At 67.8% G+C, this 56,116-nt stretch carries 54 protein-coding genes (1 of these 54 cut by a window edge); 29 read left to right on the top strand and 25 right to left on the bottom strand.

What is annotated here, in order from left to right; genetic code table 11:
• The 3 genes in view from NO878_RS00270 to NO878_RS00260 are tightly spaced (at most 50 nt apart) and all read right to left on the bottom strand, a layout consistent with a single transcriptional unit that may run on beyond the window.
• On the bottom strand, positions 1-1,545 hold the 5' portion of the coding sequence (locus NO878_RS00270; RefSeq protein ID WP_256403966.1) for a S8 family serine peptidase. Its footprint begins 168 nt before the window's first position; 1,545 of the gene's 1,713 nt are visible here — the first part of the coding sequence; it begins with the start codon at positions 1,543-1,545; its stop codon lies off the left edge, out of view.
• A gap of 6 nt (positions 1,546-1,551) precedes the next feature.
• A complete protein-coding gene (locus tag NO878_RS00265; RefSeq protein WP_256403965.1) occupies positions 1,552-2,160 on the bottom strand; it encodes an ArsR/SmtB family transcription factor in 609 nt (202 codons plus the stop codon).
• 50 nt (positions 2,161-2,210) lie between these two features.
• The gene (locus tag NO878_RS00260) at positions 2,211-3,395 is read right to left on the bottom strand and encodes an MFS transporter (RefSeq protein WP_256403964.1); all 1,185 of its coding nucleotides are present in this window, start codon (positions 3,393-3,395) and stop codon (positions 2,211-2,213) included.
• Between the two features lie 82 nt (positions 3,396-3,477).
• Between NO878_RS00260 and NO878_RS00255 the strand changes: the two genes are divergently transcribed.
• On the top strand, positions 3,478-4,917 hold the full coding sequence (locus NO878_RS00255; protein WP_256403963.1) for an NAD(P)H-hydrate dehydratase: 1,440 nt from the start codon (positions 3,478-3,480) through the stop codon (positions 4,915-4,917).
• Complete coding sequence (gene moaC / locus NO878_RS00250) at positions 4,910-5,404, top strand: cyclic pyranopterin monophosphate synthase MoaC (RefSeq protein ID WP_256403962.1); 495 nt, start codon at positions 4,910-4,912, stop codon at positions 5,402-5,404. The genes NO878_RS00255 and moaC overlap by 8 nt, the downstream gene beginning before the upstream one ends.
• Positions 5,405-5,450: 46 nt before the next feature.
• On the opposite strand, the gene hflX is transcribed toward moaC, so the two are convergent.
• Positions 5,451-6,746, bottom strand: coding sequence for a GTPase HflX (gene hflX / locus NO878_RS00245; protein ID WP_256403961.1), 1,296 nt, complete (start codon positions 6,744-6,746; stop codon positions 5,451-5,453).
• 132 nt (positions 6,747-6,878) lie between these two features.
• Here hflX and NO878_RS00240 point away from each other — a divergent pair, with 132 nt between their 5' ends.
• The gene (locus NO878_RS00240) at positions 6,879-7,217 is read left to right on the top strand and encodes an FUN14 domain-containing protein (protein WP_256403960.1); all 339 of its coding nucleotides are present in this window, start codon (positions 6,879-6,881) and stop codon (positions 7,215-7,217) included.
• A 31-nt stretch (positions 7,218-7,248) separates the two neighbouring features.
• Here NO878_RS00240 and NO878_RS00235 read toward each other — a convergent pair whose 3' ends face one another.
• The 3 genes from NO878_RS00235 to NO878_RS00225 form a co-directional block, all read right to left on the bottom strand.
• Positions 7,249-7,974 carry a ribosome assembly factor SBDS gene (locus tag NO878_RS00235; RefSeq protein WP_256403959.1) on the bottom strand — a complete coding sequence of 242 codons (726 nt, stop codon included), beginning with the start codon at positions 7,972-7,974 and terminating at the stop codon, positions 7,249-7,251.
• 91 nt (positions 7,975-8,065) lie between these two features.
• Positions 8,066-8,404 (bottom strand): thioredoxin, encoded by a 339-nt coding sequence (trxA, locus tag NO878_RS00230; protein WP_256403958.1) that lies wholly within the window; start codon positions 8,402-8,404, stop codon positions 8,066-8,068.
• 65 nt (positions 8,405-8,469) lie between these two features.
• The gene (locus tag NO878_RS00225) at positions 8,470-9,147 is read right to left on the bottom strand and encodes a 2,5-diamino-6-(ribosylamino)-4(3H)-pyrimidinone 5'-phosphate reductase (protein ID WP_256403957.1); all 678 of its coding nucleotides are present in this window, start codon (positions 9,145-9,147) and stop codon (positions 8,470-8,472) included.
• A gap of 119 nt (positions 9,148-9,266) precedes the next feature.
• On the opposite strand from NO878_RS00225, the gene NO878_RS00220 reads away from it, so the two are divergent.
• From NO878_RS00220 to NO878_RS00205, 4 genes are all read left to right on the top strand, one after another.
• Positions 9,267-10,538, top strand: coding sequence for a Single-stranded DNA binding protein (locus NO878_RS00220; protein WP_256403956.1), 1,272 nt, complete (start codon positions 9,267-9,269; stop codon positions 10,536-10,538).
• Positions 10,535-12,211 carry a hypothetical protein gene (locus NO878_RS00215; RefSeq protein WP_256403955.1) on the top strand — a complete coding sequence of 559 codons (1,677 nt, stop codon included), beginning with the start codon at positions 10,535-10,537 and terminating at the stop codon, positions 12,209-12,211. The genes NO878_RS00220 and NO878_RS00215 overlap by 4 nt, the downstream gene beginning before the upstream one ends.
• Positions 12,211-12,987: a metallophosphoesterase gene (locus tag NO878_RS00210; protein ID WP_256403954.1), complete on the top strand. Its 777-nt coding sequence runs from the start codon at positions 12,211-12,213 to the stop codon at positions 12,985-12,987. Before NO878_RS00215 ends, NO878_RS00210 begins: the two co-directional genes overlap by 1 nt.
• A 68-nt stretch (positions 12,988-13,055) precedes the next feature.
• Positions 13,056-15,893: a DEAD/DEAH box helicase gene (locus NO878_RS00205; RefSeq protein WP_256403953.1), complete on the top strand. Its 2,838-nt coding sequence runs from the start codon at positions 13,056-13,058 to the stop codon at positions 15,891-15,893.
• Here NO878_RS00205 and NO878_RS00200 read toward each other — a convergent pair.
• The gene (locus tag NO878_RS00200; protein WP_256403952.1) at positions 15,890-18,088 is read right to left on the bottom strand and encodes an AAA family ATPase; all 2,199 of its coding nucleotides are present in this window, start codon (positions 18,086-18,088) and stop codon (positions 15,890-15,892) included. The two genes, NO878_RS00205 and NO878_RS00200, sit on opposite strands and share 4 nt — an antisense overlap.
• Positions 18,089-18,235: 147 nt before the next feature.
• Here NO878_RS00200 and NO878_RS00195 point away from each other — a divergent pair, with 147 nt between their 5' ends.
• Positions 18,236-18,703 carry an NUDIX hydrolase gene (locus NO878_RS00195; RefSeq protein WP_256403951.1) on the top strand — a complete coding sequence of 156 codons (468 nt, stop codon included), beginning with the start codon at positions 18,236-18,238 and terminating at the stop codon, positions 18,701-18,703.
• 121 nt (positions 18,704-18,824) lie between these two features.
• Complete coding sequence (locus tag NO878_RS00190; RefSeq protein WP_256403950.1) at positions 18,825-19,643, top strand: fumarylacetoacetate hydrolase family protein; 819 nt, start codon at positions 18,825-18,827, stop codon at positions 19,641-19,643.
• A 1-nt stretch (position 19,644) separates the two neighbouring features.
• Here the strand turns inward: NO878_RS00190 and NO878_RS00185 are convergent, their stop codons facing one another.
• Positions 19,645-20,937 (bottom strand): nickel pincer cofactor-dependent isomerase, group 22, encoded by a 1,293-nt coding sequence (locus tag NO878_RS00185; RefSeq protein ID WP_256403949.1) that lies wholly within the window; start codon positions 20,935-20,937, stop codon positions 19,645-19,647.
• A 185-nt stretch (positions 20,938-21,122) separates the two neighbouring features.
• Between NO878_RS00185 and NO878_RS00180 the strand changes: the two genes are divergently transcribed.
• The 3 genes from NO878_RS00180 (at position 21,123) to NO878_RS00170 (ending at position 24,864) form a co-directional block, all read left to right on the top strand.
• A complete protein-coding gene (locus tag NO878_RS00180) occupies positions 21,123-22,352 on the top strand; it encodes a mandelate racemase/muconate lactonizing enzyme family protein (RefSeq protein WP_256403948.1) in 1,230 nt (409 codons plus the stop codon).
• Between the two features lie 108 nt (positions 22,353-22,460).
• Positions 22,461-23,252: an SDR family oxidoreductase gene (locus NO878_RS00175; protein ID WP_256403947.1), complete on the top strand. Its 792-nt coding sequence runs from the start codon at positions 22,461-22,463 to the stop codon at positions 23,250-23,252.
• Between the two features lie 73 nt (positions 23,253-23,325).
• Complete coding sequence (locus NO878_RS00170) at positions 23,326-24,864, top strand: TrkH family potassium uptake protein (protein WP_256403946.1); 1,539 nt, start codon at positions 23,326-23,328, stop codon at positions 24,862-24,864.
• 51 nt (positions 24,865-24,915) lie between these two features.
• Here the strand turns inward: NO878_RS00170 and NO878_RS00165 are convergent, their stop codons facing one another.
• Positions 24,916-26,607, bottom strand: a complete 1,692-nt coding sequence (locus NO878_RS00165) for a potassium transporter TrkG (RefSeq protein ID WP_256403945.1) — start codon at positions 26,605-26,607, stop codon at positions 24,916-24,918.
• Between the two features lies 1 nt (position 26,608).
• Positions 26,609-27,292, bottom strand: coding sequence for a potassium channel family protein (locus NO878_RS00160; RefSeq protein WP_256403944.1), 684 nt, complete (start codon positions 27,290-27,292; stop codon positions 26,609-26,611).
• A gap of 142 nt (positions 27,293-27,434) precedes the next feature.
• Here NO878_RS00160 and NO878_RS00155 point away from each other — a divergent pair, with 142 nt between their 5' ends.
• Complete coding sequence (locus tag NO878_RS00155; RefSeq protein ID WP_256403943.1) at positions 27,435-27,605, top strand: DUF7838 family putative zinc beta-ribbon protein; 171 nt, start codon at positions 27,435-27,437, stop codon at positions 27,603-27,605.
• Between the two features lie 33 nt (positions 27,606-27,638).
• Here NO878_RS00155 and gcvH read toward each other — a convergent pair whose 3' ends face one another.
• Entirely contained in the window at positions 27,639-28,019 is a 381-nt protein-coding gene (gcvH, locus tag NO878_RS00150; protein WP_256403942.1) for a glycine cleavage system protein GcvH, read from the bottom strand.
• Entirely contained in the window at positions 28,016-29,107 is a 1,092-nt protein-coding gene (gene gcvT / locus NO878_RS00145) for a glycine cleavage system aminomethyltransferase GcvT (protein ID WP_256403941.1), read from the bottom strand. The genes gcvH and gcvT overlap by 4 nt, the downstream gene beginning before the upstream one ends.
• 372 nt (positions 29,108-29,479) lie before the next feature.
• Here gcvT and NO878_RS00140 point away from each other — a divergent pair, with 372 nt between their 5' ends.
• The 3 genes from NO878_RS00140 (at position 29,480) to NO878_RS00130 (ending at position 32,716) form a co-directional block, all read left to right on the top strand.
• Positions 29,480-31,288, top strand: a complete 1,809-nt coding sequence (locus NO878_RS00140; protein WP_343218050.1) for an SLC13 family permease — start codon at positions 29,480-29,482, stop codon at positions 31,286-31,288.
• A 136-nt stretch (positions 31,289-31,424) separates the two neighbouring features.
• Positions 31,425-32,144, top strand: a complete 720-nt coding sequence (locus NO878_RS00135; protein ID WP_256403939.1) for a helix-turn-helix domain-containing protein — start codon at positions 31,425-31,427, stop codon at positions 32,142-32,144.
• A gap of 122 nt (positions 32,145-32,266) precedes the next feature.
• Entirely contained in the window at positions 32,267-32,716 is a 450-nt protein-coding gene (locus NO878_RS00130; protein ID WP_256403938.1) for an NYN domain-containing protein, read from the top strand.
• Positions 32,717-32,759: 43 nt separating this feature from the next.
• On the opposite strand, the gene NO878_RS00125 is transcribed toward NO878_RS00130, so the two are convergent.
• Complete coding sequence (locus NO878_RS00125) at positions 32,760-33,548, bottom strand: hypothetical protein (protein ID WP_256403937.1); 789 nt, start codon at positions 33,546-33,548, stop codon at positions 32,760-32,762.
• 174 nt (positions 33,549-33,722) lie between these two features.
• Here NO878_RS00125 and NO878_RS00120 point away from each other — a divergent pair, with 174 nt between their 5' ends.
• The 5 genes from NO878_RS00120 (at position 33,723) to hmgB (ending at position 39,585) form a co-directional block, all read left to right on the top strand.
• Entirely contained in the window at positions 33,723-34,577 is an 855-nt protein-coding gene (locus NO878_RS00120) for a TatD family hydrolase (protein ID WP_256403936.1), read from the top strand.
• A 103-nt stretch (positions 34,578-34,680) separates the two neighbouring features.
• The gene (locus tag NO878_RS00115) at positions 34,681-35,262 is read left to right on the top strand and encodes a DUF2150 family protein (RefSeq protein ID WP_256403935.1); all 582 of its coding nucleotides are present in this window, start codon (positions 34,681-34,683) and stop codon (positions 35,260-35,262) included.
• Positions 35,263-35,307: 45 nt separating this feature from the next.
• Positions 35,308-36,981 (top strand): Ig-like domain-containing protein, encoded by a 1,674-nt coding sequence (locus NO878_RS00110; RefSeq protein ID WP_256403934.1) that lies wholly within the window; start codon positions 35,308-35,310, stop codon positions 36,979-36,981.
• A gap of 99 nt (positions 36,982-37,080) precedes the next feature.
• Positions 37,081-37,818, top strand: coding sequence for a type IV pilin N-terminal domain-containing protein (locus NO878_RS00105; RefSeq protein WP_256403933.1), 738 nt, complete (start codon positions 37,081-37,083; stop codon positions 37,816-37,818).
• 429 nt (positions 37,819-38,247) lie between these two features.
• The gene (gene hmgB, locus NO878_RS00100; RefSeq protein WP_256403932.1) at positions 38,248-39,585 is read left to right on the top strand and encodes a hydroxymethylglutaryl-CoA synthase; all 1,338 of its coding nucleotides are present in this window, start codon (positions 38,248-38,250) and stop codon (positions 39,583-39,585) included.
• On the opposite strand, the gene NO878_RS00095 is transcribed toward hmgB, so the two are convergent.
• Complete coding sequence (locus NO878_RS00095) at positions 39,582-40,289, bottom strand: helix-turn-helix domain-containing protein (RefSeq protein ID WP_256403931.1); 708 nt, start codon at positions 40,287-40,289, stop codon at positions 39,582-39,584. The genes hmgB and NO878_RS00095 overlap by 4 nt on opposite strands.
• A gap of 132 nt (positions 40,290-40,421) precedes the next feature.
• On the opposite strand from NO878_RS00095, the gene NO878_RS00090 reads away from it, so the two are divergent.
• Genes NO878_RS00090 through NO878_RS00075 form a run of 4 tightly spaced genes read left to right on the top strand, consistent with a single transcriptional unit; the run spans position 40,422 to position 43,668 of the window.
• Complete coding sequence (locus NO878_RS00090) at positions 40,422-41,222, top strand: 2-keto-4-pentenoate hydratase (RefSeq protein ID WP_256403930.1); 801 nt, start codon at positions 40,422-40,424, stop codon at positions 41,220-41,222.
• Between the two features lie 16 nt (positions 41,223-41,238).
• Complete coding sequence (locus NO878_RS00085) at positions 41,239-41,856, top strand: metal-dependent hydrolase (RefSeq protein WP_256403929.1); 618 nt, start codon at positions 41,239-41,241, stop codon at positions 41,854-41,856.
• A gap of 43 nt (positions 41,857-41,899) precedes the next feature.
• A complete protein-coding gene (locus tag NO878_RS00080; protein ID WP_256403928.1) occupies positions 41,900-43,330 on the top strand; it encodes a DASH family cryptochrome in 1,431 nt (476 codons plus the stop codon).
• Positions 43,327-43,668: a 2Fe-2S iron-sulfur cluster-binding protein gene (locus tag NO878_RS00075; RefSeq protein ID WP_256403927.1), complete on the top strand. Its 342-nt coding sequence runs from the start codon at positions 43,327-43,329 to the stop codon at positions 43,666-43,668. The genes NO878_RS00080 and NO878_RS00075 overlap by 4 nt, the downstream gene beginning before the upstream one ends.
• Positions 43,669-43,674: 6 nt before the next feature.
• On the opposite strand, the gene NO878_RS00070 is transcribed toward NO878_RS00075, so the two are convergent.
• Both NO878_RS00070 and NO878_RS00065 read right to left on the bottom strand, forming a co-directional pair.
• On the bottom strand, positions 43,675-43,863 hold the full coding sequence (locus NO878_RS00070; protein WP_256403926.1) for a DUF8178 family membrane protein: 189 nt from the start codon (positions 43,861-43,863) through the stop codon (positions 43,675-43,677).
• A gap of 62 nt (positions 43,864-43,925) precedes the next feature.
• Positions 43,926-44,186: a DUF8028 family protein gene (locus tag NO878_RS00065; protein ID WP_256403925.1), complete on the bottom strand. Its 261-nt coding sequence runs from the start codon at positions 44,184-44,186 to the stop codon at positions 43,926-43,928.
• 266 nt (positions 44,187-44,452) lie between these two features.
• Between NO878_RS00065 and cmk the strand changes: the two genes are divergently transcribed.
• Positions 44,453-45,142: a (d)CMP kinase gene (cmk, locus tag NO878_RS00060; RefSeq protein ID WP_256403924.1), complete on the top strand. Its 690-nt coding sequence runs from the start codon at positions 44,453-44,455 to the stop codon at positions 45,140-45,142.
• On the opposite strand, the gene NO878_RS00055 is transcribed toward cmk, so the two are convergent.
• Complete coding sequence (locus NO878_RS00055) at positions 45,139-46,080, bottom strand: DMT family transporter (protein ID WP_256403923.1); 942 nt, start codon at positions 46,078-46,080, stop codon at positions 45,139-45,141. The two genes, cmk and NO878_RS00055, sit on opposite strands and share 4 nt — an antisense overlap.
• 26 nt (positions 46,081-46,106) lie before the next feature.
• On the bottom strand, positions 46,107-46,589 hold the full coding sequence (locus NO878_RS00050) for a CBS domain-containing protein (protein ID WP_305882550.1): 483 nt from the start codon (positions 46,587-46,589) through the stop codon (positions 46,107-46,109).
• 108 nt (positions 46,590-46,697) lie between these two features.
• On the opposite strand from NO878_RS00050, the gene NO878_RS00045 reads away from it, so the two are divergent.
• Positions 46,698-47,345 carry a ribonuclease H family protein gene (locus NO878_RS00045; protein WP_256403921.1) on the top strand — a complete coding sequence of 216 codons (648 nt, stop codon included), beginning with the start codon at positions 46,698-46,700 and terminating at the stop codon, positions 47,343-47,345.
• Positions 47,346-47,368: 23 nt separating this feature from the next.
• On the opposite strand, the gene NO878_RS00040 is transcribed toward NO878_RS00045, so the two are convergent.
• Complete coding sequence (locus NO878_RS00040) at positions 47,369-49,627, bottom strand: NADP-dependent malic enzyme (RefSeq protein ID WP_256403920.1); 2,259 nt, start codon at positions 49,625-49,627, stop codon at positions 47,369-47,371.
• Between the two features lie 154 nt (positions 49,628-49,781).
• Between NO878_RS00040 and NO878_RS00035 the strand changes: the two genes are divergently transcribed.
• Positions 49,782-50,657, top strand: a complete 876-nt coding sequence (locus NO878_RS00035; protein ID WP_256403919.1) for a COX15/CtaA family protein — start codon at positions 49,782-49,784, stop codon at positions 50,655-50,657.
• A 9-nt stretch (positions 50,658-50,666) separates the two neighbouring features.
• Here NO878_RS00035 and NO878_RS00030 read toward each other — a convergent pair whose 3' ends face one another.
• The 3 genes from NO878_RS00030 to NO878_RS00020 form a co-directional block, all read right to left on the bottom strand.
• Complete coding sequence (locus NO878_RS00030) at positions 50,667-51,737, bottom strand: zinc-binding dehydrogenase (RefSeq protein ID WP_256403918.1); 1,071 nt, start codon at positions 51,735-51,737, stop codon at positions 50,667-50,669.
• A 36-nt stretch (positions 51,738-51,773) separates the two neighbouring features.
• Positions 51,774-53,213: a replication factor C large subunit gene (locus NO878_RS00025; protein WP_256403917.1), complete on the bottom strand. Its 1,440-nt coding sequence runs from the start codon at positions 53,211-53,213 to the stop codon at positions 51,774-51,776.
• Between the two features lie 331 nt (positions 53,214-53,544).
• Positions 53,545-53,697 carry a hypothetical protein gene (locus tag NO878_RS00020; protein WP_256403916.1) on the bottom strand — a complete coding sequence of 51 codons (153 nt, stop codon included), beginning with the start codon at positions 53,695-53,697 and terminating at the stop codon, positions 53,545-53,547.
• Positions 53,698-53,908: 211 nt separating this feature from the next.
• Between NO878_RS00020 and NO878_RS00015 the strand changes: the two genes are divergently transcribed.
• Entirely contained in the window at positions 53,909-54,880 is a 972-nt protein-coding gene (locus NO878_RS00015) for a DUF4352 domain-containing protein (protein ID WP_256403915.1), read from the top strand.
• A gap of 4 nt (positions 54,881-54,884) precedes the next feature.
• On the opposite strand, the gene NO878_RS00010 is transcribed toward NO878_RS00015, so the two are convergent.
• Together NO878_RS00010 and NO878_RS00005 are read right to left on the bottom strand one after the other, a co-directional pair.
• Entirely contained in the window at positions 54,885-55,013 is a 129-nt protein-coding gene (locus NO878_RS00010) for a hypothetical protein (protein ID WP_256403914.1), read from the bottom strand.
• An 827-nt stretch (positions 55,014-55,840) separates the two neighbouring features.
• On the bottom strand, positions 55,841-56,116 hold a 276-nt coding region (locus NO878_RS00005; protein ID WP_256403912.1), incomplete at its 5' end, for a PGF-CTERM sorting domain-containing protein.

Below are 56,116 nucleotides of genomic sequence, written 5' to 3'. Positions count from 1 at the left end.
ATCGCTGCCGGATTGCCCGGCGTCCGAGCGTTCGTCCGCGCTTCCGTTCGCATTCTCCTCGTCGTCCGCCTCCGACCCGACGGGACGCACGCCGCCGTCGTCGCGGGTGGTGTTGCTGGTGCCGTCGTCGGATCGGTTCCGCGCCGGCCACTCCGTCGACGCGGTGGCACCCGCCGCGCGGTCGGTCGTCGCGGTGGCCGAGTCGTCGACGCCGGCGTCAGTTTCCGGATCGCCGATGCCGGCAGTACCGGCCGGGTCGTCGGGGCTACGCGTCGCCTCGACGGCCGCGAGAGCGTCGATGGACCCGCCGTCGCCGTCGGCGGTGCGTTCGAGGATGGCCTCGACGCGTTCCGGCGAGGGGTCGTTGCCGCCGGACGCCATCAGCGCCGCGGTGCCGGCGACGTAGGGAGCGGCGGCCGACGTCCCGTCGAGGTCGGCAGTTTGCGTGCCGGCGTCCGCCGGCGCGAGCAGATCCACGGTGCCGTTCTCGGAGAGGGAACTGTACGCCGTCCGCTCGCCGTTCGCGGCCGCGCCGACGGCGACGACCTGTTCGCTCGTCGCGGGCGCGACCATGCTTCCGTGGGCGGTGGCGTGTTCGAGTTCGTGGTGGGCGGCGAACACCTGCACGCGACCGGGAGCGGCGACGGGGTCGGCGGCGTAGACGGCGAGATAGTACCGTCCCTGGGGGACTGCGACGTCGATGCCCTCGACGGTCATCCCCGGGCTGGCGTCGTCGGCCGCCGACTTCGCCACGACGCGGTCGGGAGCGTTCGGGAGGCGGCGGTAGAGATAGAGGTCGTAGTCGGCGGCGGACGCCCAGCGCAGGCGAGCGGTGACGCGCCCTCGAACGCGCGCGCCGTCCGCGAGGTGGTTGGCCGCGTCGTCTTCGGCGAAGCTGACCCAGCCGTCGGCGGTGCCCGTTCCGGCCCAGTGACGGTCGGCGTAGTTGCCCGCCGAAGTGACGAAGACCACGCCCTCGGCCGCCGCCGCCTCCGCGGCGGCGGTGATCTGTCCGCCGTCACCGGCGACGCTCGGGAAGTAGCTCCCGGAGTCGACGACGACGTCGACCCCCTGGTCGGTCAGCCACTCGACGGCGGCCGCGTACTCCGCGGGCGTCGGCGTCCGCCCCACGCCCGCGAGATAGAGGTCGGCCGACGGCGCCGTCTCGGAGACCACCTCGGCGACGGCGGTGTCGTGGGCCGTCGACCCCGGACCACCGCCGACCTGCCGACGCGCGACGACGTGGGGCGCGAGGACGCGACTGCCCGTCTCGAAGCCGCGACCGATGACACCCACCTGGACGTTCGACCCCGTGAGGCCACGCTCGTGGACCGCGTCGGCACGCACCGACCGGAGCGCGTCGGCCGTCGCCCCGGCGCTCGACGGATGCCGCTGGACGGCCGAGCCGATTGTCGGTCCGACGTCGCCGTCCGAGGTGGCTGCCGTCGCCTCGTCTCCGGCGACCGAAGATGGAACCGGCTGTGCGAACGCGAGCACCACCACGAACGCGAGGAGGGCGATACGCGCTGTGGAGGCATCGAACATGGCAGATCAGGGACGGTAGTAGTCCCAGACGACGAGCAGCGAGAGGACGAGAAGGCCGCCAGCGAGGAAGGCAACCCCCGGCGGGACGAGACCGAGAAGCGGTCCACCGGCGCTCCCGACGCTGTCGCCGACGCGAGGCGCCGTCCCGGGGCCGCCGAGGTCGACGACGCCGGTGCCGAACGCTCGCTGGACCGCAAGCGCCCCCACCGCGATGACGGCGAGGGCGCCCACGAACCGCTCCAGTGAGTCGAGAAAGCGCTCTTTGTTTTCCTCCGCGCCCACGCAGACGACCAGCGAGTCCTGGGTGGGGGCGTACACCTTCATCTCGCGCCCCTTCACCGAGTATCGCGTGTCGGCCACCTCGACCAACCCGGCCTCTTCGAGGTTCCCGAGGTGGTGCCGGACGTTCTGGAGGGAGGTCGACACCGTCTCGGCGAGTTCCGACGCGGTCGCAGGGCGCTCTTCTAGGGCGGTCAGGATCGAACGGGCCGTCTCGGACGAAATCGAGCCGATGAGGTCTTCGGCGTCGTCGTCCGTCAGGGACAGCACGCGGAGCTCACCATCGCCCTCCGCACTCACGTCCCCGTCCGTCTGTGACGGTAACAGCCCTGACATCACATCTTCGGTTACTAATCCAGGGTAAAAACGCTTCGCCAGAATCTCATTCAGTAATCTGTTTGATACGTCCGGTCGTCGGCCGTCGTCGGGAGAGTACCGCGGAGATGGAGGACGGCGAGACAGGCAAGCAGGGCGAGGAGGCCGCCGGCGAAGCCACGGAAGATGGCGTCGAACGGGTAGAGTTCGCCCAGCGCGCCGACGACACCGCTCCCGGTGGCCTGGACGACGAGCGCCAACCCGCCGTAGACGGCGTAGGCGCTCCCTCGGTTGTCCGACACCGTGCCGAGGACGTAGGCGTCGAGGGCCGGAAAGAGGCTGTGGGCGACGAGACCGAGGACGATACTCACGGCCACGAGGGCAGCCGTCGACTCGGCAAGGGTCAGTGCCACGACGCCGACGGCGACGCCGCCGCCGAGCGTCAGGATGTACGGGACGTGTGGGAGGCGGTCGGCGAGGCTGCCGCCGAGCCAGAACGCCGGCAATCCGGCGGCGAAGACCACTGTCAGCAGCGTCCCCGCACGACCGGGGGCCAGTTCCTTGACCGTGACGAGATACGTGACATAGAAGTTGAACACGCCCTGCCAGACAAAGCCCGTGCCGCCGATCAACACGACGGCCGCGAGGATGACCCGCCAGTGTCCCAGTGCGGCGACGAAGTCGTGGTCCGCCCCTTTGGGCACCCCGCCGTCACGCCGGCGGGCCACGACGAGAAAGAGAAGCGTCAGCGCCACACCGAGCGCCGCCAGCAACCAGAAGACGGCCCGCCAGGATTCGGCAGCCACGAGGGCGACGGTGAGCGTCGGCGCGACGACTGCCGCCGCCTGCGCCGCGGTGCCGTGAATCCCGGCCGCCCGTCCGATGGCGTCGGGGTAGAGGTCGCCGATGAGCGGGACGGCCGCGGCGTAGTACGCGCCGGAGGCGACGCCGATGGCGAAGGCGCCAGCTTGGAGGAGCGGGAGGGAGGTGGTCGTGGCGGTCAGCGCCGACGCGACGGTCAGGAGGACACCCGCACCGAGGACGATACGTCCGCGGGCCACCCGCGTGACGAGATAGCCGACCGGAACCCGGGGGACGGCGGTGCCGACCCAGACGAGCGTCGTCACGAGACCGACCGCTCCCGTGCCGACCGTGAACGTGGTCCGAAACGTCTCCAGGAGGGGGGCGAAGGCCACCCGGCCGAAGTTGGCACAGAACACCAGCCCACAGAGCGTGCCGAAGAGCCGACGTGTCACGGTCGCCCTTCGACCAGGCGGGGCACAAGCGTTGCGCTCCGCGTGGCGAATAGTATAACGGCCGGCGGAGCGAAACCGGGATATGATCACCGCAGACCGGATGGCGGCCGTCGACGAGAACGCGGCCGCCCTCGGGGTTCCGCGCAAACAGTTGATGGAGTCGAGCGGGAACGCCGTCGCGAGGGTGGTCCAGCGGGTGGCCGACCCCGGCGCCGCCGTCGCCCTCGTCTGTGGCCGTGGCAACAACGGCGGCGACGCCTTCGTCGCCGCCCGCTTTCTCGACGGCGACGACGTGACCGTCCATCTGCTCGGCCGCCCCGAGAGCATCGGCACCGATATCGCCCGCGAGAACTGGGCGGCGTTGACCGCCGCCGACTACGAGACGCGGGTCGTCCGCGACTCCCGGTCGCTGGCGCTCGACGACCCCGACGTCGTCGTCGACGCCCTCTTGGGGACGGGCGTGACGGGGGCGCCCCGTCAGCCCGAACGCACGGCAGTCGAGGCGATCAACGGGACAGACGCGACGGTCGTCGCCGTCGACGTGCCCTCGGGCGTCGACGCCGACACCGGCGAGGCCGCGGGCGTCGCCGTCGACGCCGACCACGTCGTCACCTTCCACGACGCCAAACCCGGACTGGAGCCTCTCGACGCGACGGTGACCGTCGCCGACATCGGCATCCCCGAGGCGGCCGAACGCTTCACGGGGCCGGGCGACCGCCGCCTGCTCTCCCGGCCGGCCGACGCACACAAGGGTGCGTTCGGCGAGGTGCTCGTCGTCGGCGGCGGCCCCTACACCGGCGCACCGGCGCTCGCGGGGCAGGCGGCGATGCGCGCCGGCGCCGACCTGGTGCGGGTGGCCTGCCCGCAGGCTGTCGCCAGTGAGGTCCAGGGATTCGAGGAGGGGTTGATCGTCCGGCCGTTCGACGGTGACCGACTCCGGATCGACCACCTAGAGCACGTCCAGGAACTCGCCGCCGCCCACGACACCGTCGTCCTCGGCCCGGGTCTCGGCGACCACGAGGCGACGCTCGCGGCGGTGCGGGACTTCCTCGCCGACTACGATGGCCGGGCGGTGGTCGACGCCGACGCCCTCGGGGTCGTCCCCGATGTCGACACCGACGCGACGCTCCTCTGTACGCCCCACCAGGGCGAACTCCGGGGAATGGGCGGCCCAAGTGCCGACGACTGGCGCGACCGACTCGACGCTGTCGCCGACTTCGCGGCCGAGTTGGGCCACACCCTGCTGGTGAAAGGCGCCCACGACGTGATCACCGACGGGGAGCGGGCGCGGGTCAACCGGACGGGCAACCCCGGGATGACCGTCGGCGGCACCGGGGACGTCCTCGCGGGCGCCGCGGGTGCGCTCCTCTCGACACAGCGGCCGGTCGACGCCGGTGCCCTCGCCGCCTACGCCAACGGCCTCGCGGGCGACCGGGTCGTCGACCGCCAGGGGTACGGCCTGCTGGCGAGTGATCTGTTGCCCGAACTCCCGCGGACTCTGTGGGGTGGTGTCGATGCGTGACGACGCCGACGCCGGCGACGACCTGACCCACACCGACGACGACGGCAACGTCCAGATGGTCGACGTCGGCGACAAACCCGACACCGCGCGCCGCGCGGTCGCCGCGGGGGCGATCCACCTCCAGCCCTCGACGGTCGCCGCCATCCGCGACGACGACATCGGGAAAGGGAACGTGCTGGCAACCGCCCGCGTCGGGGCCGTCCAGGCGGTGAAACACACCTGGGAGACGATCCCGATGTGTCACCAGATTCCGATCACGAACGTCGAGACCGACTTCGAGGTCGACGAGGATCGGGTGACGCTGACCGTCACCGTCGAGACGACCGGCAAGACGGGCTGTGAGATGGAGGCGCTGGAGGGCGTGACGACCGGTCTAAACGTCGTCTGGGACATGGTGAAAGCCGCCGAAAAGGACGCCGACGGCGAGTACCCCGACACGGCGATTCGCGACGTGCGGGTGACCGAGAAGACGAAGCGAGAACTGTAGTCGCGGCCGACCCGTTGTCGATCACGAACGGGCGGCGGCGCGCGGCTTACACCGATTCGACGGCCGTGAGGTCGCCCGCCTTTGCGCGGGCGCGTTCGACGACCGACGGCGGTGCCTCGAACTCCAGGGTTAGCTGATCGCCCTCGTAGGCCTCCGTCTCCACGTTGCCGTGGTCGTGCACCCAGGAGACGAGGCTCATGGCGTCGTCCGAAAGCGGGAGGACGAGCCGTTCGAACCGCCAGTCCGGGAGTTCTCGCTCGATCCGGTCGCGGAGTTCGTCGACGCGCTCGCCGGTCAGCCCCGAGACGGCGACGGGATTGGGCGCGAGCGCCGACAGCGCCTCCCGCTTGTCGGCGAACTCGTCGTCGTCGACGCGGTCGACCTTGTTCAACACGGTGACGATGGGGGCCTCGTTGCGCTCGTACAGCGTGTCGTGACAGGTGACGAGTTTCTCGCGCATCTCCTCGATCGATTCGCTGGCGTCGACCACCAGCAAGACGAGGTCGGCGTGGTACACGGAGTCGAGCGTCGACTCGAAGGACTCGACCAGCCAGTGGGGCAGGTCGGAGACGAATCCCACCGTGTCGGTCAGGAGGACGTCCCGACGTCCGGTGTCGGCCCGGCGGGTGGTGGTGCCGAGCGTCGTGAACAGGCGGTCCTCGCTCTCGGCGGTCGTCTGGAGGTCCGGGTGGCGGTCCTCGTTCTCGTCGATGTCGAGCTCCGCGGCCAGCCGGCGCATCAGCGTCGACTTGCCGGCGTTGGTGTAGCCCGCAAGCGCCACCAGATCGAACCCGGACTCGCGGCGCCGTTCCCGCCGCGTCGCCTCCTTGTCGGCGATGGAGTCCAGTTCCCGCTTGATGTCGGCGATCTGGTTTTTGATGTCGCGCTCGCGGCTCTCGTCGTACTCCCCGAGGCCCATGAAGCCGGGGCGTTCGTCCCGCTTTGCGAGGCTGGTTTTCGCCTCCGCCCGCGGGAGTTCGTAGCGAAGCTCCGCGAGTTCGACCTGTAACTGCGCTTTGCGGGTCCGGGCCCGCTGGCCGAAGATGTCGAGGATAAGCGTAAAGCGGTCGACAACCTCGACGCCTTCGGGGAGTTTGCCGCCGATGTTGTAGGTCTGGTATGGCCCGAGGCGGTTGTCGATGATCACCGCCTCGGCGTCCAGTTCGACGGTCAGTGCCGCCAACTCCTCGACTTTCCCCTCGCCGAAGCCGTAGGCGGCGTCTTCCTCCCGGGTCTGTGTGAGTTCGCCGACCACCTCGTGCCCCGCGGCGCGCGCGAGTTCGGTGATCTCGTCGAGATCGGCGTCACCGCGGTCGGCGCGCTTGGCGACGATGGCTCTCATCGGTACGTCCGCCCGTCGGGAGCCGGTTGCGTTCCCTGCACGTTCTACCGGCGAGGTAGGCACTCGAAGCACTTAAACTCCGCTCGCGTCCCACGCCACAAACGACTTAGCCCCGCACGATACACGGGAGGTATGGACGGGCTCCTACACGCCTTACAACTGGGAATCGACCCCCAGCAGTTGGGGATCGAGTTCGGCAGCGGGGCCGTACTCGGGGGGATCATCGGTTTCGCGGCAAAGAAACTCGCCAAGGTCATCGCCCTGATCGTCGGCCTCGAACTCGCCTTGTTCAAGTTCCTCGAATCCCGAGAGATTCTGCGTGTCGACTGGGAGGCGCTCTCGGCTGGCTTGGTGCAGACGAGTGAGGGCGCGACGGCCGGCCCACCGGACTGGGTGTCGACCATCCTCTCGACGCTCTCGGTGTCGGTGGGCTTCACCGGCGGATTCCTGCTGGGATTCCGGCGCGGATAGTCGTCTCGTCGGTGCAGGCGCGCCGACGGAACTACCTGACGTTCAGGTCGTCCTCGTCTTTGACAATCTGCGTCTCGGCCTCACCGCTGGTCACCTCGTTCACCAGGTCGTAGAAGTCGTTTTGCATCCCAGCCGGGAAGGTGAGCACGCCGATCCAGGAGCCGTCGGCCTGCCACTCCTCGCTGTCTAGGTCGCCGAACTCGCGGATCTTCGCCTGAGCGCTTCCGGCCTTGTCGGCGGGCACCTGCACCGCCACGGTCACCTCGGCAAAGCGGATGGGGATGACGGGCCGAAGCGCGTCGAGTGCCTCGTCGACCTGTGTCTCGACACGCTCCATCGGGTCGACCTGGAAGCCAGCCTCCTCTAGCGCCCGCTCGATCCGCTCGGGCGGGTGCGGGGCGTCGTCCATCTGCGGATTGACCGCGTTGCGCGCGATTCGGTTGATCAACTGCTTGCGCTTCTGTTCTTGCATCTCGCGGCGCTGGTCGGCGGTGATCTGGATCTCACCGCGCGTGACCACCTCGGGAATGATCTCCAAGGGGTCGGTCGTGTCAAATACCGTTTCGAGGTCGTTCTCGGCGGGGCGGTCGCCCCGCGAGGCGTTCTCGAAGACGTCCTCGGCGGCGATGACGTCCTCCAGGTCGTCCTCGAACTCGCCGCGCTTGATGGCCAGCGCCGCGTCGGGGTCGATCAGTACCTCGAAGCGCTCGCCGTGGGATTCGAGGCGGGCGGTGACCGCCTCGTCGAGTGAAATCATACGCCGAGGTAGATACTCCGGGGGTATATACTCTCGCCCGACGTGACGAGAGGGCGCGGATGCCGGCAGTCCGGCGGGTGTCGGGCGTCGCTCAGGAGAGGTCGTCGACGATTTCGACCAGGTCGGCCTTGTCCTGGACGCCGATCAGGCGTTCGGCCTGCTCGCCGTTCGCGTAGAACTCGAGGGTGGGGACGCTCCGGATGCCCCGCTCCTGGGCGAGTTCCTGCAGTTCGTCGATGTCGACTTTCAGTACGACCGCGTCCGTCTCGGCGGCGATTTCCTCGACCGTCGGCTCCAGCATCTTACAGGGACCGCACCAGTCGGCGTAGTAGTCGACGAGGATGACGGCGTGATCAGAGACGAGTTCGTTCAGGTGGTCGTCGTCTTCGACGTGGACAGGTTCGGACGTGTCGGCAGTCGACTTGCTCATATCTCCCAGTAGCCACGCGAACCCCTTAACGGTTGAGTCGATCTGGTGTCGCCACGCACGACCGCCTATGGTCGTCCCTCGACGCGATATTGGAGGACGACCCCGTCGTCGACTCGTTCGACATCGACGAGGTCGAGGGCGGGAACGGCCTCGACGAACCCCTCGCCGTCGGCGAGTGTGGGCGCGTCGCGGCCGCCGATGACGATGGATCCGACGAACACACTGAGTTCGTCGACGAGTCCGGCGTCGAACAGCGAAAAGATGAGTTCGCCCCCGCCCTCGGCGAGGAGGCGGTCCACGCCCATCGCTTCGAGTCTCGCGAAGGCGGTGGCGAGGTCGACCCGTTCCGCCCCCGCGGTGATCACCGTGACGTCCGTCCCCGCCTCGCGGAGGGCGTCGAGGCGATCCGTGGGCGCCGCCTCGGAGACGAGCAGGTAGGTGGCGGCGTCGTCGTCGAGCACCGTCGCGTCCGTCGGGGTTCGGGCACGGGAGTCGGCGACGACGCGTGCCGGGTTGGCCGAGCGACCGTTCCGGAGGCGTTCGACTCGTCGGTCCTCCGATTTCACGCCGAGATGTGGGTCGTCTGCGAGGACGGTTCCGACGCCGACGAGGACGCCGTCGGCGGCCGCTCGGAGGCGATCCACGCGGTCGAAATCCGCGTCGCCGGAGATGCGAACCTGTCGGCGCTCCCGGGTCGAAAGCTTCCCGTCGACGCTGGTCGCCGCGTTGACGACGACTTCCATGCCGAACCCTTCGCCCGGCGGCGCAAACCGCTTTCGGTGCCGGTCGTGGCTCTCACGCCGGTGAGCGGAACGCTGGGGCGGACGAGGTTTTTATGACCGCACGACCAATCCACAATCCGATGCAACTCGACGAACATGCCGAGGAACTCGCCTCCAACCTCGGCGTAGCCAAAGCGGAGGTCAAAGAGGACCTGCAGAGCCTGCTCGACTACAACGTGCCCATCGAGGAAGCGAAAGGGAGCGTCCGCCGGAAACACGGCGGCGACGGGGGCGCCTCGGCGGCGCCGACGGCGAAGTCACTGGCCGAGGTCGACCCCGAGGACGGCTCCGTCACCGTGACTGTCCGCGTGTTAACCAAGGGGATGCGCTCGATCCGCTATCAGGGCGAAGACCAGATCATCCGGGAAGGCGAGTTCGCCGACGAGAGCGGCCGACTCGCATACACGGCCTGGGAGCCGGTCGACTTCGAGCCGGGGGACTCGATCACCGTCGGCAACGCGAACGTCCGCGAGTGGGAGGGAGCGCCCGAACTCAACCTCGGGACGAACACGACCGTCGCGGCCGCCTCGGAGCCGGTCGAAACACCCTACGTAGTCGGCGGCGACCGCGACCTGATCGACCTCGAACCCGGCGACCGCGGCCGAACCGTCGAGGTGACCGTCGTCGAGGTGGAGCGCCGGACCATCGACGGCCGGGACGGTGAGACGGAGATTCTCTCGGGGGTCGTCGCCGACGGAAGCGCCCGCTTGCCGCTGACCGACTGGGACCCCCACGCCGAGGTCGAGACGGGCGCGTCGCTCCGGCTTGCGGACGTGTACGCCCGCGAGTACCGAGGCGTCCCGCAGGTGAACGTCACGGAGTTCTCGACCGTCGAACAACTCGACCGGGAGATATCGGCGCCCGAATCCGCCCCCAGCATGGGGATCGGTGCGGCCGTCGAGTCCGGCGGCCTGTTCGACGTCGAACTCGTCGGCAACGTGATCGAAGTCCGGGAGGGATCGGGGCTGATCGAGCGCTGTCCGGACTGCGGCCGGGTCGTCCAGAACGGCCAGTGTCGCGCCCACGGCGCGGTCGAGGGCGAGGACGACCTACGGGTGAAGGCCATCCTCGACGACGGGACCGGGACGGTGACAGCCGTCCTCGGCGCCGACCTCACCGCCGAGGTGTACGGCGGTGGGATCGAGGAGGCGAAGGCGGAGGCCCGTGACGCCATGGACAAGTCGGTGGTCGCCGACGCCATCCGTGACCGGATCGTCGGCCGCGAGTACCGCGTCCGAGGGTCGCTCTCGGTCGACGAGTACGGCGCCAACCTCGACGCCGAGACGTTCGTCGAGTGCGCGGACGATCCGGCCGACCGGGCGAGCGAACTGCTCGCGGGGGTGACGCGATGAGTTCTGCCGACGAGGACGACCCGGGACCAGGGCAACGCGAGGTAGCCCACCGTCTCTTCGCTGCGGAGTTCGACGACGCCACCGTCTCCTACGCCGAGAGCGACGAGGAACGCGCCCCGAAGTACGTCGTCACACCCACCGGGGCGCGGGTGAACCGCCTGTTCGCGGTCGGCGTCCTGACCGAGGTGGAGTCCGTCAACGAGGACGTCCTCCGCGCTCGGGTCGTCGACCCGACGGGGGCGTTCGTCTCCTACGCCGGCCAGTACCAGCCCGACGCCGCCGCCTTCTTCGAGCGGGCCGATCCGCCCGCCTTCGTCGCGCTTACGGGCAAGGCGCGGACGTTCGAACCCGACGACGGCGACCGGATCTACAGCTCGGTGCGGCCGGAGAGCGTCGCCGAGGTCGACGCCGAGACGCGAGACCGGTGGACGGTGTCGGCCGCCGAGGCCACGCTCCGCCGCATCGCCGCGATGACCGCGGCCAAGACGCTCGACGCCGAGGGCGAGGCGCTACGGTCGGCCCTCCAGGACCGCGGATACGACGCCGCGCAGGCGACGGGGATCCAAGTCGCCCTCGACCGGTACGGCACGACCACGGCGTATCTCGACGCGCTCAGGGAGGTGGCCCTCGACGCCGTGGAAGTCGTCGCCGGCGACCGCGACGCCGTCCGCTCGCTCGACCGCGCGCCGGGCGATGCCGGCACGTCGTCGCTCGGTCCGCTCCCCGCGGCCGTGACGGACGATGGCGGATCGGAGGCCCACGCCGGGACGACCACCGTCGAGTCCGCTATCGACGACGGGACGGCGTCGACGCCGGACGAAGACGGCGGGACGGAGCCGTCGGCGGCCGCCGAGACCGAGTCCGAGGGCGAGGCCGCGAGCGGGACCGAGGCTACGACGGAGGCGACGACCGACCCCGCGGACGCCGATCCGGCGTCGTCGACCGCCGAGGCGGCGGAGACTGGCGGGGTCGACGACACAGATGACCTCGGTGAGTTCGACGACTCGGACGATGCAGACGGTATCGGCGAATTCGACGACACGGACGACCTCGGTGAGTTCGATGACTCGGACGACATCGGTGAATTCGACGACTCGGACGACCTCGGTGAGTTCGACGACACGGTCGACACGGACGACCCCGGAGAATTCGACGACTCAGGCGATGCAGACGACATCGGCGAGATCGGAGACCCCGACGAGTCCGACGACCTCTACGAACTCGACGAGGAGGAGCGACGCGAGGTCGAGGAGTCCTTCGACGTGGGCTTCGAGAGCGGGACCGAGGTCGACGACCCGGGCGAAGCCGGCATCGACGTTCCGGGGCCGGAGGATCTCGACGCTGACGCCGCCGAGACCGAGGCTGCGGACGCGGCCACGGCGTCAGCGGACGAGACCGACGACACGGGGTCAGCGGACGAGACCGACGACACGGGGTCAGCGGACGAGACCGACGACACGGCGTCGCCGGACGAGGACGTGGACCTAGAGGCCGTCGCCGTCGAGGCGATGGGCGAACTCGACGACGGCGACGGGGCGGCCCGGGACGCGGTCGTCGCGGCCGTCGTCGACGAGTACGGCGCCGACCCCGGCGCCGTCGCCGACGCCATCGAGGACGCGCTGATGAGCGGGAAGTGCTACGAGCCGAGCGAGGACAGCCTGAAGGCGATCTGATGGCGGTGGTCGAACCGGTGCCGGGCGATCCCGCGGCGGTCGCGGACTGCGGCGACGAGCGTGCGCTGGTCGTCGCGGACTACCACGCCGGCATCGAGACTGGCCTGCGTTACGAGCGCGGCGTCGAACTCCCGAGCGACGCGGACGGCCGGCGGGCGCGCCTCCTGGCGCTGGCCGAGCAGGTCGACCCGGATCGGGTGGTCGTCCTCGGGGATCTAGTCCACCGAATCGGTGACCCCGGCGCCGACGAGCGCGACGAGGTGGGTGCGCTCCTCGACGCGCTAGACGCCCGGAATCTGCCGCTGACGCTCGTCCCCGGAAACCACGACGGCGGCGTCGCGGCGGCCTACGGCGACCGGGTGGACGTTGCCGACGCCGGCGGCTACCGCCGTGGCGACGTGGGCTTCGTCCACGGTCACACCTGGCCCGACCGCTCGGTCCTCGGCGCGCGAACGATCTGTATGGGTCACGAACACCCGCAGGTCCGCCTCGAAGACGAGGTGGGTGGCGGCCGTGCGGAGAAGGCGTGGCTCCGGGGCCCGCTGCGGGCTGAGCCGTTCGCCGCGGAACTGGGCGTCGATCCGGCGGCGCTGGCCTGGCCGGACCCGCCACCGGAACTCGTCGTCTTCCCCGCGTTCAACGACCGCTCGGGGGGGACGTGGATCAACGTCGAGGGCCAGTCCTTTCTCGCGCCGTTCCTGCCTGCGGCCGTCGCGGAGACGGCGGAGGCGTACCTGCTCGACGGGACGCGGCTGGGCGCGTATCGGCGGCTCTGACGCGGCCCGGAGGCACCCACGGCACGCCGAACGGTGAGCTTAATCGGCTCGCACCATTACCGCGGGCGATGGCAGACACGGAGTCGTCGGGGATGGACGCCTTCACCCACCTCGGCGAGCGAGTGCGCTCGGCGCTCTCCGAGCGCGGCTTTGCGACGCCGACGGAGCCACAGCGGCGGGCGATCCCGCCGCTGGCGGCCGGCGAGAATGCGCTCGTCCTCGCGCCGACGGGGACGGGCAAGACCGAGACGGCGATGCTACCCGTGTTCGATGCGATCCACCGCGCCGAGGACCGGTTCGGGGTCTCGGCGCTCTACATCACGCCACTTCGCGCGCTCAATCGCGACATGCGCGAGCGGCTGGACTGGTGGGGCGAGTATCTCGACGTCGAGGTGGACGTGCGCCACGGCGACACCACGCAGTACCAACGGGGAAAGCAGGCCGACGACCCCCCGGACGTGCTGGTGACGACCCCCGAGACGTTGCAGGCGACCCTGACCGGCGAGAAGCTCAGAACGGCGCTGTCGGACGTGGAACACGTCGTCGTCGACGAGGTGCACGAACTCGCGTCCTCGAAGCGGGGCGCGCAGTTGACGGTGGGGCTCGAACGCCTCCGTACCCTCGCGGGGCCGTTCCAGCGGATCGGCCTCTCGGCGACCGTCGGCTCGCCCGGAGAGGTGGGCCGATTTCTGACCGGCGACCGCGACTGTGCGATAGTCGAGGTGGCCGCGGGGACGAACGTCGAGTTCCGGGTGCGTGAACCGACGGTGACCGACGAGGACGAGGCGCTGGCGGGAACCCTGGCGACCGACGTCGAAATCGCCAGTCACGTGCGGGCGATTCGCGATATCGTCGCGTCCCACGAGTCGACGCTGATATTCGTCAACACGCGCCAGACCGCCGAGGCGCTCGGCTCGCGGTTCAAGCGCCTAGACGAACCCATCGGCGTCCACCACGGGTCGCTCTCGAAGGAGGCCCGGATCGAGGTGGAGGATACGTTCAAGACGGGCGGCCTCGACGGCCTCGTCTGTACGTCGTCGATGGAACTCGGCATCGACGTCGGGCGGGTCGATCACGTGATCCAGTACGGGAGTCCCCGTGAGGTGGCCCGCCTCCTCCAGCGGGTCGGCCGCGCGGGCCACCGCCGCGACGCCGTCTCGGAGGGAACGGTCATCACGAGCCACCCGGATGACACGCTAGAGGCACTCACGATCGCTCGCCGGGCGGTCGCGGGCGAGGTAGAGCCGGCGACGATCCACCACGGAAGCCTCGACGTGGTCGCCAACCAGACCGTCGGTCTCGTGATGGACCACGGTGAGATCAGCGCCCGTGAGGCCTACGAGACGCTGACACGGGCGTACCCGTTTCGCTCGCTGTCGGCGGCGACGTTTCGGGAGGTGGTGCGGGAACTGTCGTCGAACCGTCTCCTGTGGCTTGACGAGGAGGCCGACCGCCTAGAGAAGTCGGGAGGGACGTGGCGATACTTCTACGCGAATCTGTCGATGATCCCCGACGAGGAGACCTACGAGGTGTACGACCTCTCCTCGCGGGAGACGGTCGGTACCCTCGACGAGCGGTTCGTCCGCAACTTCGCGGGGCCGGGCGAGGCGTTCATCCAGCGCGGCGAAATGTGGCGCATCACCGAGGTCGACGAGGAGGAGGGGCGCGTCGAGGTGACACCCATCGAGGACCCCGCCGGCGAGGTGCCGTCGTGGACGGGCAAAGAGATCCCGGTGCCCGCCGCTGTCGCGGGCGAGGTAGGCGAGATGCGCGACGTGGCGACGACGCAGTTCGCGGGCGGCGCCAACCGTGCCGCCGTCGCCCGCGAGTTCCTCCCGCGGTATCCGGGCGACGAGTACACTGTTAGCGAGGCGCTCGATCCCGTGGAGCGACAGGTCGAGACCGGCGCGCCGACGCCGACGGCCGAGCGTCTCGTCGTCGAGGGACAGGGCCGGACGGTCGTCCTCAACGCCCCGTTCGGCCACGAGGTGAACGAGACGCTCGGCCGACTCTGCTCGGCGCTGATCGGCCAGAAGACCGGATCGTCGGTGGGGATGGAAGTCGATCCCTACCGGATCGAACTGGAGGTACCCGGACGCACCGGCCCGTCGGACGTGGTGGCGGTCTTAGAGACGACCGACCCCGACCACGTCGAGGGACTCTTGGAACTCGCCTTGAAGAACTCGGGGACGCTGAAGTTCACGCTGGCGCAGGTAGCCGCGAAGTTCGGCGCGCTCAAGCGGTATCAGGGGTCGGGCCGGTTCGGCGCCGACCGCCTGCTTGCAGCCTTAGAGGACACGCCGGTGTACGACGAGGCGGTCCGAGAGGTGTTCCACACCGACCTCGCCGTCGACGAGGCGGCGGGCGTTCTGGAGGGAGTCCAGTCGGGTGACATCGAGGTGGCGACCGCACGAGAGCATACGCCCATCGGCACCGGCGGGCGGTCGAGCGGTCGTGAACTGCTCGTCCCCGAGAACGCCGACGCGAGCGTCGTCGAGACACTGAAAGAGCGCATCCGAAACGACCGGGTGATCCTGGCCTGTCTCCACTGCACGGAGTGGACCCGCAAGACGAAGGTGCGACGGGTACCGGACCAGCCTCAGTGTCCGGAGTGTGAGTCGACGCGGGTCGCCGCCCTGAATCCGTGGGCCGACGAGGTGATCACGGCAGTGCGGGCAGCCGAGAAAGACGAGGAACAAGAGAAGATGACCGAGCGCGCCTACCGCTCGGCGAACCTGGTGCAGAGCCACGGCAAACAGGCGGTGATCGCCATGGCGGCCCGCGGGGTCGGCCCGCACAACGCCGCCCGAATCATCGCCAAACTCCGGGAGGACGAGGACGACTTCTATCGCGACATCCTCGAACAGGAGCGCCAGTACGCCCGGACGCAGTCGTTCTGGGACTAGAGCGACGGCGAGACGGTCGTAAGCGCCGCCTCGAAGTCGGCGGCGGCCAGACACACCTCGTCGGCGTGGTCGTTGGCCTCGGCGGCGGGGTAGGCGTCGGCCACCGAGCGCACGGCGCGCACCGCCGCCTCCCGACAGATGGCGGCGAGGTCGGCGCCGGAGTAGCCCCCGGTGCGGGCGGCGAGGTCGTCGAGGTCCACGTCGTCGGCCAGTGGCTTCTGGCGCGTGTGAACCCCAAGGATGGCCCGTCGGGCGGCCTCGTCGGGACCCGGAACCTCGATGTGAGTCTCCAGACGACCGGCCCGGAGGAGCGCCGGATCGAGCGCAGCCTTCCGGTTCGTGGCCGCGAGGACGATCAGGTTGGGGTTGTCGGCGACGGCGTCGAACTCCGTGAGAAGCTGTGAGACGACGCGCTCGGTCACCTCGCTATCCCCGCGGTCCCGGTTCGTCGCCACGGCGTCGATTTCGTCGAAGAAGACGATGGCGGGGGCGGCGCCGCGGGCGCGGTCGAACACCTCGCGGACGGCCTTCTCACTCTCGCCGACGTAGCGATCCAAAAGCTCCGGCCCCTGCACGCGGACGAAGTTGACGCCGCTCTCGGCGGCCACAGCGCGGGCCAGGAGCGTCTTGCCGGTCCCCGGCGGCCCGTAGAGCAAGATCCCGGATGGGGGGTCGGCGTCCGCCGCCTCGAACAGGGGACCGTAGGTGAGCGGCCACGTCACCGCGCGTTCGAGGGTGGCTTTCGCCTCGTCAAGACCGCCGACGGAGTCGAAGCCCTCGGTCGGCGCCTCGGAGACGTACTCGCGCATAGCGCTGGGATCGACGGCCGCCATCGCCGCCTCGACGTCCTCGCGGGTGACCGCAACCGCGTCGGTCGCGGTTCCCTCGCGACGGGCGCGCCGGAGCGCCGACATGGCCGCCTCGGTCACCAGCGATCTGAGGTCGGCGCCGACGAAGCCGTGGGTCCGGGCCGCGAGTCGGTCGAGGTCGACGCCATCTGTCGTCGGCATCCGACGGGTGTGGACGTCGAGAATCTCGCGGCGCCCCGTCTCGTCCGGGACGCCAATCTCGATCTCGCGGTCGAAGCGGCCGCCCCGACGGAGCGCGGGGTCGAGGTCGTCGACGCGGTTGGTCGCGCCGATGACGATCACCTCGCCGCGGGCCTCCAGGCCGTCCATCAGCGAGAGGAGTTGGCCGACGATCCGATCCTCCATCCCGCCGCCTTCCTCGCGCTCCGGCGCGACCGAATCGATCTCGTCGAAGAAGACGATAGCGGGCGCGTTCTCGCGCGCCTCCGCGAACACCTGTCGCAGCCGTTCCTCGCTGTCGCCCTTGTACTTCGAGACGATTTCGGGGCCGGAGACGGAGATGAAGGTCGCGTCCACCTCGTTGGCGACGGCGCGGGCGATCAGCGTCTTGCCGGTCCCCGGCGGCCCGTAGAGCAGGACGCCCTTCGGCGGGTCGACGCCGAGTCGGGTGAACAGCTCCGGCTCCGACAGCGGGAGTTCGATCATCTCCCGGACGCGGTCGAGTTCGTCGTCGAGGCCGCCGATATCCTCGTAGGTGACCCCGGTCGTCGGGCGGCGGCCGGCGCTGGGATCGGGGGCTGCGCTGTCCGCCGCCCCCGTGTCGTCGGCCGGCCGGGCAGACGGGGTCGGCTCGTCGTCCCCGTCGTCCGGTCGCACGGCGTTCGCATCGGCGGCGCCGTGCAGGCGCAGGTCCGTCGTCTCGCCCACCCGAACGGGACCCTCGGGAGCCGTCTCGCGCACCACGAACGCACCGGGATCGAGGCTCCCGACGTGGACCCGGTCGCCGGCACGGAGCGGGCGGCCGTCGAGTTCACGCCGGAGTTCGCGCCGGACCGCGTCGCGGTCGGAATCGACGCCTGCCGGCGCCCCGAGGGTGACCGCCGTCGCGTCGGCGACGGCGGCCGTCCGTACGCGAATCCGGTCGCCGACGGCAACCCCGGCGTTCGCCCGCGTCCCCGCGTCGATCAGGACGGCGTCGTCGGGGACGCCGGCCCGCGCCGGCCAGAGTTTCGCCACCGTCGTCCGGTCCCCATCCAGTAGGACGGCGTCGCCGCTGAGGACGCCGAGTCGCTGTCGGGCCGCCTCCGGGAGCCGCGCAATACCGCGGCCCGCGTCGCGCTTCTCCGCGGCCCGAACCGTGAGTTCGATGCCGGCGCTCTCGGTCATCGTCGTACGGTATGGGTGGCCGACCCTTTACCCTCCCGGCCGCGGTCAGGTCACCGCTCGGTCGGCGGCCGGAGCGCTTCGGCACCTAATATTCCTAGAATCGAAAATATGAGTAGTATTATACGTTGTGGCCGAACACGTTGTAGTATGTCAACCCGTGACGTAACGCACGTCAAAAAAGTCTGTGCGTACATCACCCGCAACGCGTCGGAGGTACTCGTCTTCGAGGGACCGGGCCACGACGGCCTCCAGATTCCGAAAGGGACCGTCGAATCCGGGGAACGCCCCCGGGAGGCGATGGTTCGGGAGGCAATCGAGGAAAGTGGGCTGGCGACGTTCGAGGGGTTGCGACATCTCACGACTGACGTCTGGACCCGTCGAGAGTCGCCACCCAAGCGGTACGTGCGGAGCTTCTATCACGTTCCCGTTCACGAGCCGCGGGACTCGTGGACCCACACCGTCACGGGTGACGGGCCGGAGCGCGGCGCCGAATTCGAGTTCTACTGGGTCGACCTTCCGACCGAGGCCACCTTCGCGCTCGACCTCGACGACTATCTCCACACGCTGACCGGCGTGGTGGGGGAGCCGACGGGTCCCGGCGCCGCCGCGGACTGACGCCACGGGCGGCCGCCGTCGCCACACGTGCGGTGCCAACCTTGATTAGACCCGAAGGCGGGGATCGGATCGTGACACGCGCACACGACACACCGACGACCCACCCACGGGGGGTGGCGTGATGCGGTACCTCGCCCGCAGGGCGGACGGCAGCCCCCTGCTCGGTGACGACGACGGGTTCGTCCCGCTGGCGGCGGCCTACCCCGCGGCGTCGAGCGTCCGCGACGTCCTCCCGGCGGCGCCCGGCGGCCTCACCGACCCCGACGAGGCGTCGGCCGGGCGGGTCGCTCGTGATAGCCTGACCCTCGGGCCGGCGCTCGCTGACCCCGGCAAGCTCTTCGGCATCGGTCTCAACTACGCCGACCACGCCGCCGACCTCTCGGAGACGACACCCGACGAGCCGGCGAGCTTCTTCAAACCCGGCACCGCGGCGACAGGGCCGGGCGGGCCGATCCGGCTCCCGCCGACCGACGTGTCCGACCAGGTCACGGTGGAAGCCGAACTCGCCGTCGTCATCGGGAGGACCTGCCGAAACGTCTCGGTCGAGGAGGCCGACGACGTGATCGCGGGGTATCTGCCGGTCATCGACGTGACCGCCGAGGACATCCTCCAGCGCAACCCCCGCTTTCTGACGCGAGCAAAGAGCTTCGACACCTTCCTCGTGATCGGGCCACACGTTGCGGTTCCGGGACCGGGACGTGACCTCGCGGACGTCGAGGTGCGGACGGTCGTCGACGGCGAGGTGGCGGCCCGCAACGTCGTCGGCAACATGCATTTCTCGCCGCGGGCGTTGGTCGCGTTCCACTCCGAGGTGATGACACTGGAGCCTGGTGACGTGATCTCGACGGGGACTCCTGGGGCGGTACCCGTGGACCCGGGCGATCACGTCCGGGCCGAGGTCGATGGAATCGGATGCGTCGCGGCCGACGTGGTGCGGTAGCTCAGTCGACCGGGGAGAAGACGGGGTCGCCGTCCTCGAAGGAGAGCGACAGCCACGTCTCCACCTCGACGGTCTCCGGACGGTCGCGGGCCAGCGCCGCGGAGACACGGAACGTCGAGAGGTGGCCGGTGTCACGAATCCACGCAACCCGAACCGCCTCCGGATCGTAACCCCCGATAGTCGAGAGGGCCGCGGTGACGGCGCGTTCGTCGTCCGGGAGGACGACCGGAATCGACGCCTTGCGCAGGGAGTTGCTGGTGAGCGCGTTGGTGTACACCTGATCGAGGTCGAGACGGTCGGCGACACGCCGAGTCGTAACGTCGGCCAACCCGACGCCGATGCCGTTGCCGTGGGTCGCCTCGGTGAGGTCCCGGACGACGATCCGGTCGATGTCGGGCGTCGCGGGGTCGGCGGCGTTCAACACTCGGTAGCGCCCGATCACGTTGGTGTCCATCCCGGTTCCCGAGACGTCCTTGCCGATCCGGTCGACGACGAGGACATCGAGGTCATCGTACGGCAGCGTCGGCATGTGTTCGGTGGCGGCGGCCGTCAGGGGTTCCTCGGCGGCGGGCAGGTCGGCGGCGGGAATCCCCTCGACGGTAGCGGTGCGGTCGTGAAAGTTCTCGACGACGGCGAGACCACCGAGAAGCGGCGTCGACTCGCGGACCACCTCGAACGCCGCCTCGACGACCGGGACGTACCCCTCGTCGAGAGCGCGTTCGTGGACCGCCTGCGCCCCGGCCTGCTTGCCCAGGCCGACGGTCGCCATCTTCGTCGGTCCGCTCTCGAATCGCCCGGTGAAGTTGGTGTGGGGCTTCACCCGGTTGACGACGAGGACGCCGTCGGCCGCCAGTGCGGCTGTCGAGAAGTGGACGGGCGCGCCGACGGCGGACTCGCCGAGGACCGTCGTGTCCATGCGGGCGTCGACCGGACAGCCGAGGGCGTCCTCGGTGAGGCCGAGGCCGGCGAGTGTCTCGCGCTGGCCGTCGGCGGTCGCTCCGCCGTGACTGCCCATCGCCGGCACGACCACGGGGTCGAACCCTCGCTCGCGGAGTTCGTCTACGACGGTTTGGGCGATGGGGACGATGTCGTGGACCCCGCGACTCCCGAGACCGACGGCAACCGTCGCGCCGGTCGGCAACTCCGCGAGCGGGAGAGCATCGAGTTCGGTGCGTGTCCGGCCGGTCACGTCGTCGAGTGCCGGCGTCTCGGGCTCGTATCGCACCCGCGCGAACCGCGGAAGTGACGGAGTCGAGAGCGCCGCGTCGACGACGTCGCCGTCGGGAAAGCGCATGGTCGAGGCTCGGGCGAGCGGACCGTAAAGCCCCCGCCGGGCGTGGGAGGCGTTCACACTTTAGTACCGGCCCCGCGAACCGGCGGCCATGATCGACCCACCCGGCAGAGCGGTCGGCGGATCGATACCGCACATCGCTGGCGACCCGTGGGGACGAACGCCGCCGCGACAGGGGGAGGCTCCGAATGCGTGACTACGGCGCGGCACCGACAGAGCGGGCCGATGCCCGCGACGTGCGGATCACCGGCGTCGAGACGGCGGTGATCGAGGGCAACTTCGACTGGAACCTCGTGCGAATCCACACCGACGCGGGCGTCACCGGCCTGGGCGAAGCCTACCGCGGCGGTCGGGTGACGGACATTGTGGACTACATGACCGAGTTTCTCGTCGACGAGAACCCCCTCGACGTCGAACGGCTCTTTCGGCGGCTGATCCAGGAGACGTCCGGCCACGGCGGCACGACCGGGAAGGTGGTCACGGCGGCCTCGGGGGTGGAAATCGCGCTCTGGGACCTCGCGGGCAAACTCCTCGATATCCCCACCTACCAGTTGCTCGGCGGGAAGTACCGCGACGAGGTGCGACTCTACTGTGACTGCCACGCCGGAGAGGCCTACGCCGTCGACACGGGGTACACCGAGTACGGAGACGAGGAGTCCTACCAGCCTGCGGCGTACGCGGAGACGGCAGAGCAGGCCGTCGAGATGGGCTTCGACGCGATCAAGTTCGACCTCGATACGCCCGGCGACAACGACCCAGATCCGTTCAACGGCCGCCTGTCCGCGGCGGACGTGGCCGAGAAACGCGATATCGTCGCCGCGGTCCACGAGGCCGTCGGCGACGACGCCGAGGTCGCCTTCGACTGTCACTGGGACTACTCGCTCGATACGGCAAAGCGCCTGGCCCGAGAACTGGAGCCGTACGACCTGCTCTGGTTGGAGGACGTGGTCCCCCCCGAGAACGTCGACGCCCAGCGGGAGGTGGCTCGCTCGACGTCGACGCCGCTGGCGACCGGCGAGAACCGCTTTCGCGTCCACGAGTTTTCCGACCTTCTCTACGACTTTGCCGTCGACGTGGTGACGCCGGACCCGACGACCTGTGGCGGTCTCGCGGAGTCGCAGGCAGTCGCCAATCGGGCCGAGGAGAACTATATCACCTTCGCCCCGCACAACGTCTGTAGCCCGGTGGGAACGATGGCCTGTGTCCACCTCGGAGCCGCCGTCGCCAACTTCGGCTACCTCGAGTATCACGCACTGGAGGTGGACTGGTGGGACGACCTGCTGGTCCGGTCGACGCCGCTGATCCGGGACGGCCGGATCGCCGTCCCCGAGACGCCGGGGCTTGGCATCGAACTCGACGAGGACGTGGCCGCCGCCCACGCCAAGGGTGACGGCCTCTGGACGGATCGGACCGCGTGACCCACCGCCCGACAGCACGCGGGTCGGGGACGGAGGGGTCCGGCGTGAGAGCCGCCTGGCTTACCGCCTCCGACCGATTTTATTACGCGTCCGCGTGGACAGAGGGACATGGATCTCGAACTCGACGGCACGAGCGCACTGGTGACCGCATCGAGCAGCGGCCTCGGCAAGGCGTCCGCGCGGGCGCTGGCCCGGGAGGGGGCGAACGTCGTCGTCAACGGTCGAGACGAGAACCGACTGTCTGCGACAGTGTCGGAACTGAACGACGTCGGCGACGGCGAGGTGATCGGCGTCCAAGGCGACCTGACCGAGGCGGCGGACATCGAGCACCTGGTCGAGCGGACCGTCGAGGCGTTCGGAGGAATCGACTCGCTGGTCACCTCCGCGGGCGGGCCACCGTCCGGTCCCTTCCTCGATACGACGGATCAGGACTGGTACGACGCCTACGACCTACTCGTGATGAGTGTCGTCCGGACCGTCCGCGAGGCCGCCCCGTACCTCGAGAAGTCAGCCGAGGGAACCATCACCTGCATCACCTCGCGGTCGGTGAAGGAAGCCATCGACTCGCTGGTGCTGTCGAACTCGGTGCGGATGTCCGTCGTCGGGTTGGAAAAGACCCTCTCGCAGGAACTCGCGCCGGCGGTGCGCGCGAACACGGTGTTGCCCGGTCCCCACGAGACCAGTCGCATCGAGGACCTGATCGAACAGGCTATCGAGCGCGGCGACTACGACAGCTACGAGGAGGGACTGGCCGACTGGGCCGAGGGCAACCCGCTCGAACGCATCGGCGACCCGATGGAACTCGGCGACACCGTCGCCTTCCTCTCCTCGCCTCGCGCGGGGTACATCAACGGCGTCGCCCTCCCCATCGAGGGCGGCGAGAGCGGGTCGAACCTGTAGGTTCGCCCGCGGCGCGAGAGCGGGGCACTTTTCCGGGCGTGAACGGAGACGGTAGGATAATGGGGTGGAGCGAATGAAGTCGGTGCGGGTCAACTGGCGACAGAGCGTCGCGCTCACCGGGACCGTCATCAAGTACCTCTCGGTCGCGATGCTCGTGCCGCTGGCGCTCAGTCTCGTCTACGGAGAGGACACGGTTGCCTTTCTGCTGTCAATCGGCCTCACAGTCGCGGTCGGTATCTCACTGGAGCAGTTCGACGACGACCCACAACTCGGCGCTCGGGAGGCGTTCCTCCTCGTCGCCCTGGCGTGGGGAGCCGTCGCGCTCATCGGCGCGGTCCCCTACGTCGTCGCGGGCTACGGTACCGAGTCGGCGCTCGGGCACCCGATCAACGCGCTGTTCGAGTCGATGTCCGGGTTCACCACGACCGGTGCGACCGCCACCGAGGAAATCTCCTTCGAGCGCCACTCCCGGGCGCTGTTGATGTGGCGCCAACTCACCCAGTGGCTCGGGGGGATGGGGATCATCGTGCTGATGGTCGCCATCCTACCCGAGGCGGCGGTCAACGGCGCACAGCTGATCGAGTCGGAGGCGCCAGGACCGGAACTACAGAAGTTGACGCCGAAGATTGCCGAGACGGCGCGCCTCCTCTGGCTATTCTACATCGGCTTTACCGTCGTGTATATCCTCCTCCTGCTCGGCCTCCACTACGCGGGGATGGCGCCGAATATGGACGCCTACAATGCCGTCGCCCACGGCTTCACGACGTTGCCGACGGGCGGGTTCTCCCCGGAGGCCGACAGCATCGCCGCGTTCTCGCCGGCCGTCCAGTGGGTCGTCATCCCCTTCATGCTGATCGCGGGGATGAACTTCGCGCTGTTCTATCTAATCTTGCAGGACAACTACGCCGAGTTCCTTCGCGACCGCGAGTTGCAGGCCTACCTGGGCGCGAACGCCGGCCTGATCGTCGTCCTCTGGGGGTTGCTCTTCACCGGGTCGGCGCCCGTCCTCGAACTTGGGGGCGCCACCCAGGGCGCCGTCGAGAACTCGCTCCGGCAGGCAACGTTTCAGATCGCGTCGCTGCTGAACTCGACGGGGTACGCAACGAGCGACTTCGCGCAGTGGGGGACACCTGCCCAGGGACTCCTGCTGTTGGCGATGTTCGTCGGCGGATCGGCCGGATCGACCGGCGGCGGTGTGAAGGTCGTCCGGTGGCTTGTCGTCATCAAGGGGATCCGACGACAACTGTTCACGACGGCCCATCCGGACGCGATCAAGCCGGTGCGACTCGGCGGCCACGTCGTCGACGAGGAGGTCATCGGCGCCATCTACGGATTCACGCTCCTGTACCTGCTTACCTTCGGCGTGGCCACGGTGTTGCTCCTGCTCGACGCGGGACGTGTCGGCCTGGATATGACGACACTCGAGGCGGTCAGCGCAACCCTAGCCACCATCGGTAACATCGGGCCGGGCTTTGGCTTCCTGGGGCCGTTCGGGAGCTACGTCGACTTCCCGGGGACCAGCAAACTGCTGATGATCTTCCTGATGTGGATCGGCCGGCTGGAGATCATCCCCGTGTTCGTGATGTTCACCGGCGCGTTCTGGACCGACTGAGCGAGAGTGCCGAAGCGGGGAGCCGGCCCAATCGGAGAGGGTGACCGGCCGTTACGGGTCCAGTCCGTACAGCCCGGCGCGGACGAACACGAGAACCGGAATGATCTCTAGACGACCGATCCACATGTTGACGACGAACATCGCCTCGGCCACGGGAGGCATCGTCGGGCCGGTGATGCCCGAGGAGAGGCCGACGTTCCCCTGGGCGCTTGCGACTTCGAACAGCGCGTCGGCGTAGCCGAAGTCGGGACCGGCGACGTTGGCGAGGACGACGCTCCCGACGACGAGGGCGGCAATCCACAGTAAGGTCACGATTGCGGCCTCGCTGAACTCTCGTTCCATCGCCTCGCGGTCGAGGGTTCGGCCGCCGATGCGCGCCGTCACGACGGCGCTTTTCGGGAGGAAAACCCGCGAGAACTGCCAGATGATGCCGCGCGCGATGGTGTATCCGCGGACGATTTTGATGCCGCCGACGGTGGACCCGGCCGCGCCGCCGAGGACCATCGCACCGACGACCATCACCTTGGCACCGGCGAGCCAGCGGCCGACGGGTGCCGACTGGAACCCGGTGCAGGTCAGCGCACTCACCCACTGGAACGTCGAGTCTCGGATCGCATCGAGGCCCGCAGCGTCGAGACCCGGGACCGAAAACGGGAGGAACGAACGGGTGGCGAACGCGTCGGCCGTCGCGGGAACGGCCCACACGTTCTGTGCCGAGAGACCGACGACGCCGACTGCGAGCAGGACGAACAGCCAGCGGGTCTGGAGATCAGACACCAGTTCACCCACCTCCCTGTCGTGCAAGACGACGTAGTGAACGGGAAAGGCGATGGCGCCGAGGATCATGATCGGGAGAAGGACCGTCTCGACCAGCGGCGAGTTGTACGTCGCGATGGAGTTGTCGGTGACGGAGAACCCACCGGTCGTGAGTCCCGTCATGGCGTGATTGAGCGCCTGCCAGGCGGCCTCCCGCATGGAGAGGGACTCGGCGTACGCGCTGTCGCTCGCGAGGATGGCCCCGAACAACAGGGCGAACGCGAGGACGGTATAGCCGACGACGAGTCGCCAGACCGTCCGCACCGTCGAGACGATACTCGGGTGGATCTTCTCCTCGCGAGCCTCGCTCCGATAGAGCGCGTAGCTCCCGCTTCCTGGGCGTGCGAGAATGGAGACGGTCAGGACGATGACGCCGACGCCGCCGACCCACTGGATGAACGACCGCCACCACTGAAGCGCCCGGGGAAGCGACGGTTCGTGGATGGCCATCGTCAGACCGCTGCCGGTCCACCCGCTCATGCTCTCGAAGAAGGCGTGAAGCGGGTCGCGGAAGTAGGCGAGACTGGAGCGAGTCGTGACGCCGCCGACACGGATCGGCTCCCACGCCGCTGCGTTGGCACCGGCGGGCACGAACGTCTCCATCACGGCGGGCGGCGTCAGCCACGCGGTCAACAGGAACGGGAGCGCGCCGAACGTGGCGACAGCGAACCAGCCGCCGGCGGCGATGACCATCCCGTGTTTCATCTCGGGGGGCGGCGCGTCCGCGAACGCTCTGTTGGCGACGCCGCCGACGACGGCGGCGATACCGCCCGCGAGGAGACAGCCGAGCGCCGCGTGTAACTCGCCGAACGCGAGGGCGAGGGCGGTCGTGATCGTCATCAGCCCCGCCTCCATCAACAGAAGCGAGCCGATATCGCGGGCGATGATCCGCAGGTCGGTCGGGAACGGTCCGTGACGGCCGGACATGTCAGTCGTTGCCCTCACCGTGGCCGAAGATGTCGGTCACTTCGGGTGTCGCCCCGTCGCCCGAGTATACCGTGAGCAGATCGCCCGCCTCAATGCGTGTGTTGCCACGAGGCGCGAGCGGTTCGCCGTCGCCGTCGCGTTCGACCGCGACGATCAGCATTCCCTCGCCGAGAAGTCCCGCATCGTTGGCTTCCCGCAGGCTCATGCCCGCGATGGGCGCGTCGGGCCCGACGGTGATCTCGAACACCTCCGCCTCCTCGCCGATGCGCATGAAGTCGACGATAGAGGGGCGCTCGACCGCCCGATAGAGATATTCGGCGATGAGACGCTGTGGATTCTGCATCGTGTTGACCCCAATCTGCTGGAAGAGGTTCATGTGCTCGGGGTTGTGGACGACCGAGACGATGTTCGGAATCTCCAGTTCCTGTGCCAGCAGACAGACCATGACGTTCGTCGCGTCCTGATCGGTCGTCGAGATGAGCGCGTCCGCGCGCTCGGCGCCGGCGTCCCGCAGCGTTTCCTTGGTCGTCGCGTCGTCGTTGAGAACGAGGCAATCATACTGCCTCGACGCGCGTTCGGCCCGCTCCTCGTTGCGTTCGATGGCGACCACGTCGTTGCCACCGGTCGTGGCGATTTCGAGCAACGGCGTACCGATGTCGCCGGCTCCGACGATCACGAGATACATTGCTCGCACTATTCCGGACCGACCGTTGAAATTCTGCCGCTCTGTCGGTCCGTGCGAGAGAGAATTAATATCGCGAGATGTGGTTTATCGGGGCGTTTCGGGAATCAGTATCTTCAACACGGCGCGCCCCGGAGTCGGGCGCATGAGCCTCGAAATGACCCACGACTGCCCGGAGTGTTCGAACGACCAGTTCTGGCTGACCGCGAGTACGACGATGCACTTGGGGGAGAAAACGAAGTGGACCTGCACCGAGTGTGACTACAAGCTGATCCGGATCAACGGCATCGACAGCTCTGAGTCCGCCGCGCTCTGAGGCAGACGGCCGGACACCGGAGGTGATTCCCGGTTACTCGATGTTGTCGCGGTACTCTTCGGCCGTCAGTAGGTCGTCGAACTCGCTCTCGTCGCTCGGGTCGACCTCCAGCATCCAGCCGTCGCCGTAGGGATCCTGGTTGAGCAGTTCCGGGGCGTCGAACAGGTCCTCGTTGACGGCAGTCACCGTCCCCGAGACCGGCGAGAGGAGGTCCGAAACGGCCTTGATGCTCTCGACGACGCCGAACTCCTCCTCGGCGGTCACCTCGCTCCCGGCGTCGGGGAGTTCGACGAACACCACGTCACCGAGTTCGTCCTGTGCGAAGTCCGTGATGCCGATACGGACCGTCTCGTCGGTCGTCGTCCACTCGTGCGATTCCAGATACCGTCGGTCGCTGGGGATGTCGAAGCTCATTTGTCGATGAATGGCGGGCTAACGACTTTTGCCTGCTTCGGTTCGCCCCGGACGACGACTCGAACGCGAGTGCCAGGGGGTGCCGCGTCGGCCGCGAGGTAGCCGAGTCCAATCGGTTCGCCGAGTGTGGGACTCATCGTGCCGCTGGTGAGGTGACCGAGGTGGTCGCCGTCGGCGTCGACCACCTCGTAACCGTGTCGCGGGACGCCCCGTTCGAGCAACTGGACACCCCGGAACCGCTCGTCGACGCCCTCACGCTCGGCGCGTTCGAGCGCGTCACGCCCGACGAACGTCGTGTCGAGGTCGACAGTCCAGCCGACGCCGGCCTCGTACGGCGTCCGCGGTTCGTCCGTGGGGTCGAAGTCCTGTCCAGAGAGGAGAAATCCCATCTCCAGACGGAGGGTGTCGCGGGCGCCGAGACCACAGGGCTGGCAGTCGAATGCCGACCACACCGTCTCGGCCGCGTCCCACGGACAGAGGAACTCGAAGCCGTCCTCGCCGGTGTAGCCCGTCCGCGACGCGAGCGACCGGACGCCAGCCACGTCGAGGAAGGTAGCCTCGAAGCGACCGACGTCGCGGGTCGCACCGTCTGTCACGTCGGCAGCGAGATTCGGTGCATCCGGACCCTGTAACGCGAGCATCGCCCACTCCTCGGTCGTGTTCTGCACCGTCGCATCGAGGCCCCACTCGTCGCGGTGTTCGACCCACCGGGTGTACATCTCGGCGTCGTGTCCGGCGTTCGGAACGAACAGGTATCGGGGGTCCGCGTCGTCGGGGAGGCGAAACACCACCGTGTCGTCGAGGATGGTTCCGTCCGCGTCGGTGATACAGGCGTACTGGGTGTCGCCCGGATCGAGTTCGGTCACATCGTTGGTGGTCAGCCGGTTCACCAACGCCGCCGCGTCGGGACCGGACACCTCGATTTCGCCCATGTGCGATACGTCGAACAACCCCGCGGACTCCCGGACGGCCGCGTGTTCGGTGCTGATGGAGTCGAACTCCACCGGCATCTCCCAGCCGCCGAATTCGGTGAACGAGGCCCCTTGCGAGGCGTGTGTCTCTCGCAAGGGTGGCTTCCGTAGACCCATACCGGGACAACGACACCTCGGGTCGTAATGCTTTGGCCTTCGTGTCTCTCGCGGCGTCGATAAACGTCATATCGCGATATCAAATGGTCGCTCGCCGCTCGATGCGTGGACTGAAGATTCGACGACGGTATGCACCGGAGAGTCGTCGGCCGCCGGTCGACTGCCGGTCGAACCGTATTCGGCTTCGTCGTCGACCCTCTGCGCCGAGAGCGCACAGAAACGTTGTCTGAGTAATATTTTGACGGGTGGCCGGGACACGCCGACGGCCGCCGACACCCGCCCTTTTTGTGGATCCGTGTCGCGCCCTTCGCTATGCCCGTCGCTCCGGTCGCGTTGGCCGTGTGGGGGATATCGACGCCCGTGACGGCCGAGATGCTCGTCGTCTTCGCGCTCATCCTGCTCGCGCTCGTGCTCTTCGCGACCGAGCGATTCCCGGTCGATGTCACGGCCATTCTGGTGATGGTCCTCCTGATGGTGCTCGAACCGTGGACGCAGATTTCGCCACGAGAGGGAATCTCCGGGTTCGCCAACCCCGCGACGATCACGGTCCTGGCGATGCTCATCCTGAGCACGGGGATCAACCGGACCGGCCTCGTCCAGTTGCTCGGCCGGAAGATGGCGGCGTTTGCCGGGACCGACCGGCGCAAGCAACTCGCGGCGACGGTCGGCGTCACCGGGCCGATCTCCGGGTTTGTCAACAACACGCCGGTCGTCGCGATTCTCGTCCCCGTCATCGCCGACCTTGCCCACGAGGGGAACACGTCGCCCTCGAAGCTCCTCATGCCGCTGTCGTTTGCCTCGATGCTCGGCGGGACGCTGACGCTCATCGGCACCTCGACGAACATCCTGGCGAGCGACATCGCGGCCCAGTTGGGTGCCGAAAATCCCGCCCTCGGGCTGGAGGCGTTCGGGATGTTCGAGTTCACCAAACTCGGCATCGTCGTCTTCGTCGTCGGCGTCCTCTATCTCATGACCGTCGGGGTGCGACTCCTGCCGGAGCGGGTGCCGGCCGACGAGGACCTCGTCGAGGAGTACGACCTCCAAGAGTATCTCACCGACGTCGAGGTGCCGATGGGGTCATCGCTGATCGGCCAGACCGTCGAAGAGGCGCTCGGCGACGACGACCTCGACATCGACGTGTTGCAGTTGCTTCGGGACGGCGAGGGGTTCACCGAGCCTCTCGCCCGCAAGGAGATCCGCCCGGACGATACCCTCCGTCTGCGGACGAGCCGCGAGACACTCGAACGAATCATAGACGTCGAGGGTCTCTCCCTGTCGGGTGGCCCCAGGACCGAGGACGACTTGGGAGCCGACGACGAACCGCCGATGCTTGTCGAGGTGGTCGTCCCGTCGGGGTCGTCGCTCGTCGGCGAGACACTGGCGAGTTCGACGTTTCGCCAGCGTTACGACGCGAACGTTCTCGCCTTTCGGAGCCACGGCGACGTGGTCCGGGACCGCTTCGAGGACATCCGCATCCGCGTGGGCGACACCTTACTCGTGCAGGCGCCGCCCGATAGCTTCGCACGTTTAGTCAACAACGAGGACTTCATCGTCGCTCACGAGTTCGACGAGACCACCTACCGACGCGAGAAGATTCCGTTCGCGGTGGGGATCATCGCCGGTGTCGTCGCGCTCCCGGCACTGAACGTCCTGCCCGTCGTCGTCTCGGCACTCGCGGGCGTCGTGGCCATGGTTTTCACCGGCGTGCTCAAGCCCACGGAACTCTACTCGTCGGTCGAGTGGAACGTGATCTTCCTGCTGGCAGGGGTGATCCCGCTCGGGATCGCCCTCCAACAGACGGGGGCCGCCGCGCTACTCGGTGACGCCGCCGCCGCGACGGCGACGGTGTTACCGCCGATTGGTGTGCTGTGGGTGTTTTACATCGCAACCGGGCTGCTGACGAGCGTCATCAGCAACAACGCGAGCGTCGTGTTGTTGATCCCGGTCGCCGCCAACGCCGCCCAGGCTATCGGGGGCAACGTCTTCGCCTTCGTCCTCGCGGTGACGTTCGCCGCCTCGACGGCGTTTATGACGCCCGTGGGCTACCAGACGAACCTCTTCGTCTACGGTCCCGGTGGGTATCGGTTTTCGGACTTCCTACGGGTTGGCGCCCCGCTCCAGCTTCTGCTCTCGGTCGTCACCGTCCTCGGCATCGCCTTCTTCTGGGGTGTCCGGGCCTGACGGCGGTCACCGGCCCGGCATCCCGGCTGACTTGCGCATAGCCAACAGGTCGTACTTCAGGTATCGGCGTACTGTACGCCTACATTCGGAATAATTTAGTATGTGATGATCGTAGCGTCGTCGATTCACGACACCCATGAGAGAGATCGAGTTCTCGGTGCAGTACGAACCCGGCACCGACGCGCTGATGGACGTGTTCTACGAGTATCCGTCTCTCTCCTGTCGGTCGTCGGCCTGCTATTCGAGTCCGTCGACAATGTGGCGGATCGACCACGTACACGGGCCGGAGGCGGGGATCGAGGCGTTCACCGACGTGTTTCTCGACGAGGAACGCTGCAACGAGTGTCTGGACCAGCCGGGATGTGACTCTCGGCGGGAGTATCACGTCCTCGACCGGACGCCGACCTCGCGGACGATCTACACCTACCGCCAGGAGGTCCACCGGTGTCACTCCCTGCCCTACTTCGTGCTGGACCACGTCGGGGAGGGCGTTGTCTTCGAGTCCTGCCGGGCGGACGGGGAGTACCGCTGGAAGATCCTCTACCCGGGCGAACAGGCCGTCGGCGAACTGTTCGACACCATCGAGACGAACCTCCGGGACGGCCTCTCGCTTGAACTCTCCCACCTTCGGCAGTCGGGGAAGTGGGACGCCGACGTACGCACGGCCTTCCAACTCTCCCACGAGCAGTGGGAGACGCTAACCCACGCCGTCGACGCAGGCTATTACACTCGTCCGCGCGAGGTGACGGTCGCCGAGTTGGCGGCAGACCTCGACGTCCCGCGGTCGACGGTGCAGTATCGCCTGCGCTCGGCGGAGGACATCGTCGTCTCCGAGTTCGTCCGCAACACGCTCTGAGCGACCGGCCGTGGACGTGCCGGCGCCGTCGACCCGCCGAGGGTGCCCGTGACGTGAGTCCGAGCCACACCCCATCTGCCGGGAACCGGGACGTATATGTCCGCAAGCAGGATAAAAGACGCATGAACCCTCTCGGATGGCTGTCCGGCGGCCGAGACGACGAACCGCGGGTGGCGCTGTTCGTTGACGGGCCGAACGTCCTCCGCGAGGAGTTCGACGTGGACTTAGACGACGTACGCGAGGCGGCGACGGCCGCAGGGCGTCCGGTGACGACCCGCCTCTACGTCGACGAGCACGCGACGCCGAAGCTGATCCAGGCCGCCGAGGCCCGCGGATTCGAGGTGGTCGTCACCAGCGGCGACGTGGACGTGAAACTCGCGGTCGATCTGACCCGGTTCGCCGTCGAAGAGCGGGCGGACGTAATCGCCGTCGCCTCCCGGGATACGGACTTCAAGCCGGCCGTCGAGACGGCCAACGCCTGTGGACTCCACACGCTGGCCATCGCGCCCGGCGAACACGGCCGCTCCGACGCGCTTCGAAACGCCGCCGCCGAAAGCGTCACCCTCGAGTGAGCCGGCAGTTCGTCGACCGAGACGCCGTGGAGCGCGACCGGAGTCACTCCGCCGCGGTGGCGTTCTCCGCGCTCAGTTCCCGTGCTCGGTCCACCCACTCATGTTCCGGAAACGGGGCCGGCCGCACCTCGTACGTGTAGCGATAGTCTTCCCCGTCCGCGTCGACGGTGAGGTCGAAGGCGTACACGACGCCGTCCCCAACGCCGAGTCGGAGCGTCCCGTCGACGACCGGCGGTCCGCGGGTATCCGGGCGGCTCCCGGTCGCCCGGTAGGTGACGACGGGAACGCCGTGGTGTGTCGTCGTCTCGACGGCTTCCCACGTGTACGCGTCGAGGAGGTCAGGATGGCGCCCGATGTTGGTGGGAGCGACGCTTCCGTAGTGCCGGTCGTACCGGTAGTACGCGTCGGTGGCCGCGTCGTAGACGAAGGAATCGTCCGCGTCGAGCTGCTGGCGTTCGCGTTCGGGGACGCTATCGGCCGGCTGGACGAACGCGTACGTCGACCCGTCGATGTAGACGCGGCCGTCGTTCCAGCGTTCGCCGACAATCGCCCCCGTCGAGGAGTCGATGTAGTAGTTCCCCTCCACGAGCCGACGCTCGGGCGGCGCCGTATAGACGATGGCGTACGACTCCCAGTGGTCACGAGGGCTGTCCGCGACGCTCCGGTTGTCGGCATCCAGCGCCGCGAAGTCGACGTGATTCGGCCCGGCACCCTCGGGATACTCCCGCTCGGGGGTCGGGGTGCCCGTCCCGTCGGACGGGGTCGCGGGTGCGGCACAGCCGGATAGGACGACAATTGTCGCCGAGAGAACGAGCGCGAGGCGTCGATCCATCGTGTTATCGCGGTCCTCGAACGGAGGGCACGTAATGGTCCTGATGGGTCAAACGGTGATTGTCGTCCCGGGACACACCCGGACCGGCAGCGAATGCGTTCCGGCCGCCCGTGTCGGGCGCGGTCGAGGGGACGATCCGACCGAACTTTGCCTGCCCAGCCCCCAGTGGCGCCCGTGACCGATCCGGAACTCGACACGCCGGTACTCGACGACCACCTCCACCTCGACCCCGACGCCGGACAGGGACTCGACGCCGTCCGTGACTTCCGTCGTCTCGGCGGGACGCATCTGCTCGTGGTGAACAAGCCGTCGTGGCACCTCGGCGTCGAGGCCGAGGCGGGCGCGGACTTTCGTGCCGTCTTCGAGCGAACGCTCGACGCCGTGGCGGACGCCAGCGACCTGTTGCCGGGGCGCGCGTGGCCGGTGCTGGGCGTCCATCCCGGGCTGATCTCGCGACTCGTCGACGAACGCGGCCTCGCGCCGACGGCGGCGCGCGACCTGATGCAGGCGGGACTGGATGTCGCCGCGGAGTACGTCCGTGACGGGCGCGCCCTCGCGCTCAAGTCGGGGCGGCCCCACTACGACGTGTCCGACGAGGTGTGGGACGCCTCGAACGACGTCCTCCGGCACGCCCTCGACCTGGGAGCGGACCTGGGCTGTGCGGTCCAGTTGCACACGGAGGCCAGCGAGGACCTGACCGAAATCGCGTCGTGGGCGGAGACGCGGGGGCTGCCGGCCCACCGCGTCGTGAAACACTACGCTGGTCCGACGCTCGCGGGGCCGACGCCGAGCGTGATGTGTCGCAAGGAGTGGCTCCGGGAGGCCGCCGAGCGGGGAGAACCGTTTCTGATGGAGACGGACTTCGTCGACGACCCCGAGCGCCCCGGGGCGGTGATGGGGCCGAAGACGGTTCCGCGACGGGTCCGAACCCTCCAATCGGAGGGGTACGACGACGCCATCAGACTGGCCCACGTCGAGACGCCCGCCCGCGTGTACGGGATCGACACCGAGGCGACGCTGACGGGGTGACCGCATCGACCCGCGTAGAATCGGCGGTACGAGGGAGTACATCGGCGGCTCGGCGGCGGGAGTATCGGAAAGGTCTTTGAGTCCACGAACGTTCGATCAGGGTATGACCGACGAGGAGGACACGTTCTACACCGAAGACCGCTGGCAGAACTGGATCGGTCGAGTAGCGGAGGAGGAACTCGACCCGGAAAACGAGGATTCGGCGCGACTCCTGCTCAACCTGCAGGATGACGCCGCCATCGCCGTCGCGAAGATCATCAGCGCCCACGAGGACGGCCGCCTCGACGAGGAGGCAGCAATCGACGAGTTGGCCGGCGTCCGCGACATCGTCCTCGAAGATGTCGACCTGGAGGACGAGGAAAAGCGAATGCTGGTCGACGGCGTCCAGACGAGCCTCGTCTGTGTCTTCTACGCCGCCGAGGAGTACATCGCCGCCGGCGCGGCCGAGGACGGCACCATCGAGGAGTACGTCCACGCCGCGGCCGACGCCGAGGCCAACGAGGACCTAGACGCCGCGCTCGGCTACCTCGTCCAGGCCGGGACGCGCATCATCGACGGCGACGAACTCGATATCGCCCTCGTGGAGGACTTAGAGTACGGCCTGGTCTCGGAGTGGGTCAACGGGCTGGACAGCCTCCAGAGCGCGATGAGCGATCCGGAAGTCGTCGAGGAAGACGAGGACTGATAATCGGGCCGGCACCCTTTTGAAGGCCGGTGGCAAAGGCTCGCTATGCGATTCCGGGACGACCGGCGAGCCGCCGCCCTCCAAGTCGGCGCCATTCTCCTCCTTGGCTTTCTCGTCATCGGCTTGGCGCTCTACCAATCGACGGTCGTGCCCGACCAGAACAAGCGCGTGGAGTTCGACCACAACCAGCAGGTTCAGGGGAGCCTACAGGACGTACGCAACGGTATCCTTCGAACCGCGTCGGCCGAACGAACCAGTCCGACGGCGGTGCCGCTCGGCACCCGCTATCCGACCCGCATCGTCGCGGTGAATCCGCCGCCATCGAGCGGGAGCTTACGGACCGAACCCGGCGGGAAAGTGTCGATTGTCAACGCCACGGCAGTCGACGGCGAGACGGCCGACTTCTGGAACGGGAGCAACCGCTCGTACGCGACCCAGCGGCTGAGCTACCGTCCCGATTACAGCCTGTATCAGAACGCTCCGCGGACGGCGTACGCCGACACGGTGCTGTACAACGGGTTCGACGACGACCGAAATCGGGCGGTGACCGATCAGCAACTCCTCAGCGGAAACCTCATCTACGTCGTCGCGCTGAACGGGTCGTACAGCCGGAGCGGGACCCAGGCCGCGACGATCAGTCCGTCCCCCGTGAGCGCGAGTGACCGAACCGTCGCGGTCAACGGGAGCGACATCGAAATCAAAGTGACGACCGACCTCTCCGAGAGCGAGTGGGAGCGCCTGCTCGCCGATCAGTACGAGAGCAACGGTGGACGGATCGACGGGAACGCGGACGGCGTGACCGTCTATCCGAGCAACGAGACGCTCGTGGTCGACCTCGTCTCCAACCGCACCTACCGCCTGCGGATGGCGAAGGTCGGTGTCGGCACCGGCGTGACCGACACCACCGAGCAGTACCTGACCGTCGTCGACGGTGCCGACAGTGTCACCGCGGGTGGCACTCGTCGGATCGTCCTCGAGGTGCGGGACGGGTACAACAACCCCGTCTCGGGCGTGCCCGTCGAGGCTGCCGTCGATGGTGAGGGGTCGATTCGGCCGACGACGGGAGCCTCGGACGGGCAGGGACGGGTCGTCTACGAGTACGGCGCTCCCGACTCGCTCTCCAGCGCACGCGACGATAGCATCAACTTCAGCTTCAAGCGGCCCGTGGATCGGCCGGACTTCAGCGGCGAGGAACCGGAGTCGGTACGGATCAACGTGACCGTGGTGCCGCTGGGGAACGTCGGAGACATACCGGGAGGCACGACGTACGTCTACCCGGACGAGTTTGACGACGCAGTCGACGGAAACGAGGCCTTCGAGAACTCCGACGTGCCGCCGGACGATCCGGCGGGGGACATCGACGACTTCGAGAATATGCAAGCGGCAAACGGTCAGACCGCCAGTCTAACCACCAGTGGTAGCGACCTCAACGTCGGAACCGTGACCCGGAATGTCGGGTCCACGAGCACGTACGAACTGGATATCGGCTACGAGAGCAACAAGGCTGGGAAGGTGGATGTACGGATCGTCGACGACGACGACACCGTCCTCCAAACGATTCCGCTGACCGACTTCAACGACGGTCCGGTAACGCTGAACGGCGCCGCGACGGACGAGGTTAGCAACACCGGAACGCTTTACGTTCGATACGAGCGAACGGGTCCGGGAGGCGACTCCGTGACGGTCGATGTCGATTACCAGCGGCTCGTTGTTGGCTGACGCCCCCATCCGGTTCGATCTGGACACCAGTCACGCTATCAGTCCTAATACTATCGTCGACAGACTCATACCGTGGACCGACTGATTTCAACGCGACAGATGCCCGACCGTGCCCAGTCCGAACTCGTCGGCACCATCCTCGTCGTCGGCCTCGTCGTCGCCTCCGTCGGCGTGGCGGGCGCGTACGCGATGGAGACGGTCACGCAGTCCTCGGAGGCGCCACAGGCCACCGTCACGGGACAGGTCGACACGGACGGGATCACCCTCTCGCATCAGGGCGGCGACTCGCTCCCGAGCGAGGACCTGCGACTGGTCGTCCGGGTGAACGAGAGCGGGACGGGACTCGGGTGGAGCGACGGAACGCTCTCGGGCGGGGACGACACCTTCGACCCCGGCGAAGGCTGGAACGTCTCGGAGAGCTACGCTCCGGGCAGCGTCGTGACGATACGGCTGGTGGACGAACCCACGAACACGGTGTTGTTCCGGGCGGAGACGACGGTGACGGCGCAGGAACCGGTCGAATCGGAGATGGGTGGCAAGATCGACGCGGTGGACAGTGAAGGCGAGATCAGCCAAGGCGACGTGTCGACACCTGCCACGACGCCGACGTCGACCCCCCGCGACGACGACGGCGACGACACGTGTGAGAAGGATGAGGACGACTGGGACGACGATGATTGGGGCGACGACGAAGACGACTGGGACGACGACGAAGACGACGAGGATGACTGCGACGGCGATGACGACGACGACGAGGACGACGACTGGGACGAGGACGACGACCATGACGACGGCAAGAAAGGCAACGGTCCCGGGAGAGGCAACGGCCCCAAGTAAGCCGACACACGCAGAACTGTACGCCTCGCGCGGCGCCCGGCAATCGGCATAGATGTGACCACCTGCTTTGCCGGCCATCCTTGGAACTCGCTACCTCCCCGCCACTCCACTCTTGTCCTCTGGGGCGTCGGGTTCGTCGCGTGGATTCCGGGGCGCGACCACTGTGTGCGTCCTGACGGTGATGGTCGCGTTCGACCTCGCCATCGACTGTGGGTCGACAGGTACGGTCTGCCGCAAGTACGCGGCGGGTACGTTCTTGCCCAGCGGCGTGGGCCGTCCGGTCGGACTCCGGGGCGGACGGCGTGGGCTGCGACTGAGGCTCGAAGCACCGCGGCGAACGCGGTGAGCCGCGGCCTGACGAGACGCATTTCGACGTGCGACGTATCCAGCATCGACAAACCCATATAGCGGCTCCCGCAACCCGAGGGTATGACAGCCGTCGGTATCGACGCAATCGAAATCTGGACGGGGAAACTCGCCCTCGACTTAGCCGAAACGTTCGCGCCGGCGAAAGACGACAACCCGGAGAAGTATACGAAGGGGCTGGGACTGAAGGCCTCCTCCTTCCCGGACACCTACGAGGACATCGTCACGATGGGCGCGAACGCGGCCAAGCGCCTGATGGATCGGAACGGACTCGAACCGGACGACATCGGCCGCATCGACGTGGCGACCGAGAGCGCGTTCGACAACTCCAAGCCCGTTTCGACGTACATCGCGGGGTGTCTGGAGGACGTCTACGACGGCGACTTCCACCACGCGAATAAGGGCGAACGGAAGTTCGCCTGCGTGGCGGGCACCCAGAGCATCGACGACGCGTACAACTGGATCAAAGCGGGGCGCAATCGCGGACGCGCGGCGCTGGTGATCGCCACCGACACCGCGCTGTACGCCCGGGGTGACCCCGGCGAAGCTACACAGGGGGCGGGCGCGGTGGCGATGCTCGTCGACGAGAACCCGAGTGTGGTGGAACTCTCAACACACCAAGGCTACGGGAGCGCCGACGAGACGGACTTCTTGAAGCCGAACCAACAGTTCCCGAGTGTCGACGGCAAGCGCTCGGTGCAGGTGTATCTGGCGCGGATGCGCGAAGCCTTAGAGGACTTCGAGTCGGTCGCCGGCCGCACCCACCCCGACGACTACGCGTACATTCCCTTCCACACGCCGTTCCCGGGGATGGTGCGAAAGGCCGCACTGCTCGGCTTCCGGCACATGACCCGCGGCACTGACATCGAGGACGGCCTCACCGACGAAATCGGTCGCCAGCCCCGAGAGGCCGACTTCGAGGACTGGGACGCCTACGAGGAAGCCATCCGCGAGTATATGGACGCGCTGAAGGAAACGGACACCTACGACACGTGGTACGGGCGGACCGTCGATCCGACGCTCACGCTCTCGCGGCAGGTGGGCAACTGGTACACCGGATCGGTCCACGTCGCCCGCGCGAGCGCGCTCAAGACCGCCGCCGAGACGGGACGGGCACTGGCGGGCGAGAAACTCCTCGTCGGCTCCTACGGTTCCGGTGCGCAGGCGGAGATTCACTCCGAGACGGTCGCCGACGGGTGGCGCGAGGAGGTCGAGGCACTCGACATCGACGAACAGCTTGCCCGCCGGTACGACCTGAGCTTCGAGGAGTACGGGCGCGTCCACGACGCTCACAACCACGAAAAAGAGCGGGAACTAGAGGAGTTCACCGTCCCGAGCGGGGAGTTCGTCTTCACCGGCTGGGGCCGAATGAACGAGCGGACCTACGAGTACGTCGACTAAGGTAGCTCGCGAATCTCTGCGAGCGCCGTATCGAGGTCGCAGTTCGAGACGGCGAGGGCGAACCCGTCGATTTTCGCGAGTTCCGTCGCGTACTCCCAGAGATCCTCGGGGTCCAGTCCGTGGAGTACGACGGCGTTTGGCGTCGGATTCACCACGCGGAGCGCCACCAGTGGCGACTCCCCGCGAGTCACGTCGGTGAACACGAGCGCACGGTTCGTGCTCTGGCCGTACAGGCGGTAGAACTCCTCGCTCGGGAGGCGTGTGATCGCCTCGATGCTGTTGATGACGGTGTGGCCGCTGACGTGGTCGTGTTCACCGCTGATGATCTCCGTCGCCTCCATCGCCTCGTAGAACCGCGACAGCGGGATCGATGTCGGATACTCGCGGAGGTCATGGACGATGTCGCTCTCGAAGCCCGCGGAGATGACGCGCGCGTATTGGCGGATGCGCCCGCCGCCGCGGGACTCGTCGATGTCGAGTAAGGCGCGGACGATCCGACTGACGACGCCGATCCCGGGGCTCTCCCGTCGACCACTCTCGTAGTCAGAGATGACCGACGAGGAGACGCCCAGTCGCTCGGCGAGTTCCGTCTGCGAGACGTCAAAGTCTGTGCGCCACTTCCGGAGCGTGGCACCCGGGTTGGAACTGAGCGTGATCTCGCCGGCGATTCGCCTGGCGAGGTCGTCACGGGGCTCGTCGCTCATCGGTCACCCCACTCTCCGAGGGACCAAACCATACCTGAAATCCGGGCGGTGAGCGCAAAAGGGTACCGAAAGGCCGAACCACCGCCGAACGATCCCCGGGAGCTTTGTCGGTCTGGGCCACAGTAGGTGTCGATGTCACGGACCATCGACGCGACAGCGGTCGAGGAACTCGCCGAGCGGCTGTACGAGGCCTACCGGACCGGGGAGCCGACCGACCCGCCGGCCCGGACGCTGACGGTCGCCGACGGCTACGCTGTCCAGCAGGCGGTCCTCGACCGCCGTGCGAACACGGAGGGGCCGCCGGTCGGCTACAAGGTGGGGTTCACCGCGGCGGCCATCCAAGACGAACTCGGCGTCGACGAACCCGCGTACGGGCGCGTGCTCGCCGAGACAGTCCGGGGCGAAGGACGACTCGACGACACCCTGATCGAGCCGAAGGTGGAACCGGAACTCGCCTTCCGTCTCGGGGCGCCGCTCGACCCACCGGTCACGCCCGCCGACGTCCTCGCCGCGACAGCGTCGGTCGTCCCGGTGGTCGAGGTGGTCGACTCGCGGCTCCGCGACTGGGCGGTCGACGCGGGGAGCGCCGTCGCCGACAACGCCCTCGCCGCCCGGGTCGTCCAGTGCGGGCGAGCGGCGGCCCCAACGGAACTCGATACCGAACTCGAAGCCGTGTCGGTTCGCCGAAACGGAGAGCGAGTCGCGACCGGCATCGGCGCCGACGTCCTCGGCGGTCCCACGCGGGTGGTGGCCTGGCTGGCGGAGACACTCGCAGACCACGGGACGCGACTGGCGGCCGGCGACCTCGTCTCGACAGGGTCGCTCACGCCGCTGGTGGCGCTCGACCCCGGGGACACCGTCGAAGCTCGGTTCGCGTCGCTCGGCTCCGTGACCGTCTCCCGGCCCGAGCAGGCAAGGGATTCAAGCCCGTAACGGCCAAGGGCTACGCATGCCTTCGACGGTCGTCCACCTCGCTATCGGCGGCCTGATCGCCGCCGCGTTGCTCGGGGACGAGTTCGACCGCCGCGCCGTCGCCGTCGTTCTCGCCGCCACCGCGGTACCCGACCTCGACACCTTCGCCGGCCTGGTTCTGCAGGGTGCCCACCGGGCGCTGTTGCACACGCTCGTCCTGCCCGCCGTCGGCGGTGTCGTCCTCGCCTACGATACCCGCCGCGGGCCGGCGTCGCGCCTCCGCCGCCGCTGGGGGTCCCGCGGGGTTCGGGTGGCCTGGGTCGCCCTCGCGGCGTTGCTCGTCGGTGGTATCCTCCCCGATCTGATGACCAACGGCGTGAACGCGTTCTATCCCCTCTACGACCGCTTTTTCACCGTCAACGGCGAACTCCTCCTGTCGAACCAGCGGGGGGTCGTCCAGACGTTCGTCGACCTGTCGGCCGACCCCGAGCGGACGACCGGAAATACCCACTACTGGACGGGGGTCGACCCGTCGCCGGGAGCGGAACCCGCAAACGTCGAACGAATCTTTCCGGTCGTCCGCTCAGGCTTTCAGTTGCTCGTGATCCTCCTCGGCAGTTTCACGCTCGGCGCACGATTCGTCGACGAGCGGTAGCCCCGGCCTCGCATTGATGGGACTGTGACCGTTACGAGGGGCAATGGACTCCGAGACCACCCTCCTGTGGCTTCGGCGCGACCTACGACTCCACGACAACCCGGCGCTGGTCGCCGCGGCGTCGGCCGACCGCCTGCTGCCGGTGTACGTCGTCGATCCAAGCCGATACGACGCGGCGGCCTTCGGCGGCCCGGACTCCTTCGTGTTCGAGAAAACCGGCGGGCACCGCACAGCATTTCGGTGTGCAGCCGTCGGCGACCTCCGTGAACGTCTCCGTGCCCAGGAGAGCGACCTCGTCGTGCGAACCGGGGAGCCGTCGGCGGTCCTCCCGGAACTGGCGGCCAGCGTCGACGCCGACGCCGTCCACGTCCACACCAAACCGACACCCGAAGAGCAGGCGAGCGAGCGACGGGTCGCGGACGGTCTCGGGGACGTGCCGCTCGTCCGCCACTGGGGACATACGCTCTATCACCCCGACGACCTCCCGGAAGAGATCGACGAAATCGCGGACACGTACACCCCGTTCCGAGAGCACGTCGAGTCGGCGGCGACGGTCCGGGACCCGTACCCGACCCCCGACCTCCCGACGCGGCCGGCGGTCGATCCTGGATCGGTCCCAAGCCCCGCAGACCTCGGAATCGAGGAGCTACCCACGGACGACCGGGCGGCCCTCGACTTCGAGGGCGGGGAGACCACCGCCTTAGAGCGACTCGAAGCGTATCTCTGGGAGACGGACTCGCTCCGGGAGTACAAGGAAACCCGGAACGGCCTGCTCGGACGCGACTTTTCCTCGAAGTTCTCGCCGTGGCTGAACGAGGGTTGTCTCTCGCCACGACGGGTGAGCGCGGCGGTCGACCGCTACGAGAAGCGCCGCGTCGCCAACGACTCGACGTACTGGCTGCGCTTCGAGCTGATCTGGCGGGACTTCTTCCAGTTCCAGTTCGCCAAGCACGGTGCGCAGTTTTTCGCGCCGGGCGGCATCCGAGAGCGCGATATCGACTGGACGGACGACACGACGGCGTTCGAGCGGTGGAAACGTGGGGAGACGGGAATCCCGTTTGTCGACGCGGCCATGCGAGAGCTGAACCGGACGGGCTACATCTCGAATCGAGCCAGGCAGAACGCCGCCTCCTTCCTGGCGAACGACCTCCGGATCGACTGGCGGAAGGGTGCGGCGTACTTCGAGACGCAACTGGTCGACTACGATCCCGCGTCGAACTACGGCAACTGGGCGTACATCGCCGGCGTGGGCAACGACTCCCGGAACCGCTCGTTCGACGTGCTGGGGCAGGCGAAGCGGTACGACTCCGAGGCGGCGTACGTCTCCCACTGGCTCCCCGAACTCGACGCGCTCCCGCCGGCGGCCGCTCACGAACCGTGGCAGCTCACACCGGCGGACCAGGCGGAGTACGGCGTCGAACTCGGCGTCGACTACCCGCGACCGGTGGTCGACCTCGGCGGGGGATCGGGATGAGTTGCGAAGTGGTGTACGTCGAGGTGGTGGACACGGATGGGACGGAGGATCTCATCGTTGCGCCGGCGGGGACGACCCTTCGGGCGGCCCTGCTCGACGCCGATCACTCGCCGTATACGCGTCTCACCGAAAGCGCGAACTGTGGCGGCCGGGGGCTGTGTGCCACCTGTGGCGTCCGGATCGAGGCTGGAACGGCGCCACCGACCGACTGGCACGACAAGCTGGCGTCACAGTGGGGGTATCCGCGACTCTCCTGTCGGATTCAGTTGGACGAAGACCTGCGGGTTCGGGTTCCTGAAAAGCGGATCTGGGGGCGACGGGAGCGAGCGGACGGGTGACCCGGCTCAGGCGGGGCGCCCCTCGACGTCGGTGCCGACGAGGTAGGTACCGAGGGTCAACAATGCCGCTGCGGCCAGCGGGAGCAGGTTGAGCGGCGACGGCGCGCTCCCCGGGAACACCGCCGGAAAGAAGGCCGCGGTGCCGACGAGCATCAGAACGATCCCGATCAGTCCGCGCTGCGAGAGGCCGAGCATACGACACACTCCGTCCCCAGGTACATAATTGATTACGCTTTCCTCGCGCCACCGAGGGCGGGTCAGCGGCCGTGTTCGTGACCGATGACGAGAGCGACGACGTTCGCGAACAGCAGACCGACGAACACCGTCACCTGCTGGCCTCGGAGGCCGCCAACGAGCAAGGGAAGGTAGAGGAAAGGGAGGGCAACGGCGGCCCAGAAGGCGATGAACCGGAGTGGTGCGGCGACGACTTCGAGGCTCCGCTGGGGGGGCCAAGCGTCGACGAGTTCGTGGAGTCGGGGCACGCGGTCGATGGGGGCGGTGGGAGACGAGTTCGACATCGGGGACACCTCGTCTTCTCGATGCACCCCGGACCCCATATACCCCGGCGAGCGTTGGCGTCGTTTCGCGGATTTTCACCCGCGGCCCACACGTCGCCGCTCCGTTCACGAGCCGTGCAAAACGTCGCTAACCTTTTATCGACGCCGTTGATTCTTTTATTCCAATCATCCGAACGGCGCGAATACGGACGCCGAATCGGGCGTCCGGGCCGGGCCGAACCGGTGTTCTCTTAACCACAGTGACGCGTAGGTGGGGACGAACGTTCATGTCGGACGCGAGCCCCACCACAGAGCGGCAAGTCGACAGCAACCTGTTCATCACCGTCTCCGGTCCGCCGGGGTGTGGTGCGACGACGCTCACCGAGGGGTTGGCGGAGGCCCTCGACTGCGGGTACGTCATCGGCGGCGATATTTTCCGTGACCTCGCGGCGGATCGCGGACTGTCGGTCCAGCAACTCATCGCCAAGGCCGAGGAAGACGATCAGATCGACCGGGCACTCGACCAGCGGTTGCGCCGCATCGCCGAACAGTGGGGCGCGGCGAACAAGCCGTTCATCCTCGAATCGCGGCTCGCCGGGTGGCTCGCGGGCAACCGGGCCGACCTGCGGGTCTGGCTCGACGCGCCCGAGGAGGTGCGGATCGAACGCCTCAGCGACTACGAGGTGAGCTACGAAATCGAGCGACCCGACGAGCGTGCGTCCAACGACGTTCGTCTCGAAGAGTTGGACGACGAGGATTCTATCGGCCCGCTCCTGCGGGTTCGCGAGGTGAGCGAGGCCGGGCGGTACGAGAGTTACTACGGCATCGACGTCGACGATCAGTCCTTCTACGACCTCTCGATCAACACCGGGCGATGGGGCGCCGAGACCGTCCTCGATATGGTGCTTTCGGCGGTCGAAGGCTACGATCCCGAAGCCGACGAAGGTGCCTTCACCACCCGCGACGTGGACCTCTAACGGTCGTTGCCCAACTCACGGATCGACGCACCGAGTCGGGGGAGTTCCGCACGGATCGCCCGGCGCTTGACGAGGAGGAACCCGGAGAATATCAACAGGAACCCCACGGCTGTCGCCGGAGAGAGTCCCTCGTCGAGGAGGAGCCAGCCGGCGAGGGCGGCAAACACGGGTGCGACGTAGGAGACGAGGTTGATCTCGACGGCGCCCAGTCGATCTAGCAGGTGGAAGTAGATGAGAAAGCCGAGCGCACTCGCCGCGAGCGCGAGGTAGGCAAGCGAGAGGACGGCAGTCATCGAGAGAGTGACGTCCGCGACCGACTCTCCGAGGCCGAGCGAGACGAGATGCATCAGGAGGGCGCCGCCGAGCATCGACCACGCCTCCATGGTTTCGACGGGTAACTCGGCGTCGATACGACGGGTCAGCACCGACCCGAGGGCAAAGGCCGTCGCGGCGCCGAACACGAGCAGTTTCGCGACGACGCCGCCGGTCACCAGTGCGTCGGGGTCTGGGCGGGCGAGGACGGCCACGCCGAGCAGTCCACAGAGCAGGCCGACACTCCCGACGACGGTCAGTCGTTCCGCGGGGAGAAAGACGCGGGCGAACCCCGTCGTCAACACGGGGCTGAGGCTGACGATGACCGCGGCGGCGGCGCTGGTCACCGCGGGATCGGACTCCCCGAGAAACAGCAGGACGTGATAGCCCGCGATCAGGAGCGTCGAGCCGACAGCGATCAGCGCCCACTCACCGCGGCCACGCGGCAGGGGGTCGTCGACGACCCAGACGGCGTAGCCGAGCATGAGGACGGCGGCGACGTCGTACCGGAGCGCGGCGAAGAGGACGGGTGGGAAGTAGGCGAGGCCGGCCTTGATGGCCATGAACGCGGACCCCCAGACGGCCGCGAGGACCAGAAAGAGCGCAAAATCTCGGTACCGTGACACACCGTACTATCGGCGCGAACCCCCACTCAACGTTTCGATTCGGCGCGCAAGTCGCGAACCGCCCGCAACACGTCCTGGCGCGCGACGATACCGACGAGTCGGCCGTCCTCGACGACCGGGAGCCGGTTGATGTCGCGTTCGTCGTCGGCCAACAGGTCGAGGATCGCATCGAGGTCGTCGGTAGGTGCGACCGTCACCACGTCGGTGGTCATCACCTCGCTGATCGGCCGGTCGGCGTTCCGCGCGAGGTCGATGCCGAGGTCGAGGTCGTCCCACGACACGTCGACGGCGTAGGTGAGTGTCTCGGTGAACGGCGGGAGGCCGACCGGAATCCACAGCGTCCGGTCCTCGGTCTGAAAGAGGTGGACGAGATCGTATTGGGTGACGATGCCGACGACGGCACCCTCGGGATCCACCACGGGAAAGCCGTTGAACTCGACGTCCGCCAGCCGACCGAGTACATCACTCACCTCGTCGTCGGGGGCGACCGTCTCCACGTCTGTCTCCATCAGGGAACGGGCAGTCGGGGTCACGACCGGGGCGACGGGCGACGCGCGGGTAGGTTTTGCGGGTGACTCGCGCCGTACGTTTAAGTTACCCCATCGCAAACGAGTCGTATGGCCGTTCACGGCCGTTCGACGCTCCGGAACCTGTTCGACGACTCGCCCACGCCCCACATCGCGCATCCGCCGCGCACCCACCACCGACACTTCTACGTCGCCACCGACGGCTCCTATCGATCCGACGGCGGCGGGCTTGGGGCGGTCATCGAGACGCGCGACGGCCGCCGGGTAGCACGCCTCGCACTGCCGGACACGCCACCCGACAACAACGTCGCCGAGTATCGGGCGCTCCACCTCGGACTCGATGTCCTCGCGGCCCGCGCGCCACCGGGGTCGCGGGTCGGCGTTCTCGTGGACCACGACGACCTGGCCGCGAACGTCAACGACGCGACTCTCGCGGCCGACCACCCCGACTGGCGCCCCGCCCACCGGGTTGAGGTGCCGACACACAGCAAGTACCACTGGCGGGGGGTCCGCGCACGAATCGCTCACTTCGAGGAGCTGCGAGCGGCCCGTATCGACAGCCGTGTCAACCCCGCCCACCCGCTCGCCAACGACCCCGAGCAGTACGCCCACGTCAACCGCCGGACGGATCGGTGTGTGCTCCCACACTCCGACGACCGGTCACGAGAGAAAGACCGCGGCGACACCGGCCGCGAGATTCCGCCGCCCTCACGAGCCGAGCGCCGGGCGGGGGACTGAACCTGAATGCGGTGGTCGACTGCCTACCGCTCGCGTTCCTGTGCGTCGACGACGGCGACGCCAGCGAGGTTGACGATGTCCTTGACCTCGTCGCCCCGCTGGAGGACGTGAACTGGTTCGTCCATGCCGACCAGCATCGGGCCGATGGCGTCGGCGCCGCCGAGACGCTGGAGGAGTTTGTAGCCAATGTTCCCCGCCTCCAAGTTCGGGAAGATCAGTACGTTCGCGGGGTCCTCCAACTCGGCGAAGTCGTAGGTCCCATCGAGAATATCCTCAACGACGGCCGTGTCGGCCTGCATCTCCCCGTCGACCGGGAAGTCGACGGCCTGATCGTCGCGTAGCATCTCGGCCGCCCGTCGGGGCTTGCGCGTCCCCGCGTTGTCCACGCTCCCGAAGTTCGAATACGAGAGGAACGCCGCCCGCGGTTCGACGTTGAACCGCCGGGCCAACTCGCCGGTGTGGCGGCCAATCTCGGCCAACTCGTCCGCGCCGGGGTCCTGGTTGACCGTCGCGTCGGCGACGAAGACCACCTGGTTGCGGAAGGTGAGCATGTAGACGCCGGCCGCATACTCGGCATCATCGGCGGTCCCGATCACCTGGAGCGGCGGCCGTAGCGCCGACGGGTAGTGGTGCATCAGGCCGGTCAGCATCGCGTCGGCGTCGCCCACCTCGACCATCACGCTTCCGAGGTAGTTGCCGTCGTGGATGAGTTCGTTCGCCTCGCGGCGGGTGATCCCCTTGCGCTTGCGGAGTTCGTACAGCCGATCCGCGTAGGCGTCGAGTTCGTCCGTGGCGGGGTCGACGATCTCGGGGTCGAAATCCAGTCCCAGATCGTCCATCGACGTCCAGATGGTCTCGCGGTCGCCGATGAGGATGGGGTGGGCAATCCCTTGCTCGGCGACCTGGTAGGCGGCACGGATCATCTTCTCGTCGGTTCCCTCGGCGAGGACGACCCGCTTGGGGTCGGTCTTGGCCTTGTTGAGGACGACCCGCATCATCTCGCGGGACTTGCCGAGGCGCGCCTCGAGTTCCTCGCGGTAGGTGCTGAGGTCGATGGACTTCCGGGCTGCACCACTCTCGATGGCCGCCTGTGCCACCGCGGGAGCCACCTCGAACATCACGCGCGGGTCGACGGGCTTGGGGAGGATATACTCGGGACCGAACTGGAGCGGCTGGTCGCCGTAAGCTTTCAGCACCGAGTCCGGCACGTCCTTGCGGGCGAGGTCGGCGAGGGCGCGCGCGGCCGCGATCTTCATCTCTTCGTTGATCTCGGTCGCCCGCACGTCGAGGGCGCCCCGGAAGATGAAGGGGAACCCGAGGACGTTGTTCACCTGATTGGGGAAATCGGAGCGTCCCGTGCCAACGATGACGGTGTCGTCGCGGGCCTCCTTGGCCTTGTGGTAGTCGATTTCGGGTTCGGGGTTGGCCATCGCGAAGATGACGGGGTCGTCGGCCATCGAGCGTACCATCTCGGGGTCGACGATACCCGCGACCGACAGACCGACGAAGACGTCAGCGCCGGTCATGGCGTCGGCCAGGTCACCGGCAGGGCGGTCGCTCGCGAAGCGCGCCTTGTAGTCGTTGACCTCGCCGGCCTCGGCGCGGTTGGTCGTGATGATCCCCGAGGAGTCACACATCGTCACGTTCTCCCGGCGGACACCGAGCGAGACGAGGAACTCGGCGGTCGCGATGGCGCTGGCGCCGGCCCCGGAGATTGCCACCTCTAGGTCGGCGAGATCCTTGTCGACGATGTCAGCGGCGTTGACCAGTCCTGCACCGATGATGATGGCGGTGCCGTGCTGATCGTCGTGGAAGACCGGGATCGACATCTCCTCGCGGAGGCGCTCCTCGATTTCGAAGCAGTCGGGCGCCTTGATGTCCTCAAGGTTGATGCCGCCGAAAGTCGGCTCCATCGCCCGCGTCGAGCGGATGACGTCCTCTGGATCGTCGAAGTCGAGTTCGATGTCGAACACGTCGATGTCGGCGAAGCGCTTGAACAGGACACCCTTCCCCTCCATGACGGGCTTCGACGCCTGAGCACCGATGTCACCCAGGCCGAGGACAGCCGAGCCATTCGAGATGACGCCCACGAGATTTCCCTTCGACGTGTACTCGTAGGCGAGGTCGGAGTCGCCGTGGATGTCGGAACACGGCGCCGCCACGCCGGGGGAGTACGCGAGACTCAGATCCCGCTGTGTGTTCGTCGGCTTCGTCGTCGAAATCTCGATTTTTCCGGGAGGGTCCTGTCGGTGATACTCCCTGGCGTCGTCGTCAAGTCCCATGACCGCGACCACAGAGGGTGTAGGTAAAAAACTATCCGAGAAAGACGGTCCGCGCCGGGACGGAACCCGCTCCGATCAGCGCCCGGCCGCGGAGTGTTCCCAACCCGTGGGCAGGTCGGACAGGTCTAAGTGCGCGTGGCCCCGAGACGCGCGCATGAGCCGTTCCATACGGGGTGTCCGAGAGGCGATCAGCTTCCCCCGGTTCGCGGCGTTCACGACCGGGATGACCCTCTCGCTTGTCATGCTCGGAGTCTACACCGCAGCGACCGGGTCGGGGCTCGCCTGTTCGGCCCAATGGCCGCTGTGTGACAACGGGCTGCTTCCCCAGACGATTCCGAGCTTCATCGAGTGGTTCCACCGCCTGATTGCGATGGTGACCGGCTGGTTCATCCTCGGAACCGCCCTCTGGGCGTGGCGCCGGCCGGGGCGGCGGACGCGCCTCGCGGCGACGCTCGCCGTGTGTCTCCTCCCGCTTCAGATCAGCATCGGCGCGGTGACTGTCACCCTCAACGGAGTCCTCCCGCAGGGGTACTCGGCGCCGACACAGGGAGCTCACCTCGTCGTCGCACTCTCAATCTTCTCGTTGCTCGTCTGGACGACCCTCTCCGCCCGGACCGAGCGCGGCCCACCGCTTCCCCGCGTCCGGAAGACGCTGGGAGTCGCTCTCGCAGCCATCGTCGCAAGCACCGTCGTCAGTCGCGTGTTCACGCCAATCGCGTACACCCCGGCCGCACAGGCGCTGTTTTACGGCGCCGCTCTCGTCGCCGTCGCGGCATTGCTCGCCGCCACCCGCTGGCTCGCCGGGACGACCGTTCCCCAGCTTCGGTACGCGACGAGCTTTGCCCTCCTTCCTCTCCTCGCAGGGATGCTGCTCGGCCGCGACCTGGTGTTTTACACCTCGACTGTCCGTCTGCTCAACGTCGCCTGCTTCGCCCTCGCTGGCGCCGCCGTCCTCGCCGCGGCGTTACTGACTCGGCGGGCCCGGCCGGACGGCCGGGCCGGAGCGGTCGCCTCTACCCGGAGCGACTGACCGGCGCCGTCAGGCAAACTCCGTGACCACTTCCACGCCCGTCGTTTCGTAGTCGGTCATCGCCGCCAGACGCTCGGGCACCGCCTCCAGCGACACCTCGCGTCGAACCAACCGTCCCGGCTCGATGGCGTCCGATTCGAGCAGTCGAAGGAGTTCGTCGTAGCGCGTCGGCGGCATCCCCCGGGCGCCCCGGAAGTCCGCCTCCATCATCGCCAGGCGCTCGACGGGGAGCGACACCTCGCCGCGCTCCTCGTCGGTCGTCAGGCCCACCTGGACGTGGGTCCCACGACGGCGCAGCGAGAACACCGAGTTTCGGCACGTCTCGGCAACCCCGAGGGCGTCGACGGAGACGTGTGCCCCTCCGTTGGTTACCGAACGCACGTCGCCGGTGACCGCGCGGCCGTCACGTCCCGCTGCGTTCACGACCGCATCGGCGCCGAGGTCGTCCGCGAGGTCGAGCGCCGCGTCCCGAATGTCGACCGCGACGACTTGCGCGCCCAGCGCATCGGCGATGTGGACCGTCGAGAGACCGACTCCGCCACAGCCGTGGACGGCGACCCAGTCGCCGCCGCCGACCTCTCCGCGTGCGGTCAGCGCGTGGAAGGCCGTCATGAACCGACAGCCAAGCGCAGCCATGTCGCGGGCCGAAACACCATCCGGGAGTGCCATCGCGTTGTAGTCGGCGTGAGGGACGTGGACCGCCTCGGCGAACGCGCCTTGGGCCTCCTGCTGGAAGCCGAGCGCGAGGCCGTCCTCACAGACGTTGCCGTGGCCGCTCAGACACTGGGGACAGGACCCGTCGCCGAGGTTGAACGGGACGGCGACTCGGTCGCCCTCGCGCACCCGGTCGACGTGGTCGCCGACGGCAACGACGCGACCCGCGGGTTCGTGGCCGAGAATCTGGCCCTCAGTCGCGCGGTCACCGACCCACTCGCCGTGTCCCTGCCACGCGTGCCAGTCGCTCCGACAGACACCACAGGCCTCAACGGCGACGACGGCGCCGTGGGGGGCCGGATCGGGCCGGTCGACGTCAGTGATCTCCAGCGGTTCGCCGTGCTCGCGGAGGACGGCAGCTCGCATGCTCGACCCCACGCCACGGTGTGACAAAAAGTGTCGTCACATGAAATCCGAGAGTCCGGCCTGGCCGTCGTCGTCGTCGGCAGGGTCGCCGTCGGGTTCGTCGTCACTGTCGGAGTCGGCCGCCGACGTGGCCGCCGTCGCGGCCATGCCGTCGTCGGGGTCGGTCGCCATCTCCCGGGTCCCGCCGAACGCCTCCGAGTGTTCTTCCATCGTCGACGCCCGGCGCTCACCCGCGTCCTCGACGATAGCTGCCACCTTGTTTGTCGTCTCACCGCTTCCGGTGACGAACGATACCGCCTCGGCGTCGAAGTCGTAGTACGCCGCCATCGCCACGGTCAGTTCGCGGGGTTTGCAGTGGTGGGTCATCGCCGCGAGGAAGGGCAACACCTCGCGGCGGGCGGTCGCCATGCTGAAGCCGCCACGCTCGGCAATTTTGCGGACCACCTCGTCGGCCGTCGAATCCGAGGACGGCCAGAACTGCGGGCGCGAGAAGCGCGTCCAGCCACCCTTCGACCCGTCGCGGGCGGCAGCCACACCACCGGCGAGGGCGTCGGTCGCGTACCGCCAGTAGCCGTACTCTTGGCTGGCACGTACCCGTCCAAGCCAGCGGTCGGCGTCCGCGAGGGCATCGTACGCCCGGGCGAGTTCCGCCCCCTCATACACTTTCGGCGCGTTTTCCGCGACCCACTTCGTCAGGTCGTCGGGCGTCTCATCGACGCGGTACGCGGACTGAATCGCCTCCTCAGCTGTCTCCTCTTTCAACACCGCATCGAGGAAGGGAAAGACATCGAGCCCCCGGTCACGGTCACCCGTCGCCACGTCGTCGACGGTCAGCCGGCGGCCGTCCTCGGCGGCAGCCTGGAGGTCGTTGACCGCCGAGCGGAGGTCGCCGTCGTTTACCTCGGCGATTCGGTCCAGGGCGTCGGCCTCGAACTCGATCCCTTCCCGTCGGCAGATATCACGGAGGACCGGTACAATCGACCGGGCGGAGACGTCGCGGAACTCGATTTCGCGGCAGGCGTTGCGGAGTCCCCGGCTCATGTCGTAGTAGTCGTTGGCGATCAGGACGATTGGTTGGTCGGCGTCCTTCACGACACGGGTGAGGGCGCTGGCGCCGCCGCGATCATAGTTGCCGTGGATGTTGTCCGCCTCGTCGAGGATGACGAGTTGACGGCCGCCACCGCCGCCCGTCGCGCCAGCGAGCGTCGTGTTCTTCGATGCCCGACCGGCGAACCGCTCGATAACGTCGGCGGTCCGTTGGTCCGAGGCGTTGAGTTCGACCGTTTCCCATCCCCTGTCCGACGCCAGCGCGTGCGCAGCCGAGGTCTTGCCCACGCCCGGGCTTCCGTGAACGACGACCGCCTCTCGGTGGTCGTCCCACGTCTTCGCCCACTCTGCCAGCGCATCGCGAGCCTTGTCGTTCCCCCGGACGGCCGACAGCGTCGACGGTCGGTACTTCTCCGTCCAGTCTACCATCATCGGAGGGAGGGACGAAACGCGTTTAGTGGTTGCGGAGCGCCGCGAGACGTAACTCCGGATCCCGTGGCCGCCGCTCGTCGGGTGAGGCACCCCATACACTTATGAACGGAGGCTGACAAACATCTCGTGACCGCGGCCTACCTCCCCCCACCCACCAACTGGTACTCCCAGTTCGAACACGACATCGTCGTCGTTCGGGCCGCGGTTGCGTTTCTTAGTATAAGCGAGGCCAGCCTTCGCTCCGCCGTTCGGGCGCGACGGATCGACGGGGCGGCCGCTGTATGCACGATGTCCATAAAACCGACAGTTGAACGACCGCTATTGGCGGTTAGTCGTGCCGGGTGACTAGTAGGGCCGCGGCGATCAACGGATGGCCGGACGACGGCACCGAAGCCGGGGCCGCACCGCTGGTGGGCGTCAGCGTGTCGGTCGGGTCCATCGTCGTTATCTGGACGCTCTCTACCCCGTCGATATCTGTCATCGTTCTTGAATTCACGCTCGTCGGTCCCCGTCCAGACGCCTTCGAGTTCGATTTCGGTCGATCACGTGCCGTCGTGAGACCACTCGTCCAGGAACGGGGGAACTACTCGCACGACACGGGGTTCGTCCGGGTTTCCGCAGGGGCCGGTTGCCGATTAGAGCGGCGGCGACGGACCGGATTCCATATATGTCGGGGCGGCGGAAGTGAACGTATGCGACGCCGCGCGTTCCTCGCTTCGGCCGGAATCGCCGCCCTCGCCGGCTGTTCGAACGGCGATGGCTCGAACACCGCGACGCCAACAGGGACCGAGTCGGGAACGAGCACTCCCGCCGAAGGCGGGTCCACGGAAACAGCGACCGGGTCGGGAACGACTACCCGCACCGGAGATGGGTCCGCGGAGTTCGAGTTCCGCGACGTCGAGGCACCCGAGCAGGTGACGCTCAACATCCCGACGACCTTTGCACTCGGCGTCCGCAACACCGGTTCCGCGGAAGGGACCTTCACCGCGACCCTAGAGACGAGACGGAACGGCGAGGAGTGGCGACAGGGCGGAAATATCGAGATGACTCTCGCTGCAGGCGAGACAGGCGAGTGGCACAGTCCCCGCTTTTCGCTCCAGTATCTGGGCACCTACGAGTTCCGACTCACGGCCTTCGACGAGACGTGGTCGATAGAGGCGACGCCGAGGCAACTCGATTTTAATAACTACTATGTCGTGCCGACGGGCCTGTACATGAATGTCCTCGGCGGGTCGTTCGAACCGACGTATCCGACCCCCGACGATGGAACCAACGAAACCACCACGACGGGAGAACCGACGCCGACAATGACCGCCACGCCGGAATCGACGGAGACGGCGGAATCGACGCCGATGCCGCGGACGCCAGCCCCCGAAGCGGGTGGCGAGTGGGCAGTCATGCGCATCGACGTCCGTAATTCTCTCGACGAGGCACAGACCACACCCGACGCCTCGGAGTTCGTCCTCGAAGTCGACGGAGAACGGCGCCCGCAACACCAAGAGGTCAGTGACGATCCCTACGAAGGCGGCGAGTTGGCGGCACGAACCGTCACTCGGGGCGACCTCGTGTACGCCGTCCCCGAGGGGACGCGTGCGCGTGACGTTACGCTGTGGTGGGAATCGTCACTCCCGGGCGGAGACGTGAAAGTGGTCTGGACCAAGTAGGCGCTCAGGGGAGGGCGGCGACGGCACAGCCGGCCATCGCGACGAGCAACAGGGCGGTCGACAGCGCTTCAACCAGACAGCCGACGGGCGAGAGCACGTGAAAGACGTCACGGGCAGTGATCGCTATATCCATGATCCGTATCCAAACGGACTTTGTATCTCTACGTTTTAGAACCTGACGGCCCAATTTTAACCATTTATCGTATTCGTGAGCGAAAAACGTTACATACTCGATCTGGAAAACCGGGGATCGGTGGTTGGGCGAGAACACAGTAGGGAATCCAGGATGGACTCCGTACCTGTGGTTCAGTCTCGTGCGCCTAGTTGTCATTGTCGAGGAGTGGGTCGGTCTCACGGACGGCCTTGACAACGAGGGCGTGGCCACCAGATCGACGACGGGAAGGTCGCTTGCCCGAGGTCAACAGCGGCTATCGCGGTGTCTGGTGGCTTTGGTGCGATCCTCACCAACGGCGATGCTCTCCCTGACAGTCTGGTGTCGGTGCTCGGCGGATATCCACCGAATGGCGGCCGCCTACCCGATCCCAGCGAACTCGTCACCTAAGACAGCCCGCTGATCGAGTCCTGCTGCAACGCCCGGCATACGGCTGTGACCGCGCTCGCGTGCGACTCGGCTCCTCACAAGCTCAATACCTTCACGCTCGACGCCTTCGCCGACCACAAGTATGGCCACCCGGCCGCGGTTAGGGTGAATACAGGGCGTCGATCCCCCATCTTTTTGGAGTGTTCAGGGTGTCTCGCGATAGCGCGACAAGCATCCAGGCGACGGTGAGGACTCACTCGTCTCCCGTCTCGGTCGGCCCGGTGCCGTCTCGAACAACGTCGTTCGGTAGGTGGACGAGATTAACACGTCAAGCCAGTAGCAGAGCGTTGTCACTATCGACGAAACGTCAATAAAAAATCCGCACCGTGTGACCGCTACCGGCGGTCAGTCGTGGTGAGTTAGTCGCGCCGGGTGGCCAGCAGGGCCGCCGCGAGCAGCGCGATGACCGCGACGATGGCACCGAAGCCGGGCCCGCCACCGCTGGTGGGCGTCGGCGTGTCGGTCGGTTCCATCGTTTCGGTCGGCGTCGGCTCGGGCGTCGCCGTGGCCGTCGGTTCCGGCGTTGCCGTCTGGACGTTCTGGACGATCTCTACCTCGATGATGTCCGTGTTCTCACCGTCGTCGGCCTCGAGGTCGTAGGTCCCCGTCTGGACATCCTCGAGTTCGATTTCGGT

Origin of the sequence: Haloplanus ruber, assembly GCF_024494725.1 — an archaeon.
Classification (GTDB): domain Archaea; phylum Halobacteriota; class Halobacteria; order Halobacteriales; family Haloferacaceae; genus Haloplanus; species Haloplanus ruber.
The sequence above is the reverse complement of the archived record's forward strand: the minus strand, read 5'-3'. Positions and strand labels throughout refer to the sequence as shown.

Excerpts from the sequence above, each read along its gene's own strand:
- NO878_RS00190 (WP_256403950.1), top strand. The coding sequence starts at position 18,825 with ATGCGGTACCTCGCCCGCAGGGCGGACGGCAGCCCCCTGCTCGGTGAC.
- NO878_RS00255 (WP_256403963.1), top strand. The coding sequence starts at position 3,478 with ATGATCACCGCAGACCGGATGGCGGCCGTCGACGAGAACGCGGCCGCC.
- NO878_RS00035 (WP_256403919.1), top strand. The coding sequence starts at position 49,782 with ATGAGCCGTTCCATACGGGGTGTCCGAGAGGCGATCAGCTTCCCCCGG.
- NO878_RS00165 (WP_256403945.1), bottom strand. The coding sequence starts at position 26,607 with ATGTCCGGCCGTCACGGACCGTTCCCGACCGACCTGCGGATCATCGCC.
- gcvH (WP_256403942.1), bottom strand. The coding sequence starts at position 28,019 with ATGAGCTTCGACATCCCCAGCGACCGACGGTATCTGGAATCGCACGAG.
- NO878_RS00090 (WP_256403930.1), top strand. The coding sequence starts at position 40,422 with ATGTCACGGACCATCGACGCGACAGCGGTCGAGGAACTCGCCGAGCGG.
- NO878_RS00170 (WP_256403946.1), top strand. The coding sequence starts at position 23,326 with ATGAAGTCGGTGCGGGTCAACTGGCGACAGAGCGTCGCGCTCACCGGG.
- NO878_RS00265 (WP_256403965.1), bottom strand. The coding sequence starts at position 2,160 with ATGTCAGGGCTGTTACCGTCACAGACGGACGGGGACGTGAGTGCGGAG.
- NO878_RS00155 (WP_256403943.1), top strand. The coding sequence starts at position 27,435 with ATGAGCCTCGAAATGACCCACGACTGCCCGGAGTGTTCGAACGACCAG.
- NO878_RS00185 (WP_256403949.1), bottom strand. The coding sequence starts at position 20,937 with ATGCGCTTTCCCGACGGCGACGTCGTCGACGCGGCGCTCTCGACTCCG.
- NO878_RS00065 (WP_256403925.1), bottom strand. The coding sequence starts at position 44,186 with ATGTCGAACTCGTCTCCCACCGCCCCCATCGACCGCGTGCCCCGACTC.
- trxA (WP_256403958.1), bottom strand. The coding sequence starts at position 8,404 with ATGAGCAAGTCGACTGCCGACACGTCCGAACCTGTCCACGTCGAAGAC.
- NO878_RS00050 (WP_305882550.1), bottom strand. The coding sequence starts at position 46,589 with ATGGAGACAGACGTGGAGACGGTCGCCCCCGACGACGAGGTGAGTGAT.
- NO878_RS00180 (WP_256403948.1), top strand. The coding sequence starts at position 21,123 with ATGCGTGACTACGGCGCGGCACCGACAGAGCGGGCCGATGCCCGCGAC.
- NO878_RS00045 (WP_256403921.1), top strand. The coding sequence starts at position 46,698 with ATGGCCGTTCACGGCCGTTCGACGCTCCGGAACCTGTTCGACGACTCG.
- hmgB (WP_256403932.1), top strand. The coding sequence starts at position 38,248 with ATGACAGCCGTCGGTATCGACGCAATCGAAATCTGGACGGGGAAACTC.
- NO878_RS00140 (WP_343218050.1), top strand. The coding sequence starts at position 29,480 with ATGCTCGTCGTCTTCGCGCTCATCCTGCTCGCGCTCGTGCTCTTCGCG.
- NO878_RS00080 (WP_256403928.1), top strand. The coding sequence starts at position 41,900 with ATGGACTCCGAGACCACCCTCCTGTGGCTTCGGCGCGACCTACGACTC.
- NO878_RS00135 (WP_256403939.1), top strand. The coding sequence starts at position 31,425 with ATGAGAGAGATCGAGTTCTCGGTGCAGTACGAACCCGGCACCGACGCG.
- NO878_RS00025 (WP_256403917.1), bottom strand. The coding sequence starts at position 53,213 with ATGGTAGACTGGACGGAGAAGTACCGACCGTCGACGCTGTCGGCCGTC.
- NO878_RS00130 (WP_256403938.1), top strand. The coding sequence starts at position 32,267 with ATGAACCCTCTCGGATGGCTGTCCGGCGGCCGAGACGACGAACCGCGG.
- NO878_RS00010 (WP_256403914.1), bottom strand. The coding sequence starts at position 55,013 with ATGGATATAGCGATCACTGCCCGTGACGTCTTTCACGTGCTCTCGCCC.
- NO878_RS00200 (WP_256403952.1), bottom strand. The coding sequence starts at position 18,088 with ATGACCGAGAGCGCCGGCATCGAACTCACGGTTCGGGCCGCGGAGAAG.
- NO878_RS00015 (WP_256403915.1), top strand. The coding sequence starts at position 53,909 with ATGCGACGCCGCGCGTTCCTCGCTTCGGCCGGAATCGCCGCCCTCGCC.
- NO878_RS00085 (WP_256403929.1), top strand. The coding sequence starts at position 41,239 with ATGCCTTCGACGGTCGTCCACCTCGCTATCGGCGGCCTGATCGCCGCC.
- NO878_RS00040 (WP_256403920.1), bottom strand. The coding sequence starts at position 49,627 with ATGGGACTTGACGACGACGCCAGGGAGTATCACCGACAGGACCCTCCC.
- NO878_RS00115 (WP_256403935.1), top strand. The coding sequence starts at position 34,681 with ATGACCGACGAGGAGGACACGTTCTACACCGAAGACCGCTGGCAGAAC.
- NO878_RS00020 (WP_256403916.1), bottom strand. The coding sequence starts at position 53,697 with ATGACAGATATCGACGGGGTAGAGAGCGTCCAGATAACGACGATGGAC.
- NO878_RS00095 (WP_256403931.1), bottom strand. The coding sequence starts at position 40,289 with ATGAGCGACGAGCCCCGTGACGACCTCGCCAGGCGAATCGCCGGCGAG.
- NO878_RS00210 (WP_256403954.1), top strand. The coding sequence starts at position 12,211 with ATGGCGGTGGTCGAACCGGTGCCGGGCGATCCCGCGGCGGTCGCGGAC.
- NO878_RS00075 (WP_256403927.1), top strand. The coding sequence starts at position 43,327 with ATGAGTTGCGAAGTGGTGTACGTCGAGGTGGTGGACACGGATGGGACG.
- NO878_RS00105 (WP_256403933.1), top strand. The coding sequence starts at position 37,081 with ATGCCCGACCGTGCCCAGTCCGAACTCGTCGGCACCATCCTCGTCGTC.
- NO878_RS00175 (WP_256403947.1), top strand. The coding sequence starts at position 22,461 with ATGGATCTCGAACTCGACGGCACGAGCGCACTGGTGACCGCATCGAGC.
- NO878_RS00205 (WP_256403953.1), top strand. The coding sequence starts at position 13,056 with ATGGCAGACACGGAGTCGTCGGGGATGGACGCCTTCACCCACCTCGGC.
- gcvT (WP_256403941.1), bottom strand. The coding sequence starts at position 29,107 with ATGGGTCTACGGAAGCCACCCTTGCGAGAGACACACGCCTCGCAAGGG.
- cmk (WP_256403924.1), top strand. The coding sequence starts at position 44,453 with ATGTCGGACGCGAGCCCCACCACAGAGCGGCAAGTCGACAGCAACCTG.
- NO878_RS00225 (WP_256403957.1), bottom strand. The coding sequence starts at position 9,147 with ATGGAAGTCGTCGTCAACGCGGCGACCAGCGTCGACGGGAAGCTTTCG.
- NO878_RS00195 (WP_256403951.1), top strand. The coding sequence starts at position 18,236 with ATGTCAACCCGTGACGTAACGCACGTCAAAAAAGTCTGTGCGTACATC.
- hflX (WP_256403961.1), bottom strand. The coding sequence starts at position 6,746 with ATGAGAGCCATCGTCGCCAAGCGCGCCGACCGCGGTGACGCCGATCTC.
- moaC (WP_256403962.1), top strand. The coding sequence starts at position 4,910 with ATGCGTGACGACGCCGACGCCGGCGACGACCTGACCCACACCGACGAC.
- NO878_RS00235 (WP_256403959.1), bottom strand. The coding sequence starts at position 7,974 with ATGATTTCACTCGACGAGGCGGTCACCGCCCGCCTCGAATCCCACGGC.
- NO878_RS00215 (WP_256403955.1), top strand. The coding sequence starts at position 10,535 with ATGAGTTCTGCCGACGAGGACGACCCGGGACCAGGGCAACGCGAGGTA.
- NO878_RS00125 (WP_256403937.1), bottom strand. The coding sequence starts at position 33,548 with ATGGATCGACGCCTCGCGCTCGTTCTCTCGGCGACAATTGTCGTCCTA.
- NO878_RS00070 (WP_256403926.1), bottom strand. The coding sequence starts at position 43,863 with ATGCTCGGCCTCTCGCAGCGCGGACTGATCGGGATCGTTCTGATGCTC.
- NO878_RS00030 (WP_256403918.1), bottom strand. The coding sequence starts at position 51,737 with ATGCGAGCTGCCGTCCTCCGCGAGCACGGCGAACCGCTGGAGATCACT.
- NO878_RS00220 (WP_256403956.1), top strand. The coding sequence starts at position 9,267 with ATGCAACTCGACGAACATGCCGAGGAACTCGCCTCCAACCTCGGCGTA.
- NO878_RS00240 (WP_256403960.1), top strand. The coding sequence starts at position 6,879 with ATGGACGGGCTCCTACACGCCTTACAACTGGGAATCGACCCCCAGCAG.
- NO878_RS00160 (WP_256403944.1), bottom strand. The coding sequence starts at position 27,292 with ATGTATCTCGTGATCGTCGGAGCCGGCGACATCGGTACGCCGTTGCTC.
- NO878_RS00110 (WP_256403934.1), top strand. The coding sequence starts at position 35,308 with ATGCGATTCCGGGACGACCGGCGAGCCGCCGCCCTCCAAGTCGGCGCC.